Raw genomic sequence first — 57,671 nt, forward strand, 5'->3', positions numbered from 1 at the left:
CATAAATATATTAAAAAAGCGTTGTTAAAGGCTTTATTTAGGTGCGCCTAAAAACTAAAATAAGGACTTCTTTGAGAGTTATGATATCTCAAAGAAGTCCTTATTTTAAAAAGAAAAGAGAGCTGTAACTTAAATGACGGAGAAAATCCGTATTTCGTTACAGCCCCTTTTTGTTTAGTATTATAGATTACAAATTTTTGTTTAGTATCATAGACTATTGATTTTGGCTTATTGTAATAGAGCCTTTAAGAATAGAACATTCAAGGGTAGACTATAATTCGACTTGAGCAGAGAATAATTTGCCTGGAGAGACTATAAATTGCTAGGGGGGAGGCTATCATTAGCAATTTTTACAACATCCTTTACCCCTTTTTATAGGTCTTCACCAAGTAATCAATAGCCTGGCTATAGCCAGCTACGCCTTGCCCCATAATGACTTTTTCCGCATATTCGCTTACGAAGGAATGATGACGGAAGGTTTCACGCTCTTTAGGATTGGAGATATGGACTTCCACTGTAGGGAGGTGAACCGCTTTTAAGGCATCTAAAATAGCAATAGAGGTGTGGCTGTAGGCGGCGGGGTTGATGATGATAGCATCAATATCAAAACGGGCAGCTTGAATCCGATCCACTAAGCTACCTTCATGATTACTTTGGTATAAGCTTACGGAGATACCAAGGGATTCCGCGTAGTCTCGCAGTTGATGAACTAAATCTTCATAGGTTGTGGAGCCATAAATATCAGGTTCACGGAGGCCCAGTAGATTAATGTTAGGTCCATTAAGAATTAAAATGTGCATAATATTCCTCCTCAATGCGTTGCGCGCCTTCGTCAGGTGTTGCAAAGTCAAGACTATACTGTGAAAATGTTTCATACAGAGGCTGGCGAATGGTATACAGTTCTTCTAATCGTTGCAAACCGCCTTGGGATAGGGGGCGATTGTCAGTAGCTAAGCGTTCCAGTGGGCGACGAATCCAGTAAATACGACCATTTTGTCGCAAAATGGGATAGTTTTCAGGTCGAGTTACAATACCACCGCCTGTGGCGATAATGGCCCCTGTAGTTTTGCAAAGTTCTTGTAAGAGGGCGGTTTCCTTTTCACGAAAAGCAGGCTCGCCATAGGTGGCAATGTAGTCCCCAGGATGGCTATAACGTTTTTCAAATTCTTCATCACAGTCGATGAGGGGGCGCTTAAAGCGAGCCGCTAATGCTTGACCTACCGTCGTTTTACCAACGCCAGGCATACCGATGAGGATGATATTTTCTTGTTGTTGCCGTAGCTTAGTAATGATAGTGTCTGCTTCCTCAGGGCCAAAGGTCTTATTTTGAAATAAGGTGGCCGCTGCTACGGCTTGGCCAACGAGCATAGGTAAACCATCACTATAAGGAATTCCGCGTTGTTCCGCTTCGATGAGAAGGGCGGTGCGATACGGATTATATACCACATCTACAACGCCACTCAGTTTGGTAAAATCAGCTAAAGTTATGAGCTGATTTGGGCAGTGGGGATACATGCCTACCGGGGTTGTATTAATGATGATGTCTGTATCCTCGCTATGTTGCGGAGCATCCTCATAAAAAGGGGCCGTTTTGCGGGACAAATGAATGATTTCACGAGCACCTAAATCTTCCAGGGCAATGTGAACCGTATGGGATGTAGCACCGTCACCAAGGATGAGGACTTTTTTATGTGCCACGGTAATATGAGCGCGCTGTAATAGAAAGATGAAACCATCGTAGTCTGTATTATGGCCATACCAGCTATTATCGGCTTGACGAACCATAGTGTTGACACAACCAATACGTTTAGCCGCGTCGGATAAGCGTTGACAAGCACTCATTACAGTTTGTTTATAAGGAATAGTTACATTGAGGCCTTTTAAATCAGGTTGTGCCAGAAATTGAGCGAGTTCATGGGGGAAACGCTCAAAGAGAGTATAGGCGGCATTGCCTAGGGCCTTATGAATTTCAGGCGAATAGCTGTGCCCCAAGGTTTTGCCAAGAAGACCGTAAGGGCTGAGCAAAGGGGTTTGACTCATAGAGATGTCCTTTCTGTATGGTTTGGGGTAAATTGTACATTATTATCGAGTAAAAAGTCTAATAGAACTAGGGCTGTGACAGCTTCAGTTACAGGCACGGCTCGTATGGCAATACAAGGGTCATGGCGGCCTTTAATTTGGAGGTCCACATTGGCTTGTTTTTCATAACTGAAACTTGGCTGTACTTTAGCAATAGAGGCGGTTGGCTTCATGCCTACTTGCAGGATTAGCGGCATGCCATTGGTAATACCGCCTTGAATACCACCACTATTATTATTTAACGTGCGGACGGTGCCTTCCTCTAATAGGAAAGGATCATTTTGTTCCGCCCCCGTGCTAAGACAACCTTCAAAGCCACTGCCAAAGGCGACGCCTTTTACACCAGGAATACCAAAGATAGCTTGAGATAGGCGATTTTCAATGCCGTCAAAATTTGGATTACCTAGACCAGCGGGCAAGCCCGTTACGAATACTTCGATAATACCACCAGTGGAATTGCCCGCTTGGCGCAATTCATCAATGTAGGTAATGGCCCGCAAACGTTCCTGGGGTGATACCATGGCGATGGTTTCAAAGGCTACTTTTTGTAAATCTTCCATAGCCGGCTTGGTGAAACTGATGGGTTTGTCTTTAATGGGGCCAATCTGGCGTAAGTGAGCTGCTACTTCGATACCGTTAGCCTTTAAAATTTGTAACGCTATACCACCAGCACAGCAGAGGGGGGCCGTTAAACGACCGGAGAAATGGCCACCACCACGCATGTCTACGGCATCACCATAACGCATGCGGGCTGTATAATCAGCATGGGACGGACGGGGTACATCTCGGAGATTGTTGTAATCTTTGGAGTGTTGATTGGTGTTTTCAATATAAAAGGCTAACGGTGAGCCACTGAGTTGACCATCTACTAAGCCTGCTAAAAAATGAGGCTGGTCCGCTTCTTTGCGTTGTGTGGTGACTAGACTTTGACCAGGGGCACGGCGTTTCATAAAGCGTAACAGGGCCGTTTCATCAATGGTGAGGCCACAAGGTAAGCCATCCACTACGGCGCCAATGGCTGTGCCATGAGAGGCACCAAATACAGAAATTTTTAAATTTTTACCAAAACTAGAGCTCATATTGCCCTCCCAGTTGCTTCCAATGTTTGAAAAATAGAGGATAGGATTTATTAATAGCGTCGCTGTCAGTAATGGTAACAGGGGTTTCACTAATAAGCGCCATTAAGGTAGCTGCCATTACTAGGCGATGATCGTTATGAGAGTGGACCGTACCTCCTAGAAGTTGCCCTGTGCCAGTAATGTAGAGGTTATCCCCTTCTACACGAGCTTGACCGCCTAAGGTAGCTACTAATTCCTCGACAGCGGCTAAGCGATCCGATTCTTTTAAACGAAGGCGTTCGCCATTCATAAACCAGCTTTCCCCTTCAATACTACAAGCGAGTGCCGCTAGAACAGGCAGTAAATCAGGACATTGTTCTAAGTCTACCGTGATGGGTGTGTGCGCACGGCCACTACAATGTAGCATTGTTTGCTTAGGGGCATCATTTGAACTAGACCAGCTTACGGTGGCACCTGCCGCTGTAATAATGTCTAAAATTCGTTTATCTGCTTGGGTGGAATCGGCTTGTAAATTGGTAATTGTCAGTGGTTGGCCCGTCATGGCCGTCGCTACGAGCCAGATGGCACTATTGGACCAATCCCCTTCGATAGCATATTGTTGGCGTCCTTCATAGTGTTGGTTAGGTGGGACTGTAAAGGTATTGCCGTCGTGGCTGGTCGTTGTGATTACGCCAAAGTCGGCCATAACTTTGCGCGTAAGTTCTACATAATCTCGCGATTGTAGGGCCGTGGTGCTATGAATAGTCACGGGCGCTATGCTAGGGGCCGCTAATAATAGACCTGAGAAGAATTGACTGCTTACGTTACCTACCATTTCAAAGGTGCCCCCTGTAAGCTTACCAGTCATAGTAAACGGTGGTTTAGGGGCTGAAAAACTAATGCCATGAGCTTCCAGTTGGCTTTTTAAGGGTTCTAAGGGACGCTCTGGTAAACGGCCTGCCGCTGTTACGTCAGTGGCTTCGCTGATGACCGAGGCGACAGGTAAGAGTAAACGCAAGGTAGTGCCGGATTCATGAGCATTAATAGCTCTTTTTTGAGTAGTCTTTGATGGCGGAATCTGGGGGATAGGGATTACCGTTACACCAGTGGCTGTCTTAGTTATGGTAGCCCCTAGACCTTGTAACGAGGCAATAGTGGCATCAATGTCTTCCGAATAATGGGCAATAATAAGGGACGACGGGCTTTGTGCTAAGGCCGCTGCAATGAGCGCACGATGGGCGTGGGCTTTAGCGGGAATGGCGGCGATTGTGCCATGGGGAATGGCTCGTTTTACCGTTATGGATGTGGACATGTTATACCTCCTTAACTACATAGTGGGCTAGGTCTTGGTGAGGAATGGTGAGTAGGTCACAATGGCCCCAGCTAATGGGCCGAATAATCGTAATGGTATCACCCTGGCTTTTCTTATCGTGCAAAGCGGCTTGGCATAAGTCAGCGGTGGCAACGTCGGTATGAATCGGCAAGTGATGTGTAGTAAGCAATTGTAAAAAGGCTGTTAATTCCTGCTCACTAATGCGATTAGCTTGGTAGGCGGCGCGCATCATGAGGGCCATGCCAATACTGACGGCCATGCCGTGTTTGACTGTGAAATGGCTTAATTGTTCAATGCTATGGCCAAAGGTGTGGCCAAAATTGAGTAAGGCGCGAAGGCTCCTTTCCCGTTCATCTTGGCTGACAATGGCCGCTTTGGCTTTTACGCAAAGGGCAATAACTTCTTCAATATGCGGTAAATCGCTTTGGCGCAATGGGTGAGTTTGTAAATCTTGTAATAATTCAGGATAGCCTAGCATGCCGTATTTTATAATTTCACCACAGCCATTGGCGAATTCTTCAGCCGGCAAGGTCTGTAATGTCATAGGATCACAGAGGACAAGAATCGGCTGTTTGAAAGCACCCCATAGGTTTTTGCCGGCCGATAAATTAACGGCTGTTTTCCCGCCTACCGAAGAATCTACGGCGGCTAATAAAGAGGTAGGAATTTGCACATAATCGATGCCTCGTAAATAGGTGGCTGCGGCAAAGCCGGCCATATCGCCAACGACACCACCGCCAAGGGCGATGAGTAAGTCTTTACGGGTTAGGGCTTTTTGTGCCATAAATTCCACTAAATCTAGTAAGCGATGGGCGTTTTTTTCCGTTTCACCATGAGGAAATACATAGGTGTAGACGGTATAACCAGACTCTTCTAGTTGCTGTTTGATTATATCTAAATAAAGAGGCGCTACTTGATCGTCGCTAACGATAATGGTAGGGCGAGGGCTTTTTAAAGGCCCTAGATATGACACTAGGTGGTGTAAGGCCTGTTCTTCGATGATAACATCGTAGGAGGTGGAGGCATCGATGTGAATTCGTTCCATAGACTATCCTTTCTCATGCAATTGAATACCTATCTATTCTGAGTATACAATGATTAGTATAAAAAAGCCACGAGTTACCAACGTAGGCTATCGTGGCTTTGGTGAAGTTTACATACAGCGGCCCATTACTTACTTAATACGTCGCGCAAAGCGAACACTTCTTTAGTAAGGGATGCAAATTGATCAGGGCGCAAGGCTTGTGGACCGTCACAAAGGGCTTTCGCTGGGTCAATGTGAACTTCAATCATAAGGCCGTCCGCACCGCCACCAGTGGAAGCGAGCGATAAAGGTCGAACCATACGGCTCATGCCCGCTGCATGGCTAGGGTCCATGATGATTGGTAAATGGCTCAATTCGTGAATCATAGGAATGGCCGTTACATCGAGGGTATTGCGCGTTTTTGTTTCAAAAGTGCGGATCCCGCGTTCACAGAGGACGATTTGTGTATTGCCTTCGCTCATGATGTATTCAGCGGCCATTAACCATTCTTCGTAAGTCGCACTAAGACCGCGTTTTAAGAGGACGGGTTTATTTAATTTACCCACTTCTTTAAGCAAGGTGAAGTTTTGCATGTTACGGGCGCCAATTTGAAGCATGTCTACTTCATCGAAGTATTGTAGTTGTGATGGATCCATGACTTCTGAAACGATAGGTAGCCCTGTTTCTTTTTTTGCCAGGACGAGTAATTCAAGACCTTCAGGACCCATGCCTTGGAACGAGTATGGAGAGGTACGAGGTTTGAAGGCGCCACCACGAAGAATAGTAGCACCTGCTTCTTTGACTGCTTTAGCAGTGGCAATTACTTGTTCTGGTGTTTCAACGGAACAAGGACCCGCCATGATGGCGAAGTGGCCACCACCGATTTTTACGCCACTTACATCAACGATAGTATCTTCGGGATGGAACTTACGGTTGGCTTTTTTGAAAGGCTCTTGAATGCGGGTTACTTTCTCCACAATGTCAAGGGATTCAATTTGTCGTTTATCGAGTAAGGAAGTATCGCCAATTAAGCCAATAAGGGAGTAGTTGCTCCCTTGGACCGGATGTAAGATAATGCCTTGGGCCTCTAATTTGGCGGATAATTCTTGAATCTTCTCTGGTGTTGCGTTTTCTTTCAATGTAATAATCATAGTAATCTCTCCTCTTTTTTCTGTAATGAATATTTGAAAATGTGTTTCGTCCATAATACTATCCTTCTATCTATCAAACATCATATTATTATCAAGTATACAAAAAAGGAGCCACCCGCGTGCACTACGGGTAGCTCCCTAACTATACTAAGCCATCAATGATACCTAAATCAGCGTAGCCCAAATAGTCCTTTACCCGTAGACTGGATAAAGAACCAAAAATAGAAGTATTGGCTGTTTAACGTGCTGATTTGCGTACTCATTATATTGGCTCCTTTCTAAAAGTGATTGCCAACATTATAAACCCATGTTTTTCATTTGGCAAGTCTTTTTTACAAAACATTTTCAAAATGTGTGAAATCTTTTTTATTCCAAGTCATCAAAATCGAAGGCTGCCGCCTTAGTATAGTTTGTTACTTTTGCTTCGAAGAAGTCTGTTTTCGTGCTGTTAAGATTGGAGAAACTTTCAATCCAAGCCATTGGATTTTCCTTGATTTCCGGATAGAGCGGTTTAAGACCAATCGCATCTAGACGAAGGTTCGCTAAGTATTTAATGTAACGTTCGATGAGAACATTATTAATACCGAGAATTTTGTCATCAGTAATATATTGGCCCCAAGCGATTTCATTTTCAGTTCCTTGACGAAGCATGTCTGTTAATTCTTCTTCTAATTCTTGGGTAAATAACTCAGGTCGTTCTTGACGAAGTTCACGAATAATGTTCTGGAATAATACAAGATGGGTTACTTCATCACGATTGATATATTTGAAAATCGTGCTAGTAGCGGTCATTTTACCTTGGCGTGCTAAGGTATAGAAGAAGCTGAAACCGGAGTAGAAGTAAATCCCTTCTAGGATGTAGTTCGCCATGATTGTGCGAATTAAGTTATGTTCCGAAGGATCATCGCTGAAACGTTGGTAAATGTCAGCAATGAAGCGGTTCCGAGCCAATAGATGTTCATCAGTACGCCATTCGTCATAAATGCGGTCACGAGTAATCGGATTGGTTACGGTGTCCAAAATATAGGAATAACTTTGGGCGTGAATTTCTTCTTGGAAGGCCTGAATATTAAGTAGTGACGCTACTTCAGCGGCCGTTACATAACGACTTAGGTTGGGTAAATTTTCACTTTGAATGGAGTCAAGGAAGTTGAGGAAAGAAATAATTTTATCGAAAGCGCGACGTTCGCTGTCAGTAAGGAATGGGAACTGTTTAATATCTTCGTTAAGTGAGATTTCTTCTGGAATCCAGAAGTTGTTAAGCATGGTGCGATAGAGGGTGGTAGCCCAATCATACTTAATGCGGTTCCATTCACGTAAATTGGTAGTGTTACCGCCAATCATACTTTCTGTACCACGTTCGCCGTGTTCGTTAAAAATTAATTTTTTTTTCATAATGGTATTCACCCTTTCTAGATTCAGTGATAAGCCCTCTGTAAGAGGGCCTTTTCTTTAGTATAGCATGACTGTTTGTGAAACGTCTGAAATATTTTAGTATCAGGAAGAACAGCTAGTGCATTCATCCATTTCAAGGGATTGGTTACGAATATAGTAAATCGTTTTAACCCCTTGTTTGTACGCTTCCACATATAAGTTAAGAATTTCTTTGGCTTTCATCTGTGGTGTAATGTACAAGTTAAAAGATTGTGCCTGGTCGATGTGACGTTGACGGGCCGCGCACGCTCGAATGCTCCATTGTTGGTCGATGGTATGCGCTTCTTTGTAGAGCCAGAACGTAGAGTTGTCAAGATCGGGCGCTGTTTTAGGAGTGAAGCTACCTTTTTTCTCTTCAATGAAGAATTTTTTGAAAATAGGGTCAATACCAGCGGTTGTGTTGGCAATATTGGAGGTACTACCAGTAGGAGCAATGGCCATAAGGTAACCGTTGCGAAGGCCGTATTTAGCTACATCTTTGCGAAGTTGTTGCCAACGTTCAGACGTATAACCACGGCGTTCAAAGTAAGCACCAGTTTCCCATTCGGAGCCTTTAAAGGCTGGGTAAGCGCCTTTTTCTTTTGCCAGTTCCATGGATGCTTTGATAGCATAGTAAGCAATGTTTTCAAATAATTTGTCCGCAGTTTCAATATGTTCTTCCGTTTCCCATTGAATTTGATGACGCACTAAGTAGTGGTGGTAGCCACTTGTACCAAGGCCGATGGCACGGTATTTTTCGCTGGTCATTTTAGCTTCTGGTACAGGGAATTGATTAATGGAAATAACATTGTCTAACATGCGAATCTGAAGAGCTACGTTTTCTTCTAATTCTTCGTCAGTAATTTTACCAAGGTTAATGGAATTTAAGTTACAAGTTACCATGTCGCCAGTGATTGTTTTGGTCGTAATGGAGCCGTCTGGGTGAATGGTTTCATCAGAAAGATTAGTAAAACCAACGTTCTGAGCGATTTCGTGACAGAGGTTAGACGCGTAAATCATGCCCGCATGTTTGTTAGGGTTGGTGCGGTTGGCAGTGTCACGGAAGAAGATGAATGGTGTACCTGTTTCTACCGCACTGCGCATGATTTTTTTCATCATGTCTAAAGCACTTACTTGAATGGCATGAAGTTCTGGGTTGTTTTCACAGAGTAGATAATGTTCCGTGAAGGCCTTTTTATCATCGTCATCATAGAAATCTTCTAAGTTAAAGCCCATCACTTGTTGTACTTCGTGAGGGTCAAAGAGGCTGAAGTTTTCACGAGCTAAGAGGCGTTCCATGAAAATATCTGGAATAGCAACTGCTGGGAAAATATCATGTGCTTTACGACGATCATCGCCGTTATTTGTACGAAGTTCTACAAATTCATAGAAGTCTTTGTGCCAAATATCAAGGGTTACAGTGGCACCGCCTTTACGTTTACCCAATTGGTCAACGGCCACGGCGGTATCATTATATAAACGAATCCAAGGAATAACGCCACCAGAGGAGTTTTTGTAGCCACGAATATCACTGTTTAAAGCACGGACACGGCCCATGTAAATCCCAAGAGCACCACCATGTTTAGATACGCGGGAGAACTTACTGTTTACATCATAAATAGACCATAAATTGTCGTCTACCCCAGAGATAAAGCAGCTGCTGAGCTGATGAAATGGCGTACCAGCATTGGCCAAGGTTGGCGTAGCGGTAGTCATTTTTAAAGTACTCATTAAGTCGTAGAATTTCTTAGCAAATTCTACTTTGCGGTCCCCTTCGATGAGGGCTAGATGCATAGCAATCGCCATGAAACGTTCTTGTGGTAATTCGAATACTTCTTTGTTGTAGCCTTTTACTAGGTAACGATCGGCTAATAATTTAATGCCTTCGTAGTTAAATAAATAGTCGCGTTTCGGTTTAATATAGTCGCCCAATTCTTCTAATTCTTCTGGCGTATATTTAGTGAGGAAGAAATCAGCGTAGCGATTAGCTTCAACCAAGGTTTTAACTAGGGCTGGGAAATTGCCGTAGCCAAAGGCTTTGTATTTGCGTTGGATAGCTGCTTCTTTGTATAAGTCAAATAAGAAGAGACGAGCCGCTACATATTGCCAGTCTTGGTTCATGCGATTTACCATGTTACCAAAACCGTCGTCTGCTTTTTGGATTACCTTTTCGATGGCCGTTTGCACGAGAATTTTTTGAATTTCTTTCGTGCTCATGCCATCTACGAATTGGAGCTTGGAGTCCATTTCTAGTTCGATAGGATCGCAACTGTCCAGTCCTAAGCAAGCAAAAGCAATCATTTTTTTGGTTTTTTCTACAGAGAGCGGTTCATAGTGGCCGTCTCGTTTTTTAATCATAATAGCCATGAAATACGGTTCCTTCCCTTTACAAAGTGTTAATAAATTAGTTTAAAAAACTCGATTCCTCTAAATACATGGATTATTTTTGAGTTATTTTATGAAGTATTATAAATCAATATCTTGTATATGATATTACTTATCATATACAAGATACACCTCATTATACTATTTTTCACCGTATAAAAGAAAGAGGGAAATACGAATGTAAATTGAAAATTTTGCATATGGACAATGGATGGACATTTATTTTAGATTTTTTGACTTGACAGAGGACCTAATGGGGAATGTATAGGGGTGTAAGCGGGCTTACGAAGTAAGACGAATCGCTTATGGCGTTTGCAAACGGTCAATGAGAATGTTGAGAAATTCAGAGTACATGTACTTTTTACATAGGGTAAATTTTATTTTGATTTAGATAATGTATGCTTTTTAGTCATGAATGACGAAAAGTAACATAGATTGGGAGGCAATTATGGCAACAGGCAATGCAAATATTTTAAAACATGAATTACAACTTGTATTTTTAGATGACGACAGTAAGGAAACAACGGTGCGTATTTCAGTACCAAAAGCAGATGTTACCTTGGGGGCCGTTAAAACTGTGGCTGATATGGTGTTGGCTAAACATTTGATGACCAGTGCTAAAGGTAAGGTGTTAACCGCTTTTAAAGGGGCTTATATGGTAGAAAATACTAGTGCGCCTATTGTGGCATAGGAGGATTAGAAGTACCGACTGATTCTAGGTGAGTTAGAGGTAACGATTGATTGAGGTTGTTTTGTGTACTATATAGATTTATTTAGTGCATGCGTATTGTAAGTAGTGTGATGAAAATTTTTAGGAGGTCAATTATGGCAGATGTAGCAGTAAAAGAAGTGGTAAAAATTCAGATTCGTTTAGATTTAGGGGATAAAAAGGTAAAAAATATTAGCATTGGCAATATCAATCCAGAATTGACCAATGATGATTTTGAAGAAGTAGGTCAAGCTATGGCAACTCTTTGTGCCTATCCGTATAAAGATGTAGTTCGTGTAGAAACTACTACCGTAGCGCCACAGGCTTAACGGCGTAAAATAAAGGCTACGTGCTCGTGAACCGACGAGTACGTAGCTTTTTTTATTGTATTTTTGTGGATCTTCTATTGCTTCTTTATGGTCCTTCTATGCTTTTCTGTAGTTCTTCTATGGTATTTTTAATGGAGCGTTTATAAATTGCTTTACAAATTGAAGCGTAATCGGTAAGATATATCTAATTAGATGTGTAAAAAGCGAGGGGCGATAGTTTGACACCGACAGAAATGAAAATATTAATTGGTTTGCACCGCAATGTTAATACACTTGATAAAAAGACGGCTGACTTAGCCGCTGAATATGGTTTGACCTTTAGCCAGTTTATGGTGTTGGAAGCATTATATAGTAAAGGCGATATGACTGTTGGCGAGGTACGTGAACGCATTCTAAGTACGGTTGGTACCATCTCATTAATTGTCAATAATTTGGTAAAGTTGAATTATATTGAGCGATTGGAGGATCCAAAGGATCGACGGGTGTGCATTTTACATTTAACAAAGGCGGGCTATGATATTATTAGTGAGTTGGCGCCTCGGAATGTGCAGGCCATTCAAGCAAGTATGGCTAAATTGGGGGCTGCTGAACAAGAAACATTATTGCATTTGTTAAAAAAGTTAAGTGAAAATCGATAAATCTAAAACGAATAGCTAACTTATAGAGGAGAGTTAGTTTTTACGCTATATTAGTCCATAATGGGCTATATCTAAAATAGTATGGAGCGTAGAAGCTGATTCTCCTTTTGTTATATAGGCAGGGTTCTTAAATTACGCTATAATAAAATAAGATAGAAACATAAGGAGGTTATGACCGATGGCTGTAAGTGTAATGCGTAAAAAATGGTTATTGTCTTTGTTAGGGACAGTGCTTGTTTCAGGAACTGCGTTGGGGGCTACGATTCCTACTAGTGGTTTACAGGATGTAGTTAATTATACAACGGCTGATACTGTAGTAGCTGGTTCGCCGTTAGCCGAACGAGGTGTGCCAAAACAGCTGTTAGAAGCGTATTTGCCAGCTTCAACGGCTAAAACGTCGGTTACCAATAGTAGCAATTCGTGGTATCGACAACAAGCTTTAAAGGTAGCGTTACCGATGACGGATGTAACACAATATAAGCAGATTCCTGCCTTTGATGGATTCCCAAAAGAAATTCCTAGTTTTGCTAAGGACGTGCAAGTATTTTATGTACCTCAATTTGGTAAAGCTGGTGGTGAAGCACAAGTAGCGTTCAAGGGAACGGCCAATGAGTTGGCGTTGTATCGTGCAGAGGCGATGAAACTAGCTATTATGCAGACAAATTTAGCGGATAGCCGTTCTGTATATGTTAAAATGGAACCTAATTCAGACATGCAGTATGCTTATAGTTTACGGGAACTATTACCAGATTATCGTTTTAACATATCTAAGGAATTGAGTAATTTAGGCCCATGGCGTGATTTTTGGAGTGATAGTATTGACGCTAACGAGCAGACTTTACAAGTACAACCGACTACACAATTATTTGATGAAACAACTAATAAAGAGTTGCAACAAAGCTTGCTAGGCTATTATTCATATACGTATACGTCGCAACCTTTGGGCGATGCGTATGAGTATTATATTTTTAATGTGGGAACAACCTTTGATCACCCTTATGTAACAGGGGCTGCCTTTGCTAAAACGGGGACCGAAGTTATTTATTTTTATCGGCAGTTGTAAATATAAAAATCCGAATGTTGATTAATTTTAGCTTTTGAATGTTCGGTTATTTATATTGACCCCTTATAGGTCCTATGATAGAATGAAAGAAGAATATTCAGTCATTTTCCTGGAGGTTTAACACACATGATCCAACGGTATACAAGAGAAAAAATGGGCCACATTTGGAGCGAACGTAACGAATTTGAACAAATGTTGGAAGTTGAAATTTTAGCTTGTGAAGCACAAGCTGAATTGGGAACTATTCCTAAAGAAGCAGCTAAAGTGATTCGTGAAAAAGCTAATTTTGACGTAGAACGTATTCACGAAATCGAAAAAGAAACAAATCATGATATTATTTCCTTCGTAACTGCAGTTGGCGAATACGTAGGGGAAGAAGCTAAGTATATTCACCTTGGTTTAACTTCTACGGATGTAAAAGATACAGCGCTTGGGGCTATGATGAAACAAGCGTGTGACATCATTTTGGAAGACTTACATACTTTGCGCGATGTACTTCGTCGTCGAGCTGCTGAATTCAAATATACGCCAATGGTGGGGCGTACTCATGGGATTCATGGAGAACCAACTACGTTTGGTTTGAAACTTTGCCTTTGGATGGCTGAAATTGAACGAGATATTGAACGTTTAGAACATGCTAAGAAAAATGTAGCTGTTGGCAAGATGTCTGGTGCCGTAGGTACTTACTCAGTAAATGATCCATTTATTGAAAAATATGTATGTGAAAAACTTGGTTTGGAACCAGTTAAAATTGCGACTCAGGTTATTCAACGTGACCGTCATGCTGAACTTTGCAGTACATTAGCTATTATCGCTAGTACTTTGGATAAAATTGCTCTAGAAATTCGTCATTTACAACGTACGGAAGTGCGCGAAGCTGAAGAATATTTCAGCCCTAAACAAAAAGGTTCTTCCGCTATGCCTCATAAACGTAATCCAATTACTTGTGAACGTATTTGTGGCTTAGCCCGCGTGGTGCGTGGCAATGCACAAGCAGCTATGGAAGATGTGGCTTTGTGGCACGAACGTGATATTTCTCATAGTTCAGTAGAGCGTGTTATTTTGCCAGATAGCACGATTACAGTGGATTACATGTTATCCTTAACAATTAAAGTAATTGATAAATTGTTAGTATATCCAGAAAATATGATGAAAAACTTGGAATTAACGGGCGGTTTAATTTTCAGCCAACAAATTTTAACAGCTTTGGTTGATAAAGGGGCCATTCGTGACCAAGCCTATCGTTGGGTACAGCGTCATGCTATGGCTCGTTGGTTAGAAGGTAAAGATTTCAAAGCCGGCTTAAAAGGCGATGAAGATATTAAGAAATACTTAACAGACGAAGAAATTGATCATTTATTTGATCCACATCGCATGCTTCGTCATGTAGATACTATTATGGCTCGCTTTGGGTTATAATATAGACATACAATAGAATATAAATACATTAAAGGTGTATCTTGAAACTAGATGTTTTAGTTTCTAAGATGCACCTTTTTCTTGTGTTTATTGAAGAAATAGATTATGGTTGCTAACTCCCTAATGCATGCTTTTTAAAGGTGTGCTATAATGAGGTGTATGAATGCTCTGATTTAGAGTAGGCCATACCAACAACTGACACTATGTGAGATAAATGGAGGTTTAATATTATGGCAACCAGTATGGTTATCGGCACCCAATGGGGCGACGAAGGAAAAGGTAAAATCGTAGATTATTTAGCAGAACAGGCAGACGTGGTAGTACGCAGTCAAGGTGGCAATAATGCTGGACATACCGTAGTGGTTGACGATAAAGCATTTGCTCTTCGTTTATTACCTAGTGGTATTTTGTATGATGACAAAATCAATGTTGTAGGTACTGGTACGGTTATTGATCCTAAAGTATTGCTTGGTGAAATTGAAAACTTAGAACGAGAAGGAAAAAGTGCGAAAACTTTGCAGATTTCTAATCGTGCTCATGTAATTTTGCCATATCATAATCGTTTGGATGAAGCGGAAGAAGCATCTAAAGGAGCTCTTTCTATCGGCACTACTAAAAATGGTATCGGCCCATGCTATGCGGATAAAGTAAATCGTATCGGCATCCGTATTTGCGATTTGATGAATGAAGAAGTTTTCAAAGAAAAATTAACATATAATGTAAAACTTAAAAATAAAATTTTGCGTGATGTATATGGGGCAGAACCAGTAGATTACTATGAAATTCTCAAAGACTACTTAGGCTATGCAGACCGTTTGCGTCAATATGTAACGGATACAAACTACAATGTAGTATCCTATATCAAAGACGGTAAAAAAGTATTGTTTGAAGGGGCACAGGCTACTATGCTTGACCTTGACCATGGCACGTATCCATTCGTAACAAGCTCTCACCCAATTTCTGGTGGCGCTTCGGTTGGTGCTGGTGTAGGCCCTAACTATTTGAAAAATATCGTAGGGGTTGTTAAAGCATATGCTACTCGTGTAGGGGCTGGCCCATTCCCATCTGAATTATTAAATGAAACAGGCGATTTGCTTCGTGAAACAGGTCGTGAATTTGGTACTGTAACGGGCCGTCCTCGCCGTTGTGGTTGGTTAGACCTTGCTGTAGTTCGCTATGCCGCTGATTTGAACAGTCTTGATTACTTGGCAATTACTCGTCTTGATATTTTAGATAAATTGCCAGAATTAAAAATCTGTGTGGGTTATACTTTAAATGGCGAACCAGTAAAAGGCTTCCCCGCTGATTTACAAGAATTAGAAAAATGCGAACCAGTTTATGAAACCTTACCTGGTTGGCAGACAGATATTAGCCATATTCGCAACTACGAAGATTTGCCAGAAAATGCACGTCGTTATGTAGAACGTATTTCTGAAGTAACGGGTGTTCGTCTTGGTATTGTATCCGTTGGTCCTAATCGTAAACAGACCATCGTATTACAAGATGTATTTGGTGCTTAAGAAGTAAAGTAGAGTCGTGAAGCCATAGTGCTTTGCGACTCTTTTTATGTTTATCTTCTGCTAATAGACATGTTAATAAGGTTTTATGTCTAAAATGGTCAATTTATATTAATTTTCAGTAAAATATGGTAAAATTAAATTTAGTGTAGTATGTAATTTATAAAATATATATTTATTTTTGTGAGCGTACAGTATCTAGTGGTGGTTCGACGGTGTAGTCCATTCGTAGTGGAAGCTATGTTGACACTGCAGGCTCATAGGAATGAATATAATTGGTTAATGAATTTGTATTCGTAAAGGAGATTACAAAACGTGGAATATCTAATTTCATTTTTAGAAACTTATGGTTATGCGGCCATGTTTATTGCTATGGTGCTGGAAAATGCTAATATCCCAATCCCTAGTGAGATTGTCTTAGGGTTTTCTGGTTATCTTATTGCGCAAGGCGTATTTGAGATGAATATGACTATGCTTGTGGCTACCGCTGCTGGTGTAGTAGGTTCTATTTTATCGTATTGGATGGGCGAACATGGTGGTCGTCCTTTACTTAAACGATATGGCAAGTATATTTTCTTCAACGAGCATAAATTTGCTATGGCAGAAAAAATGTTCAATAAATATGGTGGTGCTGCTGTATTTTTTGGCCGTTTATTGCCAGGGATTCGTACGTTCATTTCTTTCCCTGCAGGGATTGCTCGCTATCCTATGGGGCGATTTGTCATTTGGACTTTGTTAGGCACGATTCCTTGGACGATTTTGCTCGTTTGGCTAGGTGTGAAATTAGGGGAACATTGGCAAGATTTAATTGAGTATAATCACGAATTCTTAGTGATTATGATTGCTGTCTTTGCTGTTGTTGCTCTATTCTTTGGTATTCGTTATTATCGCCATAAAAAGAACAAAGCGGCCGCTACGTCGTCTGATACTCAGGATAGCCAGCAAGACTAAGGAGGGATTTGATGCGGCTTCATCGTTTGACCGTTATTTGTTTTCTCATTGCCTTAGCCATGTATGCTATAGGGAATGGGGCTTTATCAGTGACTGATCCGGTAGAGTCTAATTATGCATTGACGGCAAAAGAAATGGCGGTAACTGGTGATTGGTTATCGCCACAGATTTATCATAATTATTGGTATGATAAACCCATTATGATTTATTGGCTCATAGGCCTAAGTTATAAATTATTTGGTTTTACCGATTTTGCAGCTCGCTTTCCGGCTGCTTTATTCGGGGCCTTGGCTATAGGCTTGTTTTATCAAGTGGTGCGTAGTATTTCAGGACGACGCTTACTATCCTTGTGGAGCGCTATGATTTTAGGGTCTTCCTTAGAATTTTGGCTCTTAGCTAGGGGGATTGTAACGGATATGGTACTCCTATGGGCTACGATTGGTACTTTTGCCTATGCCTATCGTGGTCTGACTGAGGGCAAGACACGCTTTATGGTATGGGCCTATATCTTTGCCGGCCTAGGGGTTCTTACTAAAGGGCCCGTAGCGTTGGTACTGCCAGGCATTTTATTGTTAGTGTATGCCTTGGTTATGCGTTCGTGGAGCATGGTGCGTTATATTTTTGCTTGGCAAGGGATTTTGGCATTTATTATTGTCGTTTTACCTTGGTATGGCTACATGTATTTGACTCATGGGCAAGACTTTATTAATGGGTTCTTGGGTCTACATAATGTAGTGCGCGCTACGCAATCAGAACATCCTGATGTAAATTATTGGTGGTACTATTTAGCTATGTTCCCGATTGCTTCCTTGCCTTGGACAGGTGCTATTCTTTATGGTATGTATTATGGTTGGCGTTTAAAACAGCCATTTTATATTTTTTCCATGGTCATGGGGTGGGGCACCTTGTTGTTCTATTCTCTTATGGCGACTAAATATCCGACATATACTTTTATTAGTTTGATTCCTTTTAGCTTCTTAGGCGCTTTTGGGGTGGTAAAATTATTGCGGCCTGGTGCGCCTTGCAAGGGCTGGTGGCGCCTTATGGGGCCGGCCTTTGCACTTTGGCTTATCCTAGGTATCGCTAGTTTCTTTGTGCCTTGGGGCTTTTGGTATTTGCTTTATGTATTTATCGTAGTAGGCATTATTGTAACAGTTCTTATGTATATCAATCGTAAGCGCTATATGCTTCCTGTGGTGATTGCCTTTGTTACCATGGCTATTGCAGGGCTTGTGATTCATGAAGGGGTGCAGCCATTGATTGAGCAACGTTCTTCTGAAACGTATGCACCGATAGTAGCTAACTATGAAGGTAATATTTATTTTTATGGCAATTATAGCGCATCCTTAGTGTATTACACGGATAAAGAAATTACGAAGATTGAGGATGACGCTATTCCGTCAATCCGTGAAAAACGGAGTGCTGCTTGGGACGGTAAAAATACGATGCCGACCAAAACAGTGGCTGAAGTGGTTAAACAATTTGAAGTGACTCAGTATAATGAAGAACGTATTTTACGGTCTGTTACGAATAATCAAGGGCGACCTACTCGTCTACCAATGGGCGATAAACCGACAGCGCCTATGCCTATAGACAATCCAGTGCCTTTGCAAGCTATGATTATTGTACCTGAGAAGTTACAACCGTATTTTGAAGCAACGCCATTATTTAAAATGGTGGAACTGAAACGATCCATTAATAAAGTGCTGATTTATGAAACCCCGTAATGTTGTTATGCCTAGGAGGTCTGACATTGTGAAAAACGCTGAAAGACAAGTTGAATTAGAAGTTAAGGTTGATCAGTTTATTGAGCGATTGGCTTCCTATGAAGGGTCGCCGCCGGTATTTAATCCTTGGCGTGATTATGAGCCTACTTTGGATATAAGTGAAGAGGCGCCAGCCATTCGGCGTGACCAATTGCGGCAATATTTAGTAGCGCGCTTAGGCGGTTGTCCCTATGTGATTATTGCTGAAGCCATGGGATACCAAGGAGGCCGGTTTTCAGGAATTGCTATTACCTGTGAACGCATGCTCTTAGGGTTTCATGAGGAAATAGAGGCATCCATGATTTTACCTCATGGCGAAGGTCAACGAACTAGTTTGGCTACAAGCCCTTTAATTACCAAAGCTAAAGTGCGCAAGGAAGGCTTCAATGAACCGACCGATACGGTGGTATGGACTACCTTACTCGATAATGAGATTGATCCCTATGAGGCCTTATTGTGGAATATTTTTCCGTTTCATCCTCATGAAGCAGATAATTTATTATCTAATCGCACACCTACAGAGGCAGAGCTGGCTATCGGTGGTACCTTTGCTAAGGAATTGCTAGTGTTAAATAACTTGGCCCTTCATGGGCAGGTGGAGCTCGCACAGGCCTTAGGGTCAGCAGCTACAGAGGAAAGGCCTAATAGTAGTGTCTTTGCTGTAGGGCGTAAAGCCTATGGTGTCTTGGAAGAGCAACGTATTTTTTCTTATTCGTTACGCCATCCTGCCAATGGTGGGGCACAACAGTATCGGGACCAATTTGCTGAGATTTATTCGTTTTTGCCAAACCGTGCATAATGAGCGTATCTGCGTTGAATAGAGCGTATAGGTAAGCTATAGTAAGAACCTCCGAGTATGACTCGGGGGTTCTTTGAGTTTTGCCCTATAATATGGTATACTATTAATTAAGATATTCGTTCGGCTTTGGGCAATGGATTTCATCGCTATGTTTATATAGTTCTTGTGAAGTGCTATATGCATAGCCATCGTTGATGAAAGGCCCTTTAACTTTACAAGTAGCAACATGCATAGGGAGAGGTGTGTCTGGCTATAGACCGTCCTTTCATTTGTGGTGCATGGATTGGCTCGTATACTGACAAGTTAATAATGAACGAGTTCCCTTGATAGGGTTATCGGGACAAGACAGAATGAGGACTGGCTTGACGGTAACGCCATTATAAGGGAATTTTGTTTATATGCTGACAATACGTTTGATAAGTCGTTATTTGTAGGCTCTAAGGGCTAGCGATTTATGTAGGTACATATAGGTTAATCATATGTTAAGTAAGATTTAGGAGGAGTATTTGACTCATGTTGAAAGAATTATTCAATAAAGTAACAGGTCAAAGCAGTGATACGTCTGCTAATGGACCTAAACATACAGCTACGGTAGTAGCTACTAATGAAGTAGGGAATAACGAGGCACCAAGCGAAGGGACCCCACGTCGCAACACACGCCGTACGACAAATCGTAATGAAGGGGGCCGTAATGAAGTGACTCGTGGTGAAACGAAACGAACCACTACTCGTCGTAGCACTACTAATGGAGAAGGGACTAAAACGAGCGCCCCTCGCCGTAAAACTACGAATGCAGCCGCTACTAATGAAGGGGCGCCTAAAGCACAGCGCACCACTAATCGCAATAATAACAGCGGTAAGAGTAATAACCGCTACAACGCACGCAACAATGGTAATGAAGGGTCTAAAACAGCGACTCGTCATGCTAATGGGGAAACAACGAAAGCGAATAATCATCATACAGCCAATAAAAAAGATAAGCTCATGATTATTCCTTTAGGTGGTCTTGGTGAAATCGGTAAAAATATGACGGTATTCCAATATGGCGATGATATTATCGTGTTGGATGCTGGTTTGGCGTTCCCAGAAAATGATATGCCTGGCGTAGATATTGTCATTCCTGACATGAGCTATTTGATTGAAAATAAAGATAAAGTACGAGCTGTTGTAATCACTCACGGTCATGAAGACCATATTGGTTCTTTGGCCTACTTACTTAAAGAAATCAATGTGCCTGTGTATGCCACTAATTTAGTATGTGGTCTAATTGAAGGTAAATTGAAAGAAAATAAAGTAGGCGGTGTGAAACTTAATGTAGTCAAAGCGGGCGATGAAATCCGTATTGGCACTTTTAAAGTTGGTTTTATTCAGACCAATCACTCCATTCCAGATGCCTGTGCGGTCTATTTTGAAACGCCAGTGGGCACCGTAGTTCATACAGGTGACTTCAAGGTGGATCAGACCCCAGTAGACGGCAAATTAATGGATGTACATAAATTTGCTGAACTTGGTAATAAAGGTGTATTAGCATTAATGTCTGATTCTACGAATGTGGAAAAACCAGGCTTTACACCATCTGAAAGTACTGTAGGCCCTGCTTTATTGAGGGCTGTAGGGGAAGCGCGAGGTCGTGTTGTCCTAGCTACCTTCGCTTCTAATGTATCTCGTTTACAACAAGCGGTAGATGCAGCCGTTGCGTTTAAGCGTAAAGTCATCGTTCTTGGTCGTAGTATGGTTAATGTTTCAGAAATCGCGCAAGAACGAGGCTATTTAAATGTGCCAGAAGGTACTATGATTGATGTGGATGAAATGAATCGGTATCGTGATGATGAAATCATGATTTTAACGACAGGTAGTCAAGGGGAACCTATGGCTGGCTTATCTCGTATGGCTACTAATAATCATCGTACAATCGAAATTACACCAAATGATACGATTATTATTTCCGCAACGCCAATTCCTGGTAATGAAGCGGCCGTAGGTCGTACAATTGATAATTTATTGCGCCTAGGGGCCGATGTTATCTATGGTCGTGACCGTGGTATTCACGTATCTGGTCATGGTAGCCAAGAAGACTTAAAAACCATGCTCAACTTGGTACGTCCTAAGTTCTTTATTCCTGTTCATGGTGAATACCGCATGCTCAAGAAACATGGCGAATTAGCTGTGTCCATGGGGATTGTAAAACCAAATCACGTATTAGTGGGCGATAATGGACAAATCTTTGAATTTACGAGCCGTACCGCACGTAAAGGTGGCCATGTAACGGCAGGTAAAGTCTTTGTGGATGGCCTTGGTGTTGGTGACGTAGGCAATATCGTTATTCGCGATCGTCAGCAATTAGCACAAGAAGGTATGGTAATTGTTGTTATGGCTATGGATCGTGGAAGCGGCCAAATTGTGGCAGGGCCAGATATTGTATCCCGTGGCTTTGTGTATGTTCGTGATGCGGAAGACCTTATGAATGAAGCACAAAAACGCATTGAACAAGTGATTGAAAAATGCGAAGCCAGTCAAATGAAGGACTGGGCTACCATTAAGCAACAAGTGCGCGATACGTTAGGCAAGTTCTTATATGAAAAAACGCGTCGTCGTCCAATGATTTTACCAATTATTCAAGACGTGTAAGTCACTAGGTCCTTAAAAAGTACTACTAAGCTAGGCCCTATAAGGAATAATGCGTAATTGCTACGGTTGATTTAGTGGTTAATGATATTCAAAAGCAATACAAAATGATATAATAGTCGTGTGGCTTTGGTCACACGACTATTTTCTTAGGAGTTACATATACATGAAATATTCAGATACACGGGCCGTTGTGGAAACAGGATTTTTGACGGCTCTTATTATGGTATTTACCTTTATTGGCTTAACCGTTCCAGCTATGGGCATTTTTGCTTCTATATTAATGCCGGCTGTATTGGTTGTTCTTGGGGCTCGACATGGGATTCGTTGGAGTATATTGGCTACGATTACCTCTGGCTTAGTTATGAGCGTTGTGATTACCCCCTTCATGGCCTTTATGCAGGTACTTACATCCGGTATACCGGGCCTTGTCTTAGCCTATGGTTATGAACGGCGTTGGTCTACGGCGCGTTTATTAACCTTGCCAGCGTTTACTATGATGGCTATGATTGCTGTCCAGCTTGGTATGGCTCAATACGTTATGCATGTGGACTTAGGGCAGATGTGGCAACAATTTCAACAAGAAACGATGCAGAGCATGGAAGTAGCTTATCGTGAACAAGGCTTATTAGAAGAACAAATCCAGCCTATGGTAGCGAATATGGCGAATTTGTTCAAACAAATGGCGTATGTTGCTATTGCCGCTTTATTTATGTCATCGGTTATTATTAGTTATGCCATTTGTAAAGTGGCGAATGTCATTGTTCGCCGTACAGGTGGTAAAGGTGTTACCCTACCTCCTATGGAACAGTGGCAAGTTCCACAATGGGCTGTTTATATCTTTGCGTTAGGTATTTTGTTGACCTATTGGGGGGAACAATACCAATCAGAATTAATTAATGTAATTGCTTATAATTTATATGCCTTGGGCACGTATATGTTGGTGCTACAAGGAGTGGGTTGTTTGTGGTCTATTTTTAAAAGTTATGGCCTATCCACGGGTTTTCGTTTAGTTCTAATATTTTTAACGTTAATAATGAATTTTGCCACGCTTTGGATTGGCATGTTAGATTTAATTTTTAACCTTCGTCGACGGTTAGCTAAAAAGTCGGCTGACGAAGAATAATGGGACAGGGAGCGAGATTATGAAAGGGAATCAAGGCTTTTTTGGGGCCTTTGAAAAGACAGCCATTGTCGTTATAGTAGCGTTGCTGTTAGTAATAGCTTGGCTCAATTGGCAACTGGCGCTCTTTGGTTTGTTGTTTGTTATTGTAGCGTATTTATATAGTAGTCGAGCGGTGTGTAAACAGCGTCGCCAGCTATATGAACAATTTGATACGATTGCGAAAGGGATTACGCAAGCCTCCAATTTTGCTTTACAAAATTTGCCAACCGCTATGGTTATTATTGACAGTAAAGCCAGGGTTTGCTGGTGCAACAGTGTGTTCCGTGATTGGATGCCTCAAGATCCTGATAAAACGCAACGTTTGAATGGCTTTATTCCTAGTTTGCGCCTTGATAAAATTTGGGGTAAGTCAGGCTATTTCAATGAGAAAATCGAAAATAAATATTATCGTGTTATTTATAAATTCATCGATGGCACGGATCGCAAAGACCCAGAGGCTAGTGAAGTGGAATCCTATATGGCGTTTTACTTTGATGATGTAACCGAGTCAGAACAATTGCGCCATGAAGCGGAAGCTATGGCACCTGCTTTTGGCTTCCTCATGATGGATAATATTGAAGATGTAACTAAAGGGCTAAGTGACGTAGAATATACTAATTTATGGGCGGAAATTAATAATGCCATTGTAGAAGAGATTGACCGCTATGATGGATTTGTCCGCAATTATGCCGAAGATTCTTACATTTTCTGTATTTCTAAAAAAGCGTTAATGGATATGATTGAGCAAAATTTCCCATTGTTGGCGAAAGTTCATAATATTCCAACTAGTCGTCGTATCCCTGCTACAATTAGTATTGGTATTGCTGCGGGCGAAGAAAATATTAAGGAACAATCTGAACGAGCTCGTTCTGGTCTAGAATTAGCACTAGGGCGTGGCGGTGATCAGGCGACGGTATACATTGGCGAAGAATTGAAGTTTTACGGCGGTAAAACGCAGGGGGCTGAAAAGAATACTCGTGTTCGTGCTCGCGTGGTAGCACAAGCGATTAAAGAGCTTATGGATGATGCGGATAATGTTATCGTCATGGGGCATGAGCGGGAGGATTATGATAGTATTGGTGGCGCCATTGGGGTCGCTGCTATGGCTCGTGGAGCTGGTAAGTCTGTTCATATTGCAGTAAGTGACCAGACGGTGGCCATTAAGAAGTTATCCGATTTATTCCCTACCGAACCAGGCTTTGAAAGCTTATTGATTACGCCACAGGCGGCGGAAGATTTTGTAACGGACACGACTTTAGTATTTGTAGTGGATGTTCACCGCCCTGATATGGTAGCAGCACCTAAAGCTTTGCAAAAATCAAAACGACGGGTGGTTATTGATCATCATCGTCGGGCTTCTGATTTTATTGAAAAACCATTATTAACATATTTAGAACCAGCCTCTTCCTCTACGAGTGAATTGGTAACAGAATTGATCCAATACTTTGTAGACCCTATTTCCTTAAATGTGGTTGAAGCCAGTGCGCTCTATGCAGGGATTGTGGTGGATACGAAGAACTTCGTGGTTCAAACAGGCTCGCGTACCTTTGATGCGGCGTCCTTCTTACGCCGTTCGGGGGCCGATTTATCCATCGTGCGTCATCTGTTTATGGAAAGCTTTGATGGTGTTCAATTACGGGCGAAGATGTTGGCTGAAGCGGAACGCTTTGATGGTTTGGCGATTACGACTTGCCCTGACGGGGTGCAGAATGCTTCGATTTTATCAGCTCAAACAGCGGATACGTTAATCACCATTGAAGGTATTGAAGCTAGCTTTGTACTGTATACAATGGCCGATGGCGGTATTGGTGTTAGTGCTCGCTCACAGGGGGCTATTAATGTTCAGCTTATTATGGAGGCCTTAGGTGGCGGTGGTCATCGTACTGTTGCTGGCGGCCAATTATATGATATGACCATGGAAGAAGCGATTGAAGCTGTTAAAAAAGCAGCGAAAGAGCGGACCACTTCCATGAAGAAGGAGGAAGAAACAGAATGAAAGTAATTTTGTTAGAAGATGTAAAAAAAGTAGGTAAAAAAGGTGAAATTATCGAAGTAAGTGAAGGCTATGGCCGTAATGTACTCATTAAAAAAGGCCAAGCCCTAGAAGGTACACCGGCTAATTTAAATAATGCTAAACAACAACAAGCTTCGGCTGCTCACAAAAAACAAGTGAATGCTGATGAAGCTAAGATTTTAGCGAGTCAATTGGCTAAGGTTGAAGTGACTATTCCTGTAAAAATGGGGGATGCTGGTCGCGTGTTTGGCTCGGTTACCGGTAAAGATATTTCCGATGCTTTAGCTAAACAGTTTGAGGTAGCGGTAGATAAAAAGAAAATCGAATTGAAAGAACCATTAAAAACGTTAGGTGTACATGATGTGTTAATTCGCGTACATCCTGAAATTACCACAACGATTAAAGTTGAATTAGTAGAAGGTTAATTATGGCGGAACCACGGATTCCTCCCCATAGTATAGATGCTGAACGAGCCGTACTGGGAGCGTTGCTAACGGGGGAGAATGTATACGACACAATCAGTAGCATTGTAACTCGTAGCGATTTTTACCGTGATGCTCATCGGATTATATTTGAAGCCATTGAGAATATACAACATTCGCATCAACGGCCTGATATGGTCTTACTCGTAGAGGAGCTGAAACGACTTAATAAGCTTGATGAAGTGGGCGGTATTAATTACATTACGGATATTACCAATGCCTCCTCTGCAACATATAATGTGGAGGAACATGCTCGTATTGTGGCCGGTAAGGCACAATTACGGCGCTTAATCGATGCGGGCAATAAAATTGTAGGGGAAAGCTATGCATCTGATAAATCTGTACCGGAAATTCTTAATGATGCGGAAGTAGGCATTTTAGGAGTAACGGGACAGTTGAAAGCAGAAACTTCTTTTGTTAATTTAGGCGATGTGTTGCCTACAATAATTACCCGCTTAGGCGAACTACAGAATCATGGCGATACTTTGACTGGTATTTCCACAGGCTTTAGAGATTTAGATAGAGTGACCAATGGATTACAACGGTCTGACTTAATTTTAGTAGCGGCCCGGCCATCCATGGGGAAAACAGCCTTTACCTTGAACTTAGCCTATAATGTGGCGGTGAAAGGGAAGGGGTCAGTGGCCTTTTTCTCTCTTGAAATGTCAGCAGAGCAGTTAGTAGGACGTATTTTATCCTCGGCGACGGAAATTCATTCTGACAAATTACGGACTGGTCAGCTTCAACCAGAGGACTGGAATAAAGTGGCCAGTCAGATGGGAACCCTCCTGTCCTCTCAGTTATACATTGATGATACCCCAGGTCTTACGGTACAGATGATGCGTTCAAAATTGCGTCGTTTGAAAGTAGAAAAGGGGTTGGATCTAATTATTGTGGACTATGTACAGCTTATGACAGGCCGTAATGGTGGCAATAGTGATAATCGTCAGCAGGAGATTTCAGAAATTTCGCGAAATCTTAAATTAATAGCCCGTGAAATGAATGTTCCGTTGATTGCCTTGTCGCAGTTAAGTCGTGGCGTTGAATCGCGTACTGATAAACGCCCTGTATTGAGCGACTTGCGTGAATCAGGCTCTTTGGAACAGGATGCGGATATTGTAATCTTTTTATATCGTGACAAGTATTATAGTAAAGATGATACACAAGAAGATATTACTGAAGTTATTATTCGTAAACATCGTAATGGTGCGCTAGGGACTATTAATCTCTTGTTCCAAGGAGAATTGACACGGTTCCGAGATACGACACTACGCACCGAAGATGACGGTATGTAGGGAGGTACATTATGAAACGTTGGCGTCAAACATTAGGAGCAACAACCTTAGGTGTATTACTCGCTGGTGGTGTAGGATTTTCAGGACCGACCGTAGAGGCGAGCTTATTCGATGTTTTACTCGGTGGCGCCGTGGGCATGATGGAAGTAAACACGGGGATTTCTAACTTAGATGACACTGAGCAAGGACAACAATACATGCTGGAACAGCGCAAGAGCCAAATGGGCTATTACAATAATTATGCCTACCAAGATAGAGCTAAGCGAATTTTTGATGCGTTGACGAGCACGCCTGATGTGAAGCGGACGTATGTTGTTTTTGTAAATCCACAAACCGATGCGAATGCTAGTATGGGGATAGGCCGTGTTATGACGATTAACAAAGGTCTTATGGATATGTTAGATGATGATGCCTTAGCTTCGGTAGTGGGGCATGAAATAGGTCATGGTGAAAATAAAGACCTCGTTCGTGGCCTTCGTAAAAGTGTGGCTTTACAGACGGCCGTAGGGGCTGCGACTAATAATGCAGGCAGTCTTAGCGTCTTGTTGGGGAATGCAGCGGGTAATTACTTGAATGAACAAGTATTTAGTATGAGCCAAGAGAAGAAAGCTGATGAATGGGGCTTTAAATTACTTGCTGATAGTCACTTTAATGTAGGGGCAGCGGCTGTGTCCATGGCGGTAATTCGTGATAAATATGGCGAGTTATATACCGATGGTTTAGGTCAAATTATTAATCCTAATGATCACCCTAAGATGAGTCAACGTATTTTAGATCATTTGAAACGACTTCATACCTTCTCTAACAAACATGTGGAAGTTAAGGACGATGTTGTCTATGTGAATAATCAACCAGTGTATACGGGCGAAGCAGCTGGTAATTATACGGGTGCTATGCGAGCGTACTTAGTAGCAGGCAAATTAGCGCGATATTATCATGACAACCAAGTGGGGGAACCTGTAGTACAAGGAAATCAAGTGTGGATGAATGGAAGTTCCTTAGTGATTTTGAGCAGTCCAGATAAAGCACAAACTATGGGGCAAGCCTTAAGTCAGGCTATTGCTAAAGGGGATAGTAAAGCCGATAAAAAAGCGAAAGCTAAGAAATAGTATGACTTTAGTTGAACCGGACAGGTTAATTTATTTGAAAATTGAATAAAAAGTAAACACCTTTGTTAATTATGACGGAGGTGTTTTTCTCTAAATGACATATATTTTTTCAAAAAATACCTCGTATTATTCAAAAAAATATATGTCTTTTTAGAAGAATCAGTCTAAAAATGACATAATTTTTTAAAAATTGAATGGTAACTATTAGTTAAATGCATTCATGGAAAAAACAAGTGATAACTAGTGGTTATGGCATCTCATACCGTCAATTATTCGTCAAAAATGGTTCCGCTATGCAGATTTAGTAATGGTTTTTGGACGTTTTTCGGGCTTTGGAGTATTTAATAATCAAAGTCCCTGTGCTATAATGAACTTGTCTTCAAAAGGAAATAAGCAATTTGAGAAGGGGACCAAAAAACGTCAGAAATTAGGATTAGGAATTCTTAAAGAGCTTGTTCCAGGTATATGTTTTCGGAAAAGAGGATTAGACAAATGGGAAACGTAGTAAAATTTAAGTATGAACAACTTGACCAACTTTTATTAGATGCTTTCGTAAAATTTGGTTTCTCTGAAAAAGATGCTAAAATCATTCGTGATGTATTATTAATGTCCGATATGTATGGTATTCAGAGTCATGGTATGCAACGTCTTGTTCGTTACCACAAAGGTATCGAAAAAGGTACAATCAAAGTTGACGCACAGCCAGAAGTTGTTTTCGAAACTCCAGTATCTGCTGTAATCGATGGTCATGATGGCATGGGTCAATTGAATGGTCACTATGCAATGGAATTGGCTATTAAAAAAGCTAAAGAATCTGGTGTAGGTATCGTTTCTGTACGTAACTCCAACCACTATGGTATTGCTGGTTACTATGCTAACATGGCTGTAGAAGAAGGCTTAATCGGTTTCTCCTGCACAAACTCTGAAGCTATCATGGTTCCTACATATGCTCGTAAAGCAATGTTAGGTTCTAACCCTCAAGCTTGGGCAGCTCCTGCTGAACCTTACAACTTCTTCTTCGATGCTTCTACTACAGTAGTAACTCGTGGTAAATTGGAAATGTACAACAAATTAGGTAAACAATTACCTGATGGTTGGGCATTAAATAAAGATGGTAACCCTTCCACTGATGCAGCTGATGTATTGAAAAACATTTCTGCTCACGTAGGCGGCGGTATTATGCCACTTGGTGGTAACACTGAACAATTAGGTTCCCACAAAGGGTATGGTAATGGTATGGTTGTAGAATTATTCGCAGCTATCCTTTCCATGGGTGGTACTTCTAACCACTGCATGAAAGATGGTAAATCCAACATTTGCCACGGTTTCATGGCTATTAACCCAGCATTCTTTGGTGATGCTGATGCTATCAAAAAACATTTCTCCACTTTCTTAACTGAACTTCGTGAAGCTCCTAAAGCTGAAGGCGAACCTCGCATTTACACTCATGGCGAAAAAGAAGTGGAAGCAGTAAAAGACCGCGAAGAAAATGGTATCCCTGTAATTGATAAAACAATGACAGAAGTTTACGAACTTTGCCAATACTTAGGTCTTGACTTCTCCAAATACTTTGGTGATTACAAACCACCAGTAGCTGGCGATATGTTCACTGGTAACTATTAATATTAGTACATTTTATTAATAATGCACCTAGCACATATGTCGCAATGACTACTCATTGCGCAGTTTAATAGGAATGGCATAGCCTGTTAAGCAGAATGAATAACAGCCCACACTCTTTAGAGTGTGGGCTGTTTTGTGTATTATAAGGGTAACGGGATAGAAGAAATCATGGTACAATAAAGAAAAGGTTAGATACATAGTTTATAGCCCTTTGAGATGAAGGAGACAGGTATATGACAAAACGGGAAATTAATGCAGTATGTCCGTACGATTGTCCGGATGCTTGTGGTTTAGTATTGACGACAGAAAATAATAAAGTGGTAAAAGTAGTGGGGCATCCTAATCATGCCTTTACGCGGGGCATGCTTTGTCCAAAAATGGCTCATTATGAAGACACGATTCACTCGCCAGAGAGACTATTGACGCCTTTAAAACGGACAGGTCCTAAAGGAACAGGGCAATTTACGCCTATTAGTTGGGATGAGGCGGTTACGACGATTGCTGAACGCTTTAAAGCCAGTCTTACGCAGTATGGTGGGCAAAGTATTATGCCTTACTCCTATGCGGGTACGATGGGGTTAATTCATAAAGCGGCAGGCTTTCCTTTGTTTGCTCGTTTAGGCGCTGTGCGACATAATCGGGGGATTTGTTCGCCGGCTAAAACGTATGGCTGGAAAATGATTATGGGCGATACCTTTGGCACACGGCCACAAGAACTAAGCCATAGTGATTGTGTCATTTTATGGAGTTTAAATGCCTTGGCTACTGATATTCATATTATGCATGACGTAAAAGCCGCTAAAGCACGGGGCGCTAAAGTATGGGTTATTGATATTTATCCGTCTATTACGACTAAGCAAGCAGATGAATATATTTTGACAAAACCGGGCACGGATGGAGCGTTAGCACTTGGTATACTTCATATTTTAGAACGTGACAATTTGGTTAAGCGTGATTTTATTGCGAAACATGTGATTGGCTATGACCGCTTAGTATCAGATACGTTAGGCAATTTTACGCCCTCTAAGGTATCGGCTATTACTGGGGTGCCTGTAGCGCAAATTGAAGCGTTAGCTAGAGCATATGGCGAAGCGAAAGCGCCATTTATTCGTCTTGGTAGTGGTTTATCGCGCTATGGTAATGGGGCGATGACAGTCCGTACCATTGCTTGTTTGCCTGCCGTAGTTGGGGCCTATGAAACACTAGGTGGTGGTATGCTTAGTGACGCGAAAGGTAGTTTTTATATCAATGATGGTGTTATGTCCTGGGATGTCCATGCAGGCAAAGTAGTACCTACAGTGCCAATGGTTAAACTAGGGGATATATTGAACAAACAAGAAGATCCTATTCGTTGTCTTTATATTTATTCTTCCAATCCAGCGATTACGGCGCCGGATCAAAATCAAGTGCGCCGTGGTTTATTGCGCGAAGATTTATTTACAGTCGTACATGAACGATTTTTAACGGATACGGCTAAGTATGCAGATATTGTGTTGCCCGCCACATCTTCTGTAGAGGCGGATGATATTTATAATTCCTATGGTCACTACACGAGTGCCATTGGGTATAAAGCGATTGACCCTATTGGTGAGAGCAAATCGAATTGGGATACCATTTGTCTAATCGCTAAAGCTATGGGAATTACGGATCCGTTCTTTGATAAGACGGCATTAGATTTAATTCATGATACCTTAGCGGCAGCGACTCAGGTGAGTGAAGCTGATAAAGCTAAATTGCTGGCTGGTGAGCCTGTAGAAATGGCTGTGCCAGCTGATTATAAGATGAATTTTAAAACGGAATCAGGGAAGATTGAAATATATAATCCTAAAGAAACGCCAGCCTTACCGACCTATGTAGCGCCGCATGGTGAAACGGTAGCTAAGGGTGAGTATCATCTAATCAATGCGCCAGATATTCGTATTTTAGATTCTTCTTTCTGTGAACGGGTGTTTGACCAAAGCAAACCGCTTATGGGCGCTTGGCTTAATCCGAGTGATGGAGCCCAGTTAGGTGTGCAGGAAGGTGATCGCGTTGAGCTATCTAATGAGCAAGGAACTTTGCAATTGCCCGTCTTCTTTGATGTAGGGATACGCCCTAAAACGGTAGTATCTTATGGGGTTTGGTGGCAACGGTATTCCTCCGATGCGCAACATGGTATTAATGCATTAACCTCATCGAGGCTTACCGATTTTGCTGAAGGTAGCACTTTTTATGATGTAAAAGTAGACATTCGACCATTATCTTGAATTTTAACATAAATGCATAAAATTTTTTGATAAATAGAAGGGCTTTGCTAGGCTCTGGCTTAAGTCCTTTTGCTTGCAGAAAAGCTAGTGAAAATGCGCATTTTGCTCTTATAGTGAAATGCGTTTTTTCGATATGGTTTTGTATTTTTGAAGTTAGCTATGCAAAAATGTAATAAATAAAATTAATGAATATTTCAAAATACATTTGTCCAATTCTTAAAAACGTTGTATAATCATAGGCAAACCTTAATTTAATAAGAGAGAGGATGGGGATTATGAATACGGAAAATGTTAAATTAAGTAATCGAGCCTATATAGCTATTGGCTTGATGTTGTTTGCTCTATTTTTTGGGGCTGGTAATCTAATTTTCCCTGCGTCCTTAGGACAACAAGCGGGTGAAAATGTTTGGTGGGCTGTTTTAGGCTTCATCGTCACTGGTGTAGGTTTGCCATTGCTTGGTGTTATGGCTATGGGCTACTCTGGTTCCAAGGACGTACAGGCATTAGCTAGTCGTGTACATCCAGTTTATGGTTTCATTTACACGGTATTATTATATTTGACAATTGGACCTGCGTTCGCAATTCCGCGTACAGGGACAGTATCTTACGAAATTGCAGTGAAACCATTCTTAGGTAGTGGTGCTACTGACACGTCCCAAACGATTTTCTTGGTAGTGTTTTTCTTAGTTACACTTTGGTTATCTATTAACCCCGCTAAATTAGTTGACCGCATTGGTAAAGTGCTAACACCATTATTGTTACTTAGTATTTGTGCGTTGATTATTAAATCCTTAGTTACGCCAATGGGTGCGTATCAAGCACCAACAGATGCCTATGCTACAACAGGGATTGCTGTTGTTCAAGGTATCTTAGATGGGTATAATACGATGGATGCGTTGGCTTCCTTAGTATTTGCTATTCTTGTAATCGACTTTGTTAAATTATCTGGCGCTAAGACTAAAGAAGAAGTTACATCGGCTACGTTTAAAGCGGGCTTGATTGCTGTTGCTTGGTTGGGCTTTGTATATATCTTCGTTGCTAATCTTGGGGCTACTAGCGTTAGCCAACTCGGTATTTTAGATACGGGGGCGCCTGTATTAGCTGAAAGTGCTAAAGTATTATTTGGCAACATTGGGGCGTTAATTTTGGCCGTTATCGTATTGTTAGCGTGCTTAACAACAAGTATTGGTCTTGTAACATCTTGTGCTAAATATTTTTATCGCATTTATCCAGGTATTAACTACAAAGTATACGCTGTTATTTTTGCCGTTGTATCTTTCTTCATTGGTATGTATGGTTTGAAAACAATCATCGTAGCAGCGATTCCAGTATTGATGTTCTTGTATCCATTGACGATTGCTATCATTGCGTTAGCTTTCTTGGATAAAGCATTCAAAGGTCGCCAATGCGTATATGTTTGGACTATTGGTTTAACTTTGATTAGTGCTTTTGTTAGTGGTTGTGAAACAGCAGAAGTTAACCTTGGTGCTTTTGGCCAATGGTTTGCTACCTATGTACCTTTCCACGACGTTGGCATGGGCTGGGTAAGCTTTACAGTAGGTGGTTTAATCATTGGTTTCATTCACAAAGCTTTGATAGCGAAACCAGCGGTGAACCGTGAACAAGAAGAATCGGTAGCTTAATATATGGGATCATAATTAAATACATAGGTTCAATGAGTAGTCTCTTTCGAGACTACTCATTTTTGTTTGCCTATAAGGGGGCAAAATAGTGTATAATGGATAGGTAAAACAGTAGCTTAAGTAGTATAGGAGGATTTTTGTGAGTTGGTTGCGTAGGAAGCCTTTGGCTGATTTAACGGCCGTGGCGGAGGAGAAAAAATTATCAAAAGCACTGAGTGCCTTTGATGTTACTTTACTTGGTCTGGGTGTTATTATTGGAACGGGTATTTTTGTGTTAACCGGTATTGGCGCTGCTGATTATGCAGGGCCTGGACTGATGTTATCCTTTGTGTTAGCTGCCATTACCTGTGCTTTTGTGTGTTTAGCCTATAGTGAACTGGTTGCTATGTTGCCTGTTTCAGGGAGCGCTTATACGTATACATATGCGTCTTTAGGTGAATTTTTTGGCTGGTGGGTCGGCTGGGGCTTAGTCCTAGAATATTCTGTGGGAGCTAGTGCTGTAGCTGGTGGTTGGTCTGCCTATTTAGTAGGTATACTGCATGCAGCGGGTATTGATTTACCTCATGCACTGACGGCTGTGCCTCATGATGGGGGGATTGTCAATTTACCTGCTGTTTTGGTGGTGTTGTTCGCAACGGGTTTATTAGTATTGGGAATCCGTGAAAGTGCTAAGGTCAATCGCGTACTAGTGTTGATAAAGGTAGGGACCATTTTCTTATTTTTATTTTTAGCAGCGCCTCACGTAGATCCAGCTAATTGGGATCCCTTTTTACCCTATGGTTGGCAGGGGGTAACTGCCGGAACGGCGATTCTCTTCTTTGCTTATTTGGGGGTAGATTCGTTAGCAACGGCGGCGGAAGAAACGAAGAATCCGAAGGTAGATATGCCTATAGGGATTATAGCGTCTCTTGTTATTTGTACGATTTTATATATTGCTGTAAGTGTTGTTATGACAGGCGTAGTGCCCTATCCTCAATTAGATACGGCGGCGCCTGCCTCTTATGTGCTTGAATATGTAGGCATGCGGGCCGGTTCGGCGATTGTGGGGACGGGCGCACTTTGTGGTCTTTCCACCGTATTATTAGTCATGATTTATGCGCAAACACGGGCTTTTTACGCTATGAGTCGCGATGGTTTAATCCCTCATGGTCTATGTCGCATACATAAGAAATATCGCACCCCTCATATTATCACTATGATTGTAGGCGTAGTGGTGGCCCTTATTTCCGGTTTTACGCCGATTCATGTGGTGGCTGAAATGTGCTCAGCTGGTACATTATTTGCCTTTATGTGTTCTGCTTTAGGGATTATGGTGTTGCGTCGAGTATATCCTGATGTGAAACGAGATTTTCGTTGTCCTGCTGTATATGTCGTAGCACCACTGGCTATTTTATTCTGTGGGTTTGTGTTTTCCCAGTTATCGGCTCATACCATTGAACTATTTGTAGGGTGGAGTATTTTGGGCTTTTTAATTTATATGGGATATAGTCGTAAACACAGTGTACTTGGTAAATCTCATAGCGAAATGACCGATACAATGTCAATTGACTAATTAGAAAATGTGCACTACGAGTGAATATATGCTCGTAGTGCATTTTTATATTGTGTAATGAATATGGATAGTTGTCCTCAGAAATTTGAAAAAAGTAAAATTAGTACTTGCTATTTTTAAAAGAGAGTGCTAATATAATGTACATCGATACACACACAGTGGATGTATCAAGCGTTTATTTTAACTTTTCGTGCTAGTAAGCACATTTGTATACCGTGGAAAGGAGGACATGTCATGTTAGGTTTAGTCGTGGTCATTATTAGCTTGCTCATTATTATTGACATTATCGTCATTATTAGCCATGAACACAACTTAACAGACATCGTCTTAAAAGTTTCCACAAATCATGGTCCTGAGCTCACCTCACAACGAGGTTTCGCAAGCTAATAAGCGAGCCAGGCCATGTATATAGCTTTATATTTGTGAGAGACAATACGAATAGTTTATAGGGTACTTTTGAGACGATTCTTTGGAATCGTCTTTTTTTATTACACCGCCTAGTGGTGGTAAAGGAGAGAAGAACATGCGTAGTGATAATTTTTCAAAAGGCGTAGCTAGAGCGCCCCATCGATCTTTGTTAAAAGCGTTGGGCTTTGTAAATGAAGAAATTGGTAAACCCGTCATTGGTATTGCCAATTCCTTCAATGAAATCATTCCGGGTCATATGCACTTACGCAATTTAGTGCAAGCGGTGAAAGATGGCATTCGCGAAGCAGGCGGGATTCCAATGGAGTTCAATACTATCGGCATTTGCGATGGCACTGCCATGAATCACATTGGCATGAAATACTCCTTAGTGACACGGCAGATTGTAGCTGACTCCATTGAAGCCACCGCTATGGCTACCCCTTTTGATGGGCTTGTATTTATTCCTAATTGTGACAAAATCGTACCAGGTATGCTGATGGCAGCGGCACGACTCAATATTCCCTCCATTTTTGTTAGTGGCGGTGCTATGCTAGCTGGTAAACATAAGGGTAAGCGAGTCGGCTTAAGTGATGTGTTTGAAGCGGTTGGCAAAGTGGAAGCCGGTCTTATGAGTGAAGACGAGTTGGCTCAATTAGAAGATACGGCTTGTCCTACTTGTGGTTCTTGCTCTGGTATGTATACAGCGAACACTATGAATTGTTTGACTGAAGCGTTGGGCATGGCCTTACCAGGGAATGGTACGATTCCGGCGGTATATTCGGAACGACTTCGCTTAGCGAAACGAGCAGGGCTTCAGATTATGGAAGTGCTCAAAGCTGATTTACGACCACGGGACATTTTGACTAGGGAAGCTTTTGAAAATGCGGTAGCGGTCGATATGGTCTTAGGCGGATCTTCGAATACGGCCCTTCATTTGCCGGCCGTGGCGTATGAAGCGGAGGTGCCTTTGAGCTTAGCAGATTTTGATACGATTGCGCAAACGACACCGCAACTCGCTAAGTTATCACCGTCGGGGTCATACTTCATTGAAGATTTATATGCTGCCGGTGGTATTACAGCGGTGTTACACCGTTTGCAAGAAGCTAAGAAGCTTCACGAAGAGGCTAAAACAGTAGCTCTAGTCAGTCAAGGCGAGTTAGCTCAGGTGGCGAAGGTGCTGGATGAAGATGTAATTCATCCCTGGACTGATCCGGTGTATCCTACCGGTGGCATTGCGGTGTTAACTGGTAATTTAGCACCTGATGGCTCGGTGGTTAAAGCGGGGGCTGTTGATCCTGAAATGCTTGTCCATAGTGGGCCGGCTCGGGTTTTTAATAGCGAAGAAGAAGCCTGTGCAGCTATTACGGGGCATCAGATTAAGAAGGGCGATGTAGTGGTTATCCGTTATGCCGGTCCTAAAGGGGGGCCAGGGATGCCGGAAATGTTAACACCAACCTCTACGATTACAGGTATGGGCCTTGGTAAAGACGTAGCCCTCATCACGGATGGTCGTTTTTCAGGTGCTACACGAGGCGCTTCCATTGGTCACATTTCACCAGAAGCAGCGGCTGGGGGGTCGATTGCTTTACTTGAAGAAGGTGACATCATTGATATCGACATTCCTAATCGCAAGTTAGCCGTGCGGTTGAGTGAGGAAACGTTAAGCGCGCGCAAAGCTAAATTAGTGCCACACGATTCAGGGGCGAAAGGGTATTTGAAAAAATATGCCACCCATGTATCGTCCGCCGCTGAAGGGGCTGTAGAGAAATACTAAGGCTATAAGCTTCCTTGTGAAGGAGAGAGCACAGGAGGCTGGGCATTAGCTGAGGTGAAGGACTAGAAGCTAGCTAATGCGCGAGCCGATCATTGAGTAAACGAGGAAAAAGAGAGTAGTAAAGAGCGTATTAAAGAGAGAGAGAACGTTTATATATAATTTTGAGAGATGAGTGAGAAAAGGATTGGTACGATGTTAACACTTTATGATTTTATAGAAGCACGGGAACGTTTAAGCACTGTGACGGTCAAAACGAAATTGATTCACAGTAATGTATTTTCCGATGAGTCAGGTAATGATGTATATATTAAACCGGAAAATTTACAGCGTACCGGATCCTTTAAATTGCGTGGTGCTTACAATAAGATTGCTAAGCTCACTAAAGAAGAAAAAGCCTGTGGGGTGATAGCCTCTTCCGCTGGTAATCACGCCCAAGGGGTAGCCTTAGGGGCTCAGAAATTAGGCACGAAGGCAGTCATTGTTATGCCAAAGCCGAGTCCTCTTATTAAGGTGGAGGCTACCCGTCAATATGGTGCTGACGTGGTGTTGGCCGGCGAGGTTTATGATGAAGCCTATGCAGAAGCTGTTCGTTTACAGCAAGAAAATGGCTATGTATTTGTGCATCCTTTCAATGATGAAGATGTGATTGAAGGGCAAGGGACGATTGCCCTTGAAATATTAGAGGAATTACCAGATGCGGATATTTTATTGGTCCCTATTGGTGGTGGCGGGTTGGTGGCTGGTGTAGCAGCGGCGGCTAAATTAAAAAATCCGTCCATCAAAATTGTTGGTGTAGAACCAGAAGGGGCGGCCAGTGCAGTGGCTGCCTTGCAAGCGGATGTTCCGGTTGTCCTAGATAGTGTTAGCACAATTGCTGATGGGGCGGCGGTAAAACAAATTGGCGATGTGACATTACAGTATATTAAAGAATATGTCGATGAAATCGTCACCGTATCTGACTATGAATTGATGGAAGCGTTCCTTTTATTAGCGGAAAAACATAAAATCGTTGGTGAAAACGCAGGCCTGTTATCGGTGGCAGGGCTTAAAAAGTTAAAGGAAAAAGGCAAGAAAGTAGTTTCCATATTGAGCGGTGGCAATATCGATGTATTGACAATTGCGTCTATGATTAATAAAGGGCTAGTCTTACGAGGTCGTATTTTTACCTTCTCCGTAAACCTACCAGATAAACCAGGTCAGTTAGTGGCGGTTTCACAAATTGTGGCGGGGGAAAATGCGAATGTTATTAAGCTAGAACATAATCAGTTTAAGAATTTAGATCGGTTCCATGAAGTGGAACTACAAGTGACAGTGGAAACTAATGGGGAAGAACATATTCGTCGAATTACAAAAGCTTTTGCAGAACATGGCTATACGATTCACCGCATTAATACGAGTGAAGTGAATGAATATAGTCGCTAGCCTTTAGACTATTTTGGTAGTCAGGGGCAAGCAGTATGTTGCTAAAGATTTAGTAGTGAGGCGACGTAATGAGTGAAGAGAGATATAGAGTAGAGAGGATGTGAATACATGAGTACGGATACAATCAATGGGGCTCGCATCGTATTAGAAACTTTGCATCACATAGGCATTACCGATTTCTTCGGGTATCCTGGCGGCGCCGTTATCCCTATTTACGATGAAATCTATAAGTATGACGGATTAACCCATTATTTTGCTCGTCATGAGCAAGGGGCGGCTCATGAGGCCGATGGCTATGCAAGAGCTACTGGCAAATGTGGTGTTTGCTTGGCTACTTCGGGGCCAGGTGCGACGAACTTAGTCACCGGTTTAATGACGGCTCATATGGATTCGGTACCGGTACTGGCTATAACAGGTCAGGTAGGACGGTCGTTACTAGGTAAAGATGCGTTTCAAGAATCTGATATTGTGGGTATAACGATGCCGATAACTAAGAATAATTACTTGGTTAAATCCATTTATGATTTACCACGGATTTTGCGAGAAGCTCATTACATTGCTACTACGGGGCGCCCTGGACCAGTTCTAGTAGATATTCCTAAAGATGTACAACTAGCGAGTATTTCAAGAGCGGAATTTGAACGACTCTGTGAAGAGCCGTTTACCTTAGAAGGGTATGAGCCTAATTATAAAGGGCATCCCCTACAAGTGAAAAAGGCAGTAGCTCTTTTGAAAGGGGCTAAAAAACCGCTTATTATTGCTGGCGCTGGCATTTTAAAAGGTTGGGCGGCGGAGGAATTATATGAACTCGCCACTAAGGCGCACATTCCTGTAACGAATACTTTATTAGGATTGGGTTCATTTCCAGGACAACATGAATTGTTCTTAGGTATGCTAGGCATGCATGGTACGGCAGCAGCTAACTTTGCTACGGATGAAGCGGATGTAGTATTGGCTGCAGGGATTCGCTTTGATGACCGTATTGCAGGTAATCCAGAAGCTTTTTGCAAGAATGCTAAGATTATTCACATCGATATTGATCCAGCGGAAATTGAGAAAAATCGTAAAGTAGATGTGCCTATTGTAGGCGATGTAAAACAAGTTTTGCAGGCTATCAACGAAGCGCTGCCAACGGCAACCCATGATGCATGGTTAGCTCAGACTAAGGCATGGAAGAGGGACTATGCGCTTCGCTATCGCCAAGTTTCAGAGGACACTTTAGTTCCACAAAAGGTATTGGCCACCCTTGATGAACTTTTGCAAGGGGACGCCATCATTGTGACGGATGTAGGACAACATCAAATGTGGGTCGCTCAGTACTTTACGTATCAGTGCCCAAACAGTATTGTCACGTCTGGTGGGGCCGGTACCATGGGCTTTGGTTTACCCGCTGCTATTGGCGCTCAAGTGGGACAGCCTCATAAAAAGGTAGTTCTCGTAGTGGGCGATGGGGGCTTACAGATGACGGCGCATGAGTTAATGTTGATTAAGCAATATAATTTGCCCGTGAAAGTAGTCTTGTTGAATAATTCCTATTTAGGTATGGTTCGACAATGGCAGGAACTTTTTAATGATAAACGATATTCGTTCGTAGATTTATCAGTAAATCCAGATTTTCAGACCTTAGCTGCTGCGTATGGGGTACGCAGTGTGAAAATTGAAGGGCAACAGGATTTAAAGGCTAAATTAGAAGCCGAATTAGCTACTGACGATGGCGTGTTGATTGAATGTATCGTTGAACGGGAAGAAAATGTATATCCTATGATTCCAGCTGGCATGACGGTAGCCGATATGCGCGGTGCAAAGGGGGTGGCTGACGATGGCGAATGAACATCAAATTTTAGTGATTACTAAAAATACACCAGGCATTGGAGCTCGTGTGTTAGCCTTGTTTAACCGTCGCGGCTATTCGGTGAAAAAGATGACCTCTGGTGTTACCGTACAATCTGGCTATGCGCGGATGACCTTAACGGTAGATGCAGATAGCAATACGCTAGATCAAATCCAAAAACAGATTTATAAAATTATTGATGTAGTCAAAGTGAAAGTTTTTCCTAAGACGGATGTGGTGCGACGGGAGCTTATGCTCATTAAGGTGAAAGCAGACGACCAAACACGTTCACAAATTGTGCAGATTGCAAATATTTATCGTGGCAATGTACTTGATGTGGGGCCTACGTCGCTCATCATTGAACTTACGGGAGATGAAGAAAAACTTCGTGGCTTTATCGATATTATGAAACCTTATGGGGTTCTTGAAATGGCTAAAACGGGCGTGACGGCTATGAGCCGTGGCGAACGATTATAAGCATATAGTTTACTAAGTATAGTAAGCAGTTTTAGTAGTATTCTACGACGGATGTAGTGAATATACAGTTACGATTCGTTGAGGGTATTGGTTAGCTAGGGAACTAGCAGAGAGAGAGGAATTATTATGGCAGGAACTATCTATGGCGCAACAGTATACTATGATGCAGATTGTAATTTGGACGCATTAAAAGGTAAAAAAATCACCGTACTCGGTTATGGTTCACAAGGGCATGCGCACGCTCTTAATTTAAAAGAAAATGGTATGGATGTAACCGTTGGTCTTCGTGAAGGTTCTAAATCTTGGCCAGTGGCTGAGAAAGATGGCCTACCTGTTAAAACTACGGCGGAAGCAGTAAAAGATGCGGATGTAGTAATGGTGTTGATCCCTGATGAATTGCAGGCTGAAACCTATGAAAAAGATATTGCCCCTAATCTTAAAAAAGGTGCGTACCTTGGCTTTGCACATGGTTTTAATGTACATTTTAAAAAGATTGTGCCACCAGCCGATGCCAATGTATTCATGGTAGCTCCTAAAGGGCCTGGTCATTTGGTACGTCGTACGTTCCAAGAAGGTAGTGGGGTACCTAGCTTGTATGCTGTTGAAAAAGATCCATCGGGGGATACGAAAGAATTGGCATTAGCTTGGGCAGCTGGTATTGGGGCAGGCCGTGCTGGTATCCTAGGCACGACTTTCCGTGAAGAAACGGAAACAGACCTTTTTGGTGAACAAGCCGTACTTTGTGGTGGTATTTGTGAATTGATGCAAGCTGGCTTTGAAACTTTAACTAAAGCAGGGTATCATCCAGTAAATGCGTACTTTGAATGTGTTCACGAAATGAAATTGATTGTAGATCTTATCTATGAAGGCGGTTTCCATACTATGCGTAACTCCATTTCTAATACAGCCGAATATGGTGATTATGCAACTGGCACTAAATTGATTACGGAAGACACGCGTAAAGAAATGGAACAAGTATTGGCAGATATTCAGTCAGGTGCTTTTGCCGATGAATTCTTAGCTGATTATAAAGATGGTTTCAAGAAATTGTATGCTCGTCGTGAAAAAGCAGCTAATCATGAATCAGAAAAAGTGGGCGCTGAACTTCGCGGTTTAATGTCTTGGATTAAGAAATAAAATAAAATTACATTAAATTAAAATATCCTCTGTAACGATGGAACGCAAATGACAGTTAAGTTTGCGTTCCATTTGTGTTTATGCCCTAACCAGTGTATTTTCCCCTTTTAGAAGGTCATTTTTATGTGATACAATAAAAAGCGATAAAAGATGATTTTCGTTCGTAACAACACGATTTGTTGGAGGTTATATGCAGGAAATAGTAGTAGGCGGCTTATACCGTCATTTTAAAGGGATGTATTATTATGTAAAGGATATTGCTATCCATTCGGAAACAGGCGAACCTTTCGTGGTATATCAACAATTATATGGGGAGCGAAAGACATACATTCGCCCACTAGGTATGTTTGCTAGCCCTGTGGATCATGAAAAATACCCAGAAGTAGCGCAAAAAGAACGCTTCAAATTGATGTCGGGGCGTGACAAAGGGTAGTTCGATTAAGCAATTAATAAGTATGTAGTTAATAGCACTAATAGCGCTTAATAGTAGTTAATAAGTATACGGTTAATAGCAGTTAAGAAGTATACAGTTAGTAGCAGTTAATAATAGGTTATATATTATATAGTAGCTCATAGATAATAAGTGATAGGAGGTATGGATGAAACAAAAATTCTTCTTCTTTGATATTGATAATACGTTGGCTGTTTGGCCTGATGGCATTATTCCAGCTAGCGCTCAAGAAACCTTAGATACATTAAAAGCCAATGGTCACCGTGTGGCCTTAGCTACGGGACGTTTACAAAAAGATGCTAAACGCTTTGCTGATTTAGCCCGTGTTAGCGATTTTGTGGCTGATGGCGGTAAGAGCGTAACCATTAATAATGAAATTGTTTTTATGGAGGGCATGGATCGTCAGGCTTGTCAGGATTACCTTGCTCATTTAGAAGAACGTGGTTTGCACTGGGCCGTTACAGATGTTAATGAATTAGTGCGCATTACGCCGTATGAAGATGTATTGGCGTGGCATCCAGATTGGGATGTGTTTAAAACGGTATATGATCCAAGCTTTGATTACCGTCAAGTAGAACATTTTTATAAAATTTATGCCTTCATGACACCAGAGCAAGAAGAGGCGCAGCAAGTAGTACATATGTCGAATGATTTAATTCGTTATGGCGAAAACTGTATTCTCTTTGAACCGATGGCTAAAGCTGAAGGGGTGCGTCGTATGATTGCTCACTATGATATGCAACCAGAAGATGTAGTCGTATTTGGTGATGGTTACAATGATTTATCGATGTTCAGTCCTGAGTGGTTAAATATCGCTATGGGGAATGGCCGTGAAGAGTTAAAAGCCGCTGCCGATTATATTACATCTGATTGTAAACGAGATGGCATTTACGAAGCTTGTAAAAATTTTGGTTGGATTTAATGAATCGTACTAGCGTAATTTAATAGCCTGTGTTATAATGAAATGTCAAAAGTACCGCTCATATTGTTTGTGAGCGGTTTTTCATATATAGGAGATACGAATGAAACTAATGAAACGATATGGGAATTGGCGTCGTTTGTGTGCCGTAGGCTTATTAGGTATGGCCTTATTGATTACCAGTGCTTGTGGTGCTAGCCAGAGTAATACAGATAAGACTGCATCAGGGGCTAGTGAAACGACGCAAAGTAGTGCCTTACAAGCGCCCGCCTTAGATACTACGCCAGTAAAAGATCATTATGCTGTGTTTGATACATCAGAAGGCACGTTTAAAGTGCGCTTATTTGGCACTAAAACACCGATAACGGTTAAAAATTTTGATTATTTAGTCAATCAAGGGTATTATACGGACTTAACCTTCCATCGAGTTATTGATGGCTTCATGATTCAAGGGGGCGATGATGGTAAAGGTGGTCCTGGTTATACGATTCCTGATGAATTTGTGAATGATTTGCATTTCAATAAAATGGGATTATTAGCCATGGCAAATCGAGGGCCTAATACAGGGGGCGCTCAATTCTTTATTACCTTAGGGCCAACACCGTGGTTAGATAATAAACATACTATTTTTGGTGTAGTTACACAGGGCATGGATGTGGTAGCTAAGATTGGTAAAGTGGCCATTGATAAAAAAGATAAGCCCATAGAACCAGTTGTGATTAAATCTATTACCTTAGAGCCCATTACGGATACACAGGGCAGCGCTAAATGAGGTGCTTATGAGTAAGGAAGAGTTTTATACGTATATGGTAGAATGCGCCGATGGTTCTTTATATACGGGTTGGACGATGGATTTAGTACAGCGTGTGGCTAAGCACAATGGGCAAATTCCAGGCGGTGCTAAGTATACGCGAGCTAGGCGTCCGGTGAAACTAGTATGGTATACAGCGTTTAAGCGTAAACAAGAAGCGCAGTCCATGGAATACCAGGTGAAACGAATGCCACGGGAGCAAAAACGGGCCTTAGTAGCGGCCTTTGCTAAAGCACATCCTACGGCTATTGCTGAGCTTATGGCTGAGGGCCTTTCGGTTAATTCAGAGGACAGTAAAAATGGATAAGAGGCCTTTACATAAGCTAAGGTTTTAATAAAGAAATTTCTTAAATTTCCCCGTGTTCTATGGTATAATGAACTGATGTATAGTTCATCAAAATAAACTATGAAATGCGATAGGAAAACGCGGAAGGAGGACTTCGATGAAGCGCGTTTTAGTTGGCGTGAAAAGCACGCAGCGTGATGCTGACGGGAAAGACACGGTCATTGAAATGGTTTCTCCCGGTGAATATCACGAAAAAAATGATACAAAATATATTATGTATAATGAAACGGAACTATCCGGCATGGAAGGGTCCCATACGACGATTAAGCTAAAACCCCATTCCATTGTGTTAATTCGCAATGGCAAGGTATCTATGCGTCATGAGTATGTACTTGGTGAGACCCGGCAAACGGTGTATGAAACGCCTTTTGGCGAGCTTCATATGGCCTTTAAGACCCACGAGTTAGACGCTAGTTTACAAGATGGGATTGGTTCGATTCATTTAGGCTATGATATTTCCGTTGGCGGTGAATGGCAATTTTACAACCAACTAGACATTAACTTACAGGAGGATTTAGAGTATGGAACTAAAGGACAAGCTCAAGCAAGGAATTGAGGCTGCATTGGCAAAAGCATTGGCTGACGGCACATTGCCAGAAGGGACATATCCTGAAGTTGTGCTAGAAGTGCCACCACAAAAAGAATTTGGCGATTTTTCTACGAATATTGCCATGCAGTCAGCGCGCGTAGCTCGCATGAATCCAGCGGCTATTGCGGATATTATTATTGCCAATATGGAGTATGATTGGTTAGACAAGGCTGAAAAGGCCGGTGCTGGTTTTATCAATTTCTTCTTAAAAAATGACATGGTTTATGACACTTTGAAACAAGTCTTAGAGCAAGGCATTTGCTATGGCACACAACCAGTGCGTGAAGACGATACCATTCAAGTTGAATATGTAAGTGCTAACCCTACGGGGCCACTTCATGTAGGTCATGGCCGTGGGGCTGCCTATGGGAGCGCGTTAGTTAATTTATTGCGCGCTGCTGGCTATAAGGTAGAATCAGAATATTATATTAATGATGCAGGTAATCAGATTGATAACTTAGCAAAATCTATTAATGCTCGTTATTTAGAGCTTTTGGATATGAAGAGCGAGTTTCCTGAAAATGGCTATCATGGTCAGGATATTGTAGAAACCGCCCAGAGTATTATTAATTGGCGTGGCGATTTCTTTGCTATTTTATCGGATGAAGAACGATTGCCATTCTTCAAAGAATTTGGTTTAACTGAAAAGTTAAATGCTTTACGTGTGAGTCTTCGTAATTTCAATGTAGAATTTGACCGTTGGTTTAGCGAACGTTCTTTACATAAGAGCGGTGAAGTGAATAAAGCCATTCAGTTCTTAAAAGATACAGGCGATGTATACGAAAAAGATGGAGCTTTATGGTTTGCTTCTACTCGTTATGGTGATGACAAAGATCGCGTTGTTATTCGTGAAAATGGCGAACCTACTTATTTAGCGTCTGATATTGCGTACCATCGCAATAAATTTGAACGTGGTTTCAAAAAAATGATTAATATTTGGGGGGCTGACCACCATGGCTATGTAACGCGCGTGAAAGCCTCTATGGAAGCCCTTGGCTATAATCCAAATCGCTTAGAAATTCTTTTATTGCAGATGGTTGCTTTATATCGTGATGGGGAATTGGTTAAAATGTCCAAACGGACAGGCCAATCCGTAACGCTTGATGAATTGATTGAAGAAGTAGGCGTGGATGCGGCTCGTTATTTCTTCCTCATGCGTTCGTTAGATAGCCAATTGGATTTTGATATTAATTTGGCTGCCTCTAAGAGCAATGATAATCCTGTATATTACATTCAGTATGCCCATGCACGTATTCATAGCATCTTCAATCAAGTGAAAGAAGCGGGCATTGCTTATGGTGATTGGGCAGGTGTTAAATTCGATACTTTAACTAGTGATATTGAATTGGATATTATTAAAAAATTGGGTGCGTATCCTGAAGAAATTAGTTTGGCTGCGGAACATCGAGCACCACATCGTATTGCGCGGTATCTCTATGATTTAGCGAGTCTATTCCATTCATTCTATAAACAAGGTCGTATTATGGGTGTAGATAGTGATTTGCAACAAGCCCGTTTAGGTTTAATCACGGGTATTGCCGCTGTTTTACATAATGGTTTAGATATTTTAGGTATTTCAGCACCTGAAAAAATGTAAGCGTGTAGCGTCGTTTTAGTCGGGCGCTATAGTTTATGATAACTTAGTTTTTAAAACTATCGCCGTGCGACGATAGTGTGTATATACCATTCATAGCTTTGGGAGGAATCATGGCAACAAAGTATATTTTCGTAACGGGTGGGGTTGTTTCATCGTTAGGTAAAGGGATTACGGCTGCTTCACTAGGCCGTTTGCTTAAGAATCGTGGTTTAAATGTAACGATTCAAAAATTTGACCCTTATATTAACATCGACCCAGGTACGATGAGTCCGTACCAACATGGGGAAGTGTTTGTTACCGATGATGGCGCTGAAACAGATCTTGATCTTGGTCACTATGAACGTTTCATTGACATTAACTTAGGTAAACGCTCCAATGTAACGGCTGGTAAAGTGTATTGGTCGGTTATTAATAAGGAACGTAAAGGTGATTACTTAGGTGGTACCGTTCAAGTTATCCCTCATATCACTAATGAAATTAAACAAAATGTGTATCGCGTCGGTAAAGAAGACAATGCAGATGTGGTTATTACTGAAATTGGCGGTACCGTTGGGGATATTGAAAGCTTGCCATTCTTAGAAGCCATTCGTCAGGTTAAAAAAGAAGTAGGCCGTAACGATGTTCTTTATATTCATGTTACATTAGTACCTTACATCAGTGCAGCTGGGGAATTAAAAACAAAACCAACACAACACAGTGTAAAAGAGTTGCGCAGTATTGGGATTCAGCCAGATATTATCGTATGCCGTACGGAAAAACACATTTCTGATGAAATGAAAGAAAAATTGGCTTTATTCTGCGATATTGACCCAGATGCAGTTATTGAAAACCGCACTTGTAATACAATTTATGAAGTGCCATTGATGATGCAAGAAGAAGGCCTTGATGACATTGTAGTTAAAAAATTACAATTGCCAGAAGTACCAGCTGATATGGCGGCTTGGAAAGAAATGGTAGCTAAAATTCTTCATCCAAATAAAGAAATTACCGTAGCGTTAGTTGGTAAATACGTAGCTCTTCATGATGCCTATCTTAGCGTAGCAGAAGCCTTAACGCATGCAGGTATTGCTACGGATACTAAAGTTAATATTAAATGGGTAGATGCAGAAGAATTAGAAGAAAATGACTGCGATGTAGCCGATATTTATAAGGATGTAGATGGTATCGTAGTACCTGGTGGTTTTGGTTACCGCGGGGTAGAAGGTAAAATCCGCACGATTCAATATGCGCGTGAACATAAAGTGCCATACCTTGGTTTATGCCTAGGCATGCAATCGGCGGTTATGGAATTTGCTCGTCACGTAGCCGGTCTAGCCGATGCTAATTCTACTGAGTTTGATGAAAGCGTAGCGAATCCGGTTATCGACTTAATGCCTGACCAAGTAGATGTGGACCAAAAAGGTGGCACTATGCGTCTTGGTGTATATCCATGCAAAACAGTGGAAGGCACTAAAGTTCGTGAAGCGTATGGGGAAGACTTAATTTATGAACGTCATCGTCATCGCTATGAATTTAATAATGCATTCCGTCAATTATTGACTGAAAAAGGTTTAATTATTAGCGGTACCTCCCCAGATAACCGTTTAGTAGAATGTGTGGAAGTAGCAGATCACCCTTGGTTTGTAGGGGTTCAGTTCCACCCAGAATTAAAATCTCGTCCAACTAAAGCACATCCATTATTCAAAGGCTTTGTTGATGCGATTTTAAAGCTTAAAGGTATGTAACTGTGCGTAAAACAGTGCGCACCGCTCGTTATCAACAAATTGCCGCTGATGTGGCTGGTAAAATTGTATCCGGTGGCTATAAGGAAGGGGAGCGAATTTTCGCTCGCTCAGCCTTGTCCGTTCATTATGGCGTATCCCCTGAAACGTCACGTCGTGCCATTGCTTTACTCGCAGATTTAGGCATTGTCGAAGTGACTAAGGGGAGTGGCTGCACCGTGCTATCTAAGGAAAAAGCAGAACAATTTCGTATGCAGTTTAATGATTTTGATTCGGTGGATTCTTTGCGCCGTGATTTAGCACAGCAAATTGATGAACAAACGGCAGCTATGCAAAACATTAAAGATACTATTCAGAAATTAAGTGAGTCCGTAGGTCATTATCAATATAAAAACCCTTTGCAGCCTATGAAGATGGCCATTACTGAAGGGTGTCGCTATTTGGGCCAATCCATTGGTTCCATTCAATTGTGGCAACATACGGGGATTACCATTGTAGCTATTGAGTCAAAAGATAAGACCATGATTATTTCACCAGGACCCTATGCTACCTTTACGGCTGGAGAAGAAATTTATTTCATTGGCCCTGCTGATAGTTGGCTTCGTTTGGAACGATTTTTGTATGGCCCTGATGATGCTCAATAGGACGATAATGTCTGACTTTTAATGGAGTATTATTAATTATAAATTTATACAACATAACACAAAAAGCACTCAACCATGGTTGGGTGCTTTTCTGTATAATATATAACTTAAACGCCTTCTTTACACATTGTTATGATTTTGAGTCATAACAACCATTCTACATTTATAAACGTCGATATTTGACCTAAGTAACAACTTTGTTATATAATTAGGTTGTTACTTTTAGGGAGGTCTTATATGATTGAAATAAAGAATGTTAAAAAACGATATGGTAAAAAAGAAGTATTACATGATATTACCTTATCCATTCCTGATGGTGAAATAGTTTCACTAATCGGTGGTAGTGGTTGTGGTAAATCAACTTTGCTCAAAATGATTAATCGCTTAATCCCCATTACTGGTGGCGATATTTATGTAAATGGCGAAAATGTCCATGATATAGAACCGGTAGCCTTGCGTCGTAAGATTGGCTACGTTATTCAGCAAACCGGCTTATTCCCGCATATGACAATTCGTAAGAATTTAGAATTAGTTATGAATTTGCACAATATGCCGCAAGAAGGGCGGGCTGAGAAAATTAATGAAATGATGGAGTTAGTCGATTTGTCTCGAGATTTATTAGATCGATATCCTATTGAATTATCTGGTGGTCAGCAACAACGTGTAGGGGTAGCCCGTGCACTTATCGTAGATCCTGATGTTATTTTAATGGACGAACCATTCTCGGCGATTGACCCGATTACCCGCGTGTCTTTACAAGATGAGCTGCGCAGTTTACAAGAAACGTTAAAGAAAACTATCGTATTCGTAACCCATGATATGGACGAAGCGATTAAGATTTCGGACCGTATTTGTTTAATGCGTGAAGGCCATGTGGAGCAATATGATACGCCGGAACAGATTTTACGAAATCCAGCAACACCGTATGTAGAAAGCTTCATTGGTAAAAACCGGATTTGGAATTCCCCAGAGTTTATTAAAGCTGAGGATATTATGATTGATGCTACCAATATTGCCTATCCTGGGGATAGCTTGTTGCGATGCATGAAAAAGATTAAAGATATTCCACAGGATTTCTTGATTGTTGTTGATCGGGGCACCCGTCGCTTCAGAGGTTTGGTAAATGCTCGTATGATTCGCGAACAAGATAGTTTACAAGGCCCTGTTAGTGACATCATGGCACAGCCGCAGAAGGTGGCTCATATCGGTGATTCCTTATTGGAAATTGTGGAAACAATTCAAACCTTGCACCGCCCGTATATGCTAGTTTTAGATGATTCGGAACGTTTAGCAGGCGTTATTACTCAAAGTAGTTTGATTACCACCTTAGGTAGTCAGTATGTTGACGATGCGGAGGTGGTATAATTGAGTATTTTTAATTATATGTTTGAAAATACCGACCAGATTATGCGCTTGTTATTAGAGCATATTCAGTTAACGGCTATTGCCGTAGGCCTAGCCATTATTGTAGGTTTACCCTTGGGGATTTTAATTAGTTATGTGAAACCTTTAAATAAACCTGTTATGGGGGCAACCAATTTAATTCAGGCTGTGCCTAGTATGGCTCTATTAGGTTTTGCGATTCCTTTATTAGGGATTGGTACCTTGCCGTCAGTTATTGTAGTATTCCTATACTCGCTGTTACCAATCGTAAAGAATACTTACATTGGTATTAGCCAGATTTCACCAGGGACGATTGAAGCGGCTCGAGGAATTGGTTTGACCCGTCAGCAAATTTTATGGAAAGTACAGTTGCCGTTGACGTTGCCTATGTTAATGGCTGGTGTTCGTATTTCTGCCGTAACAGCAGTCGGTCTTATGACAATTGCGGCCTTTATCGGAGCTGGTGGTTTAGGTTTCTTAGTGTTTAGTGGTATTAGTTCCGTCAATAATGGTATGATTTTGGCCGGAGCGATTCCAGCCTGTATTTTGGCCTTAGTTATTGACTGGGTATTATCACAAGTAGAATCGTTGGTAACGCCTGTAAGTTTACAGTCAGAATTATTAAAAACAAGAGCTACTCTGACAGTGAAACGTCGCCGTCAAAAGTGGAGCGTTGGTATCGTTATAGCCTTGTTAGTCGTTATGTTTGGTAACAATGTATACAGTAGTTTTGTCAAAGATCCAAATACTATTCGCATTGGTAGTAAGCAGTTTACTGAGCAGTTAGTGCTTGGTAATATGCTATCCGAAATGATTCAAAAAAATACGGATATTAAAGTAGAAAGTCATCTTGGGGCTGGTGGTACGCAGGTGTTATTTAATGCTATGGAAAAAGGCGATATTGATGCCTATATTGACTATACCGGTACAGCCTATGTAGATATTTTGAAACATGATCCTATTAATGATGCAGAGCAAGTATATAATACGTCTAAGCAAGAATTAGCGGATAAACATAAGATTGCATTGTTGACGGCGGCCCCATTTAGTAATACGTATACCTTAGCAGTAGATCCTAAAATAGCCCAAGAATATAATTTGCATACTATGAGTGATTTGAGCCAAGTTGCTAGCTCTTTGAATGCAGGGACTACGCTTGAGTTCTTAAATCGTCAAGATGGTTTACTAGGGGTACAAAAAGAATATGGTTTTACCTTTAAAGATGCTAAAGGGATTGACGGCGCTACTCGTTATGTAGCGTTAGCTAGTGGTGATGTGCAGGTTGTAGATGCATTTTCTACGGATGGTTTGTTGAAAAAGTATAACTTAACGGTACTAGAGGATGACAAAGGGGTATTCCCGCCATATTATGGTGTACCTTTAGTTCGTGAAGAAACATTAGAAGCCCATCCTGAGTTAAAAGACGTCATTGATCGTATGATGGCAACCTTAGATACAGAGACTATGCGTGAGTTGAATTATCAAGTAGACGTAGAGCATAAGAACCCTAAAGAAGTAGCACATACCTTCTTAGTATCTAAAGGTTTAATTAAATAACATAATAGTATATAAGTAGAATGATTCAGTTAAAATCGAGTTGATTGAATCTGAAATCAGTAAAACTACAGATAATAGCAATATTGATGGCGATAAGATACAAATATCTTATCGCCATTTTTCATAGTTTGCATAATAGATTTTCGAATTTAGATTGATTTTTTCGTTGTATAGTGTATGATAAATACATAATCAATATAGATTATTTGTTGTTAATATCTATCAATTAAAATGACTAGTTGGTAGCTTATGATGGTATAGTAACTAATAAGGAGTGACACACAGATGGCAATTATCGGTAAAGAACTTCCAGAATTTTCCTTACAAGGTTTTAGAAATCCAGATGTAGTAACCGTAACTAAAGCAGACGTAGTTGGTAAATGGAGCGTATTCGTATTCTATCCAGCTGACTTCACGTTTGTATGTCCTACAGAACTTGAAGATTTACAGTCTCATTACGCAGAATTACAGGAAATGGGCGTAGAAGTATTCTCCGTGTCCGTTGACTCTGAATTCGTACATAAAGCATGGGCTGACGCTTCGCCTAACATCGCTAAAATTCAGTACACTATGTTAGCTGATCAGAAACATGAATTAGCTGATTTCTTTGAAACTTTCTCTGAAGCAGAAGGCCGCGCTTACCGTGGTTCCTTCGTAGTTAATCCAGAAGGTAAAGTAGAAACTGCTGAAATTCACAACATGGGGATTGGCCGCTCTGCTGACGAATTAGTTCGTAAAGTACAGGCTGCTCAGTTTGTAGCTAAACATGGTGATCAGGTTTGCCCAGCTAAATGGAAACCAGGTGCTGATACCTTGAAACCAGGTTTGGACTTAGTAGGTAAATTATAATTTAAATAAGCTATTAGTGCGTCCCTCCCCCTTTGCACTAGTAGCTGTCATAGATTAGTTTAATCCCTTTTCCTCAAAAACCGGCGGTGCGAGAGATTCTCGACCGCTGGTTTTTTCTACCCAAAATTTCACAGATTGTAGAGCGACGAATAATATATTGCGATATTTAAAATTTTAATAAATGTATTCGTAAAAGGCAATAAAACTTGATTGAATAGGTGTTTACAACTTAGAATTTTTATTCATGATTATTATCGAAAACTTGGTGGATTGAAATTATTAGATTTATTGGGCGATATAGTATATAATATATAGCATAGAATAAGGTTAAAGGAATGAAAGGCTAGGGTTAAGTAAAAGGAGTATTGGGTATGGAAGTATCATACGAGAGATTGGCGAGTATTTTTAAGGCGTTAAGTGATGAGACTAGATTACATATAATCGACATGTTGTCATGTAATGAATTATGTGCTTGCGACATTTTAGCAAGTTTTAATCTGTCTCAATCCACGTTGAGCTATCATATGAAAATTCTCATTGATGCTGGAGTTGTAAATTCACAGCGTAATGGTCTTTGGACGCGGTATTCAATTAATGAAACTACGTTTGATGAGCTAGTAAAAATTTTGCCTGAATTGTATAAAACTAAAGATGAATGTATTTGTGCTCAGATTAAATACTGTCGCTTAGAAGATAAGCCAGAATAATAGGAGTAACTATGAGACGTTGGATTATGCATGTGGATATGGATGCGTTTTATGCATCGGTGGAACAACGTGATAATCCTGAGTATAGAGGCCGCCCGGTAATCGTTGGCGGCCTTTCTTCGCGTGGTGTGGTAGCAACGGCTTCCTATGAAGCGCGTAAGCTGGGGGTTCACTCGGCCATGAGCATTGTAAAGGCGAAAGAACTATGCCCAGATGGTATTTATCTACGGCCACGTTTTGCGGTATATCACGACATTTCCGAACAAGTCCATGAAATTATGCACCGTTATACGCCCTATATTGAGCCCTTATCCCTAGACGAAGCCTTTTTAGATGTAACGGGACTCCACGGTCGTTTTACGGGGCCCTATGCGTTAGGTAAAGCGATTAAAGAAGACATTTGGGAAGCCACTGGCTTAGTAGCCTCTGTGGGGGTGGCGCCCAATAAATATTTGGCTAAGTTGGCTTCTGACATTAAAAAGCCCAATGGCCTTGTGGTGGTGCCTTATGGTAAAGAGGCGGAATTTGTAGCTCCTTTACCAGTCAAACGCTTGTGGGGCGTTGGCAAGCAAATGACGAAACGCTTACAAGAGGCTGGTTTTTATAAAATTGGTCAATTAGCAGCCTTGCCGGATGAACGGGCATTAAAATCAATTGCTGGTAATCAAGCAAAACGTTTATATGATATGGCGCGGGGTATTGATGAGCGGCCCGTTGAATATGAGCGACAAGTTCATTCCATTGGCAATGAGTTGACCTATGAAGAAGATTTAATAGATCCGCAATTAATCGACCAAGAATGGTATTTTTTTGCTCATAAAGTAGCTAAGCGTTTACGGCAACAAAATTTAAAGGGCCGTACTATTGCGATTAAGGTTCGTTTCAACGATTTTGAAACGCTGAGTCGTCAAAAACGGATTGAAGTGCCCACAGATAATGAAGAAACACTGTACCGAGTAGGTATGATGTTGTATAATAAACTCAATATAAATAAACCAATTCGCTTATTAGGTCTTACTGTCAGTGATTTTGCTGGAGCATTGGGGCAGACATCTCTATTTGAGGAGGAGACGTTTCAGGAAGATCTAGCAAGAGCGATGGATGGGCTGGAAGCGAAATTTGGTGAAGGTATTGTTATGAAGGGGGCCCTTTGGCAACGGGCAACCCAACAAAAGAGAGAGGAAGAGAATCACAATGAAACATTTTAAACTGAAATATGGCCGCGGCTATGTAGAATTTGATTTACCCACCCAAGAGGTGTTGAATGTAGTAGAAGGGGCTGAATATCCTGCTCTTGATGACATGAGCAGTGCGCTTGTAGAAGCATTGAATAATCCAACGGGGACAGCGCCTTTGAAGGATATTGTACAACCTAATGAATCCGTTTGTATTGTAGTGTCTGACATTACCCGTGCTTGGATTGGCTATCATGCGTTTTTACCAACTTTGTTAAATTACTTAAATGAAGCAGGTGTGCCTGATGATAAGATTTTCCTTTTAATTGCCTATGGCGCCCATCGCTTACAAAGTGAAGCAGAATCGCGCGCTGAGTTTGGCGATGAAGTGGTAAATCGCGTACGCATTGAACATAGTAGTGGCATTAATCCAGATAGTAAATTCCGTCATCTAGGCGAAACTTCTCACGGCGTACCTATTGAAGTCAATGAATTAGCTTTAGATGCAGACCGTTTGATTTTGACAGGTGGCATTGTGTATCATTTGATGGCTGGTTTCGGTGGTGGTCGTAAGGCTATTTTGCCAGGGATTTCCTCTTATCAAACGATTCAAAAGAATCATTGCTTATGCTTGCTAGATAATGTAGGGGATGGCACCAATCCAGATATTGTAAGTGGTAATATTTCTCATAATATTATGCATGATGATCAGATGGAACATGGCCGTGCTGTAGAAGCTGATTTCTTAATTAATAGCGTAGCTAATACGGAAGGTAAAGTGGCTAAATTTGTTTGTGGTCATTGGGAAGATGCTTGGCTTGAAGGCACTAAGCTTGTTGAAACGATTTATGGTGTTGAAATTAGTGGCCTAGCAGATTGCGTTATTGCTACATCGGGTGGTTATCCCAAAGATATTAACTTATATCAAGGCGTTAAGACCCAAGTGAATGCGGTCAGTGCTTGTAAACCAGGCGGGGTGGTTATCCTCTTAATGGAATTGGATGATATTAATGAACCTGGTGAATTTATTGATTGGTTTGAAACTTGCGATTTGCGCGAACGGGAAATTAAATTGCGTAATGGTTTTACCGTACCAGGCTTTATTTCCTTACATTTAGGGGAAGATTTCAAAAAATATCGCCATATTTTAGTAACAAAACCTGAAAATAAACCAACTTGTGATCGAGTTGGCATTGATGTAGTAACGTCGATTGATGAAGCATTGGCACATGCGGCTAAGATTTTAGGCCGTGAAGATTACACTGTTAACGTAATGCCGTTAGCAAGTAATACGGTACCTATGTTGAAAAAATAGAAATGGTAAGTGGTAGTCGTTTTTAGCAGAAGTAACACGAGTTAGCACGATTTTCTTGTAAAAGATAGGAGCTGGGAATATGCATAATCGTCATGGCATTATTGGTAAGTCCGTTATTGATTCCGTTCGTCGTTCGTTGCAGAATAAGTATGCTGAAGATCGTCACATTCAACAGATGATTGAGGAGTTGGATGCAGCCGATGATTTGACGTATGAAGAATTACATATTACAAAGCAAGCCTATGAAGAAGTGAAATCCCGCTTATTTTACACGGCTTTATTGGACAGTTTGTGGCAAGAAATTAGTGAAACCCAAGATTTATTAGCTCAACTTCATGTGTATGATTCCTTAGAAGAAGAGTTTCAGAGTCAAGGGGATGAATTAACTAAGGAAGAGCTTACCATAGATCAAGTGGATTTAGCAGATGTGGATGTAACGGAACGGCCTTTAGCGGTTCGTCAAACCAGTGCGGTGGCAGAACGGCAAGCGGGCACTGTAGCAGCTCGACAAGAGGGCACAATAGCTGCTCGGCAAGAGGGGGCGGTAGTAGCACGTTCTGAAGGTGTAGTAGTAAGTTCTGTCAACTCTGAGGCGAATGAAACAAATCCTAATTTAACGAGCTCTAAATCGGCTACTACGGGCGTAACGGCTTCGAGAGCGGTGCTTGATACGGAAGTACCTTGGGCACCTCTTACTCAAGGTCAAGCGGAAGCTAACGATTTGGCAGTAGAAAATACTGCTGTAGGTACGAAGGCGGTTCTTAATGCTAAAGCGGCTACAGCAAGCTCTGTTGCTGATTCTGAGGAAGCTGATGATGAAGCGGTAGCTACTGACGAAACATCGGATGTAACAGCCTTTAAGAGTGCTAAAGAAGACAAAAAAAGTAAGGCTCATAAAACGAAGGCTAAAGAAGATGTCTATGATGATAGGGACGCTAATGAGTTTCCTACCGGTGAAATCTTTTTACAAGATATTTTCAATATGTTAAGCAAGGGATTGCCTCAAGGGGAAGCAGGGCAACTTACCATAGACGATCTTATGCAACATACGGAATGGAAAGAGTTTAAAAAACTAGCGAAACAAGCGAAAAAATCCATTAAAAAAGCACAAAAAACAGCTAAAAAAGAAGCAAAAAAATTAGCGAAAGATACTAAGAAGGAAACGAAGAA

General features: G+C 41.4%; 48 protein-coding genes (1 of these 48 running past the window's edge). 40 read left to right on the top strand and 8 right to left on the bottom strand.

Going from position 1 to position 57,671, the window contains the following annotated elements:
- Positions 1–362: 362 nt before the first annotated feature.
- The 8 genes from aroQ to VER_RS04895 all read right to left on the bottom strand — a co-directional run bounded on the left by aroQ (position 363) and on the right by VER_RS04895 (position 10,425).
- On the bottom strand, positions 363–800 hold the full coding sequence (gene aroQ, locus VER_RS04860; RefSeq protein ID WP_162099755.1) for a type II 3-dehydroquinate dehydratase: 438 nt from the start codon (positions 798–800) through the stop codon (positions 363–365).
- Positions 781–2,040: a shikimate kinase gene (locus VER_RS04865; protein WP_162099756.1), complete on the bottom strand. Its 1,260-nt coding sequence runs from the start codon at positions 2,038–2,040 to the stop codon at positions 781–783. The genes aroQ and VER_RS04865 overlap by 20 nt, the downstream gene beginning before the upstream one ends.
- Positions 2,037–3,158 carry a chorismate synthase gene (gene aroC / locus VER_RS04870; RefSeq protein ID WP_162099757.1) on the bottom strand — a complete coding sequence of 374 codons (1,122 nt, stop codon included), beginning with the start codon at positions 3,156–3,158 and terminating at the stop codon, positions 2,037–2,039. Before aroC ends, VER_RS04865 begins: the two co-directional genes overlap by 4 nt.
- Entirely contained in the window at positions 3,148–4,449 is a 1,302-nt protein-coding gene (aroA, locus tag VER_RS04875) for a 3-phosphoshikimate 1-carboxyvinyltransferase (protein WP_162099758.1), read from the bottom strand. Before aroA ends, aroC begins: the two co-directional genes overlap by 11 nt.
- 1 nt (position 4,450) lies before the next feature.
- The gene (gene aroB / locus VER_RS04880; RefSeq protein ID WP_162099759.1) at positions 4,451–5,515 is read right to left on the bottom strand and encodes a 3-dehydroquinate synthase; all 1,065 of its coding nucleotides are present in this window, start codon (positions 5,513–5,515) and stop codon (positions 4,451–4,453) included.
- A gap of 125 nt (positions 5,516–5,640) precedes the next feature.
- A complete protein-coding gene (aroF, locus tag VER_RS04885) occupies positions 5,641–6,645 on the bottom strand; it encodes a 3-deoxy-7-phosphoheptulonate synthase (protein ID WP_162099760.1) in 1,005 nt (334 codons plus the stop codon).
- A 366-nt stretch (positions 6,646–7,011) separates the two neighbouring features.
- On the bottom strand, positions 7,012–8,040 hold the full coding sequence (locus tag VER_RS04890; RefSeq protein ID WP_162099761.1) for a ribonucleotide-diphosphate reductase subunit beta: 1,029 nt from the start codon (positions 8,038–8,040) through the stop codon (positions 7,012–7,014).
- Positions 8,041–8,142: 102 nt separating this feature from the next.
- A complete protein-coding gene (locus VER_RS04895; protein WP_162099762.1) occupies positions 8,143–10,425 on the bottom strand; it encodes a ribonucleoside-diphosphate reductase subunit alpha in 2,283 nt (760 codons plus the stop codon).
- Positions 10,426–10,912: 487 nt separating this feature from the next.
- Here VER_RS04895 and VER_RS04900 point away from each other — a divergent pair, with 487 nt between their 5' ends.
- The 40 genes from VER_RS04900 to VER_RS05095 form a co-directional block, all read left to right on the top strand.
- Positions 10,913–11,134, top strand: coding sequence for a DUF2922 domain-containing protein (locus VER_RS04900; RefSeq protein ID WP_370456468.1), 222 nt, complete (start codon positions 10,913–10,915; stop codon positions 11,132–11,134).
- 134 nt (positions 11,135–11,268) lie between these two features.
- Complete coding sequence (locus VER_RS04905; RefSeq protein WP_162099764.1) at positions 11,269–11,481, top strand: hypothetical protein; 213 nt, start codon at positions 11,269–11,271, stop codon at positions 11,479–11,481.
- Between the two features lie 218 nt (positions 11,482–11,699).
- A complete protein-coding gene (locus VER_RS04910) occupies positions 11,700–12,119 on the top strand; it encodes a MarR family winged helix-turn-helix transcriptional regulator (protein WP_162099765.1) in 420 nt (139 codons plus the stop codon).
- A gap of 178 nt (positions 12,120–12,297) precedes the next feature.
- Positions 12,298–13,182, top strand: coding sequence for a hypothetical protein (locus tag VER_RS04915; RefSeq protein WP_162099766.1), 885 nt, complete (start codon positions 12,298–12,300; stop codon positions 13,180–13,182).
- A gap of 126 nt (positions 13,183–13,308) precedes the next feature.
- Positions 13,309–14,601 (top strand): adenylosuccinate lyase, encoded by a 1,293-nt coding sequence (purB, locus tag VER_RS04920; protein WP_162099767.1) that lies wholly within the window; start codon positions 13,309–13,311, stop codon positions 14,599–14,601.
- Between the two features lie 230 nt (positions 14,602–14,831).
- Complete coding sequence (locus tag VER_RS04925; protein WP_162099768.1) at positions 14,832–16,121, top strand: adenylosuccinate synthase; 1,290 nt, start codon at positions 14,832–14,834, stop codon at positions 16,119–16,121.
- Between the two features lie 312 nt (positions 16,122–16,433).
- Entirely contained in the window at positions 16,434–17,069 is a 636-nt protein-coding gene (locus VER_RS04930) for a DedA family protein (protein WP_162099769.1), read from the top strand.
- 11 nt (positions 17,070–17,080) lie between these two features.
- Entirely contained in the window at positions 17,081–18,796 is a 1,716-nt protein-coding gene (locus VER_RS04935) for a glycosyltransferase family 39 protein (protein ID WP_162099770.1), read from the top strand.
- 28 nt (positions 18,797–18,824) lie between these two features.
- Positions 18,825–19,634: a uracil-DNA glycosylase gene (locus VER_RS04940; protein WP_238390141.1), complete on the top strand. Its 810-nt coding sequence runs from the start codon at positions 18,825–18,827 to the stop codon at positions 19,632–19,634.
- 513 nt (positions 19,635–20,147) lie between these two features.
- The gene (locus tag VER_RS04945; protein ID WP_162099771.1) at positions 20,148–22,262 is read left to right on the top strand and encodes a ribonuclease J; all 2,115 of its coding nucleotides are present in this window, start codon (positions 20,148–20,150) and stop codon (positions 22,260–22,262) included.
- 163 nt (positions 22,263–22,425) lie between these two features.
- On the top strand, positions 22,426–23,385 hold the full coding sequence (locus VER_RS04950) for a YybS family protein (protein ID WP_162099772.1): 960 nt from the start codon (positions 22,426–22,428) through the stop codon (positions 23,383–23,385).
- 19 nt (positions 23,386–23,404) lie between these two features.
- A complete protein-coding gene (locus VER_RS04955) occupies positions 23,405–25,420 on the top strand; it encodes a DHH family phosphoesterase (protein WP_162099773.1) in 2,016 nt (671 codons plus the stop codon).
- Positions 25,417–25,863, top strand: coding sequence for a 50S ribosomal protein L9 (gene rplI, locus VER_RS04960; RefSeq protein ID WP_162099774.1), 447 nt, complete (start codon positions 25,417–25,419; stop codon positions 25,861–25,863). Before VER_RS04955 ends, rplI begins: the two co-directional genes overlap by 4 nt.
- A gap of 2 nt (positions 25,864–25,865) precedes the next feature.
- Positions 25,866–27,215, top strand: a complete 1,350-nt coding sequence (gene dnaB, locus VER_RS04965) for a replicative DNA helicase (RefSeq protein ID WP_162099775.1) — start codon at positions 25,866–25,868, stop codon at positions 27,213–27,215.
- Between the two features lie 11 nt (positions 27,216–27,226).
- Positions 27,227–28,324: a M48 family metallopeptidase gene (locus VER_RS04970; protein ID WP_162099776.1), complete on the top strand. Its 1,098-nt coding sequence runs from the start codon at positions 27,227–27,229 to the stop codon at positions 28,322–28,324.
- A 483-nt stretch (positions 28,325–28,807) separates the two neighbouring features.
- A complete protein-coding gene (locus VER_RS04975) occupies positions 28,808–29,947 on the top strand; it encodes an Ldh family oxidoreductase (RefSeq protein ID WP_370456469.1) in 1,140 nt (379 codons plus the stop codon).
- A gap of 233 nt (positions 29,948–30,180) precedes the next feature.
- Positions 30,181–32,193, top strand: a complete 2,013-nt coding sequence (locus tag VER_RS04980; protein WP_162099778.1) for a molybdopterin-dependent oxidoreductase — start codon at positions 30,181–30,183, stop codon at positions 32,191–32,193.
- A 275-nt stretch (positions 32,194–32,468) separates the two neighbouring features.
- The gene (gene brnQ, locus VER_RS04985; RefSeq protein ID WP_162099779.1) at positions 32,469–33,836 is read left to right on the top strand and encodes a branched-chain amino acid transport system II carrier protein; all 1,368 of its coding nucleotides are present in this window, start codon (positions 32,469–32,471) and stop codon (positions 33,834–33,836) included.
- Between the two features lie 139 nt (positions 33,837–33,975).
- Positions 33,976–35,388, top strand: a complete 1,413-nt coding sequence (locus VER_RS04990) for an amino acid permease (RefSeq protein ID WP_162099780.1) — start codon at positions 33,976–33,978, stop codon at positions 35,386–35,388.
- 234 nt (positions 35,389–35,622) lie between these two features.
- Positions 35,623–35,775, top strand: a complete 153-nt coding sequence (locus VER_RS04995; protein ID WP_162099781.1) for a hypothetical protein — start codon at positions 35,623–35,625, stop codon at positions 35,773–35,775.
- A 136-nt stretch (positions 35,776–35,911) separates the two neighbouring features.
- Positions 35,912–37,570 carry a dihydroxy-acid dehydratase gene (gene ilvD / locus VER_RS05000; protein WP_162099782.1) on the top strand — a complete coding sequence of 553 codons (1,659 nt, stop codon included), beginning with the start codon at positions 35,912–35,914 and terminating at the stop codon, positions 37,568–37,570.
- Positions 37,571–37,762: 192 nt separating this feature from the next.
- Positions 37,763–38,992, top strand: coding sequence for a threonine ammonia-lyase (gene ilvA / locus VER_RS05005; RefSeq protein ID WP_162099783.1), 1,230 nt, complete (start codon positions 37,763–37,765; stop codon positions 38,990–38,992).
- Between the two features lie 108 nt (positions 38,993–39,100).
- A complete protein-coding gene (ilvB, locus tag VER_RS05010) occupies positions 39,101–40,822 on the top strand; it encodes a biosynthetic-type acetolactate synthase large subunit (protein ID WP_162099784.1) in 1,722 nt (573 codons plus the stop codon).
- Entirely contained in the window at positions 40,812–41,300 is a 489-nt protein-coding gene (ilvN, locus tag VER_RS05015) for an acetolactate synthase small subunit (protein WP_162099785.1), read from the top strand. Before ilvB ends, ilvN begins: the two co-directional genes overlap by 11 nt.
- A gap of 126 nt (positions 41,301–41,426) precedes the next feature.
- Entirely contained in the window at positions 41,427–42,437 is a 1,011-nt protein-coding gene (ilvC, locus tag VER_RS05020; RefSeq protein ID WP_162099786.1) for a ketol-acid reductoisomerase, read from the top strand.
- A 190-nt stretch (positions 42,438–42,627) separates the two neighbouring features.
- Positions 42,628–42,870 (top strand): DUF1653 domain-containing protein, encoded by a 243-nt coding sequence (locus tag VER_RS05025; RefSeq protein WP_162099787.1) that lies wholly within the window; start codon positions 42,628–42,630, stop codon positions 42,868–42,870.
- Between the two features lie 166 nt (positions 42,871–43,036).
- Complete coding sequence (locus VER_RS05030) at positions 43,037–43,810, top strand: HAD-IIB family hydrolase (RefSeq protein ID WP_162099788.1); 774 nt, start codon at positions 43,037–43,039, stop codon at positions 43,808–43,810.
- A gap of 100 nt (positions 43,811–43,910) precedes the next feature.
- A complete protein-coding gene (locus VER_RS05035) occupies positions 43,911–44,579 on the top strand; it encodes a peptidylprolyl isomerase (protein ID WP_304941391.1) in 669 nt (222 codons plus the stop codon).
- 7 nt (positions 44,580–44,586) lie between these two features.
- A complete protein-coding gene (locus VER_RS05040; protein WP_162099789.1) occupies positions 44,587–44,925 on the top strand; it encodes a GIY-YIG nuclease family protein in 339 nt (112 codons plus the stop codon).
- 136 nt (positions 44,926–45,061) lie between these two features.
- Positions 45,062–45,520 carry a DUF1934 domain-containing protein gene (locus tag VER_RS05045; protein ID WP_162099790.1) on the top strand — a complete coding sequence of 153 codons (459 nt, stop codon included), beginning with the start codon at positions 45,062–45,064 and terminating at the stop codon, positions 45,518–45,520.
- Positions 45,486–47,150 carry an arginine--tRNA ligase gene (argS, locus tag VER_RS05050; protein WP_162099791.1) on the top strand — a complete coding sequence of 555 codons (1,665 nt, stop codon included), beginning with the start codon at positions 45,486–45,488 and terminating at the stop codon, positions 47,148–47,150. The genes VER_RS05045 and argS overlap by 35 nt, the downstream gene beginning before the upstream one ends.
- 110 nt (positions 47,151–47,260) lie before the next feature.
- Positions 47,261–48,874 carry a CTP synthase gene (locus VER_RS05055; protein WP_162099792.1) on the top strand — a complete coding sequence of 538 codons (1,614 nt, stop codon included), beginning with the start codon at positions 47,261–47,263 and terminating at the stop codon, positions 48,872–48,874.
- A gap of 2 nt (positions 48,875–48,876) precedes the next feature.
- Positions 48,877–49,515: a TrkA C-terminal domain-containing protein gene (locus tag VER_RS05060; RefSeq protein WP_162099793.1), complete on the top strand. Its 639-nt coding sequence runs from the start codon at positions 48,877–48,879 to the stop codon at positions 49,513–49,515.
- Positions 49,516–49,752: 237 nt separating this feature from the next.
- Positions 49,753–50,880, top strand: a complete 1,128-nt coding sequence (locus VER_RS05065; protein WP_162099794.1) for an ABC transporter ATP-binding protein — start codon at positions 49,753–49,755, stop codon at positions 50,878–50,880.
- Positions 50,881–52,455 carry a glycine betaine ABC transporter substrate-binding protein gene (locus VER_RS05070; protein WP_238390142.1) on the top strand — a complete coding sequence of 525 codons (1,575 nt, stop codon included), beginning with the start codon at positions 50,881–50,883 and terminating at the stop codon, positions 52,453–52,455. It begins immediately after the preceding gene.
- Between the two features lie 285 nt (positions 52,456–52,740).
- Positions 52,741–53,304, top strand: a complete 564-nt coding sequence (gene ahpC / locus VER_RS05075) for an alkyl hydroperoxide reductase subunit C (RefSeq protein ID WP_162099795.1) — start codon at positions 52,741–52,743, stop codon at positions 53,302–53,304.
- A 371-nt stretch (positions 53,305–53,675) separates the two neighbouring features.
- On the top strand, positions 53,676–54,011 hold the full coding sequence (locus VER_RS05080; protein ID WP_115310648.1) for a helix-turn-helix transcriptional regulator: 336 nt from the start codon (positions 53,676–53,678) through the stop codon (positions 54,009–54,011).
- An 11-nt stretch (positions 54,012–54,022) separates the two neighbouring features.
- The gene (locus VER_RS05085) at positions 54,023–55,219 is read left to right on the top strand and encodes a DNA polymerase IV (RefSeq protein ID WP_162099796.1); all 1,197 of its coding nucleotides are present in this window, start codon (positions 54,023–54,025) and stop codon (positions 55,217–55,219) included.
- The gene (gene larA, locus VER_RS05090; RefSeq protein ID WP_162099797.1) at positions 55,206–56,501 is read left to right on the top strand and encodes a nickel-dependent lactate racemase; all 1,296 of its coding nucleotides are present in this window, start codon (positions 55,206–55,208) and stop codon (positions 56,499–56,501) included. Before VER_RS05085 ends, larA begins: the two co-directional genes overlap by 14 nt.
- Before the next feature lie 79 nt (positions 56,502–56,580).
- Positions 56,581–57,671, top strand: the 5' portion of a protein-coding gene (locus VER_RS05095) for a YtxH domain-containing protein (protein ID WP_162099798.1). Its footprint extends 475 nt past the window's final position; the window shows 1,091 of its 1,566 coding nt (coding positions 1–1,091); the start codon lies at positions 56,581–56,583; its stop codon lies beyond the right edge, outside the window.

The organism is Veillonella sp. R32, from assembly GCF_010093125.1.
In the GTDB taxonomy this organism is placed as follows: domain Bacteria; phylum Bacillota; class Negativicutes; order Veillonellales; family Veillonellaceae; genus Veillonella_A.

Bases quoted from the DNA above. Each gene is read 5' to 3' on its own strand.
- aroQ (WP_162099755.1), bottom strand. From the start codon at position 800: ATGCACATTTTAATTCTTAATGGACCTAACATTAATCTACTGGGCCTC.
- VER_RS04865 (WP_162099756.1), bottom strand. From the start codon at position 2,040: ATGAGTCAAACCCCTTTGCTCAGCCCTTACGGTCTTCTTGGCAAAACC.
- aroC (WP_162099757.1), bottom strand. From the start codon at position 3,158: ATGAGCTCTAGTTTTGGTAAAAATTTAAAAATTTCTGTATTTGGTGCC.
- aroA (WP_162099758.1), bottom strand. From the start codon at position 4,449: ATGTCCACATCCATAACGGTAAAACGAGCCATTCCCCATGGCACAATC.
- aroB (WP_162099759.1), bottom strand. From the start codon at position 5,515: ATGGAACGAATTCACATCGATGCCTCCACCTCCTACGATGTTATCATC.
- aroF (WP_162099760.1), bottom strand. From the start codon at position 6,645: ATGATTATTACATTGAAAGAAAACGCAACACCAGAGAAGATTCAAGAA.
- VER_RS04890 (WP_162099761.1), bottom strand. From the start codon at position 8,040: ATGAAAAAAAAATTAATTTTTAACGAACACGGCGAACGTGGTACAGAA.
- VER_RS04895 (WP_162099762.1), bottom strand. From the start codon at position 10,425: ATGGCTATTATGATTAAAAAACGAGACGGCCACTATGAACCGCTCTCT.
- VER_RS04905 (WP_162099764.1), top strand. From the start codon at position 11,269: ATGGCAGATGTAGCAGTAAAAGAAGTGGTAAAAATTCAGATTCGTTTA.
- VER_RS04915 (WP_162099766.1), top strand. From the start codon at position 12,298: ATGGCTGTAAGTGTAATGCGTAAAAAATGGTTATTGTCTTTGTTAGGG.
- purB (WP_162099767.1), top strand. From the start codon at position 13,309: ATGATCCAACGGTATACAAGAGAAAAAATGGGCCACATTTGGAGCGAA.
- VER_RS04925 (WP_162099768.1), top strand. From the start codon at position 14,832: ATGGCAACCAGTATGGTTATCGGCACCCAATGGGGCGACGAAGGAAAA.
- VER_RS04935 (WP_162099770.1), top strand. From the start codon at position 17,081: ATGCGGCTTCATCGTTTGACCGTTATTTGTTTTCTCATTGCCTTAGCC.
- VER_RS04945 (WP_162099771.1), top strand. From the start codon at position 20,148: ATGTTGAAAGAATTATTCAATAAAGTAACAGGTCAAAGCAGTGATACG.
- VER_RS04950 (WP_162099772.1), top strand. From the start codon at position 22,426: ATGAAATATTCAGATACACGGGCCGTTGTGGAAACAGGATTTTTGACG.
- VER_RS04955 (WP_162099773.1), top strand. From the start codon at position 23,405: ATGAAAGGGAATCAAGGCTTTTTTGGGGCCTTTGAAAAGACAGCCATT.
- rplI (WP_162099774.1), top strand. From the start codon at position 25,417: ATGAAAGTAATTTTGTTAGAAGATGTAAAAAAAGTAGGTAAAAAAGGT.
- dnaB (WP_162099775.1), top strand. From the start codon at position 25,866: ATGGCGGAACCACGGATTCCTCCCCATAGTATAGATGCTGAACGAGCC.
- VER_RS04970 (WP_162099776.1), top strand. From the start codon at position 27,227: ATGAAACGTTGGCGTCAAACATTAGGAGCAACAACCTTAGGTGTATTA.
- VER_RS04980 (WP_162099778.1), top strand. From the start codon at position 30,181: ATGACAAAACGGGAAATTAATGCAGTATGTCCGTACGATTGTCCGGAT.
- brnQ (WP_162099779.1), top strand. From the start codon at position 32,469: ATGAATACGGAAAATGTTAAATTAAGTAATCGAGCCTATATAGCTATT.
- VER_RS04995 (WP_162099781.1), top strand. From the start codon at position 35,623: ATGTTAGGTTTAGTCGTGGTCATTATTAGCTTGCTCATTATTATTGAC.
- ilvD (WP_162099782.1), top strand. From the start codon at position 35,912: ATGCGTAGTGATAATTTTTCAAAAGGCGTAGCTAGAGCGCCCCATCGA.
- ilvA (WP_162099783.1), top strand. From the start codon at position 37,763: ATGTTAACACTTTATGATTTTATAGAAGCACGGGAACGTTTAAGCACT.
- ilvB (WP_162099784.1), top strand. From the start codon at position 39,101: ATGAGTACGGATACAATCAATGGGGCTCGCATCGTATTAGAAACTTTG.
- ilvN (WP_162099785.1), top strand. From the start codon at position 40,812: ATGGCGAATGAACATCAAATTTTAGTGATTACTAAAAATACACCAGGC.
- ilvC (WP_162099786.1), top strand. From the start codon at position 41,427: ATGGCAGGAACTATCTATGGCGCAACAGTATACTATGATGCAGATTGT.
- VER_RS05025 (WP_162099787.1), top strand. From the start codon at position 42,628: ATGCAGGAAATAGTAGTAGGCGGCTTATACCGTCATTTTAAAGGGATG.
- VER_RS05030 (WP_162099788.1), top strand. From the start codon at position 43,037: ATGAAACAAAAATTCTTCTTCTTTGATATTGATAATACGTTGGCTGTT.
- VER_RS05035 (WP_304941391.1), top strand. From the start codon at position 43,911: ATGAAACTAATGAAACGATATGGGAATTGGCGTCGTTTGTGTGCCGTA.
- VER_RS05040 (WP_162099789.1), top strand. From the start codon at position 44,587: ATGAGTAAGGAAGAGTTTTATACGTATATGGTAGAATGCGCCGATGGT.
- VER_RS05045 (WP_162099790.1), top strand. From the start codon at position 45,062: ATGAAGCGCGTTTTAGTTGGCGTGAAAAGCACGCAGCGTGATGCTGAC.
- argS (WP_162099791.1), top strand. From the start codon at position 45,486: ATGGAACTAAAGGACAAGCTCAAGCAAGGAATTGAGGCTGCATTGGCA.
- VER_RS05055 (WP_162099792.1), top strand. From the start codon at position 47,261: ATGGCAACAAAGTATATTTTCGTAACGGGTGGGGTTGTTTCATCGTTA.
- VER_RS05065 (WP_162099794.1), top strand. From the start codon at position 49,753: ATGATTGAAATAAAGAATGTTAAAAAACGATATGGTAAAAAAGAAGTA.
- ahpC (WP_162099795.1), top strand. From the start codon at position 52,741: ATGGCAATTATCGGTAAAGAACTTCCAGAATTTTCCTTACAAGGTTTT.
- VER_RS05080 (WP_115310648.1), top strand. From the start codon at position 53,676: ATGGAAGTATCATACGAGAGATTGGCGAGTATTTTTAAGGCGTTAAGT.
- VER_RS05085 (WP_162099796.1), top strand. From the start codon at position 54,023: ATGAGACGTTGGATTATGCATGTGGATATGGATGCGTTTTATGCATCG.
- larA (WP_162099797.1), top strand. From the start codon at position 55,206: ATGAAACATTTTAAACTGAAATATGGCCGCGGCTATGTAGAATTTGAT.